Raw genomic sequence first — 55,374 nt, 5'->3', positions numbered from 1 at the left:
CCAACCGGGCCGAGCGTTGGGTGGCGTCGCTCACCACGTTCATCCCGTGGGCGATGGCGCCGGTAGCCCCCGCCGTCTCCGCGACGTTGCGCGAGATCTCGGCCGTTGCATCCCCCTGGGCCGAGACGGCGACCGTGATACCGGCCGTGGTCGCCTGGACGGCGCGCATCTGCTCGCCCATCCGGCCGATCGCGGCCACCGTCGTCCCCGTCGCGGCCTGGACGGCGCCGATCTGGTCGGCGATCTCCTCCGTGGCGCGGGCGGTCTGCGAGGCGAGTTGCTTCACCTCGGCTGCGACGACGGAGAAGCCGCGCCCGGCCTCCCCGGCTCGGGCAGCCTCGATGGTCGCGTTGAGGGCGAGGAGGTTCGTCTGTTCGGCGATGGTGCGGATGAGGCCCACGACGGTGCCGATCCGCGAGGCGGCCTCTGCCAGCCCGCCGATCTGAAGCTCCATGGCGGCAGATTCCCCCGCTGCGGACGAGACCAGGGATTCCGCTTGGCCGAGCCTGGCCGCCGATCTCGGTGATGGAGGCGGTGAGTTCCTCGGCGGCGCTCGCCACCGTCTGGACGCTCGATGACGTTTCCTGCGACGCGCGCGCCGTGTCCGCGACGGCGGCCTCAGCCTCCCCGGCGCTCAGGCGCATCTCCTCCGCCCGGCCGCGCATGTCGCCCGTGCTGAGGGTCAGCGTCCCCTTCAGCGCATCCACGCGGCTGCGGAACGCGGCGATGGTCTGGTCGAGCATCATCCGGCGGCGAGAGGCCAATTCCGCGTCGCTGCTTTGAAGGCCCTCCAGTTCCCGCGCACGGCGCACGGCCTCGCGAAGCGTTTCCAGGGAGCGGGCCACGGCGCCGATCTCGTCGCCTCGGTGCATGTCGCCGACCGGGCTCTCGGTATCGCCCGCCGCGAGGGCCTCGATGCGGCTCGACATGGCGGCGAAGGGACGAAACAGGCGAGAGGCCGCGATGCCGACAACGGCACAGGCGACGATGGCGATCACCAGGGCGGCGGTGCCAAGGCGGCGCATCGTGTCCCAATAGGCATCGTAATACATCTCGATCGGAAGGCCGGTGAAGAGAATGCCGTTCACCTTGCCCGCACCATCGAAGACCGGCTGATAGACCGTGTAGAACCGGCGCCCGAACAGGGCCGTCGGGCCCTCGTAGGTCTGGCCCGCGCGCAGCACGGGAAGAGCCGGGCTATCGGCCGCGAGCGCGGTGCCGACCGCGCGGGTGCCATCCTCCTTGCGCACGGTTGTCTGGCGGCGGACGAAGGTATCCTTGGCCGCGTCGTAGGCGAACACCGTGGCGACGCCCCCGGTATAGGCGACCGCGTCGTCCACCACCGAGGCGTCGGAGAAAGTCGTCAGGTCGGATGCAGTCACGCGGGAAACCCGCGTCTCGTCGAGGTCCGCCTTCGCCCCCGGGAGGCGTCCGGCGAGGACGAGAGCGAGCGTCCGCAGGTTGCGTTCGCCATTGAGGCGCTGCCGGTCCTCCATCTGCGACCAGGTTTGGCGCGACATCGTGAACCATATTGCACCCGTAGTCAGAGTGACCGCGAGCATCGCGAGCAGAATGACTTTGGCCGAGAGCGTGAGAGCCTTGGACCTGCGGCGAACGAATGCAAGCATGACGGTATCTCGATAATCGAAGACTCGTCTGTGGCTCGCGAATTTCAACGAATGCTTAAAATCGGCGGATTCAGTTCACGCTTTCGTGACATAGTGGACGTTGTCTCAGGGGGCGCACCGGGAATCGCTCACATCGCGATGCGCCCTGTGGGGGCGGGCGACCTACCGGCCTTCCCGCCGACGCCGGGACACCTCGGCCAAGGCCGCGAGGTCCTTTTCGCCGTCCCCACGGGCCATCGCCTCGATGAGGCCGTCGCGCAGGACAGAGGCGAAGGGCATCGGCACGCCTGCCGCCTCTCCCGCCTGAAGCGCGAGGCGGATATCCTTGGCGCCGAGGCGCAGGCCGAAGCCCGGCGGCTCGTAGCGGCTGGTGGCGATGGCCGCGCCATAGTTCTTGTAGACCGGGGCGGCGAAGATCGTGTTCGACATCAGGTCGAGAAGCTCGGCGCCGGGCACGCCGTGGCCCTCGGTGAAGGCGCAGGCCTCGCCCATGGCTTCGATGGCCGAGATCAGCATGAAATTGCCCGCGAGCTTCACCGCATTCGCCCGCTTCGGCTTCTCGCCGTAGCGCCAGGTCTTGGCCCCCATCGCATCGAGGAGGGGTGTGGCGGAGGCAATCGATGCCTCCGGCCCGGCAACGACGATGTTGAGCTTGCCCGCCTCGGCCGCGTCCGGCCGCCCGAAGACCGGTGCGGAGACATAAGGAATGCCCGCCCGCTCGTGGATGGCGGTCAACCGCTCGGCGAGAGCTACCGAGATCGTGCTCATGCCGAGATGCACGCCCGGCCGCCCGGCCCCGTCGAGCAGACCGCCCTGGACCAGCACCGATTCAAGGGCAGCGTCATCGGCCAGCATGGTGATCACGGCATCGCCCCTGAAGGCCTCCGCGGCGCTGCCCACGGCCGTCACACCCGGAACACCCTGCGCCGCTTCCGGCGAGCGGTTCCAGGCGCGGACGGTGTGGCCCTCCTGGGCGAGCCGGGCGGCCATGCCGCGACCCATGCGCCCCATTCCGATGAATCCAACGTCCATGAGCACCTCCTGGGATATGGTCGGCAAGATGGGAACCGCCGGGCTCAGGGGAAGTGCGCCCGGCCGATGCTGATCCGGTTCCCGCCGGCGCTGGATCGTGGCAGCTTCGTGGGATGAGCGAATCCGGCCTGCGTGGTCTTCTCACCGACATTCCCGGCATCAAGGTGGGGAACGCCGCCGACCTGCGCGTGCGCAGTGGCGTCACCGCCATCCTGTTCGATCGCCCGGCCGTGGCCTCGGTCGATGTGCGCGGCGGTGGGCCGGGCACCCGCGAGACGGATCTGCTCGATCCCGAGCGCACGGTTGAGGCGATCGACGCGCTGGTCCTGTCGGGCGGCTCGGCCTTCGGCCTGGACGCTGCCGCCGGGGTGACGGGCTGGCTCGCGAGCCAGGGCCGTGGCTTCCCCGTGGGTGGGATGCGCGTGCCGATCGTGCCCGCCGCGATCCTGTTCGATCTGCTCAACGGTGGCGACAAGGAATGGGGGGGCGATCCGCCCTATCGCGACCTCGGGCGGCGGGCCGCCGAGGCGGCGGGCGACGTCTATGCCCTGGGCTCGGCCGGAGCCGGGACCGGCGCCCGCACGGCCAGTCTGAAGGGCGGTCTAGGCTCGGCCTCGTCCACCGTCCCGGGGACGCCGTTCCGGGTCGCCGCCCTCGTGGCGGTCAACGCCTTCGGGAGTGCTGTTGTGGGGGATGGGCCGCATTTCTGGGCGGCGCCGTTCGAGCAGGGCGACGAGTTCGGAGGGCTCGGCCTGCCCGTCCCCATGCCCGAGGACGCTCATGCCTTTCCCGCCCGCGTCGCCGCCGGCACCGCGACGACCCTCGCCGTTGTCGCCACCGACGCGATCCTCACCAAGGCGCAATGCCGTCGCCTCGCGGTCGCCGCGCAGGACGGTCTCGCCCGCGCGCTGGTGCCTGCCCATACGCCGCTCGACGGAGACCTCGTCTTCGCCGCCGCCACCGGGCATGTGCCGCTCACCGACCCCATCGCCGACACGGCCCGGCTCGGCCATGCGGCGGCGCGGGTTCTGGCGCGGGCCATCGCCATCGGCGTGTATCAGGCGACGAGCCTGCCGGGCGTTACGCCGATGCCTCTGGGCGAGCGCCGGTTCGACGGGTTGCCGCCCGCGTGGCGCGATCTGTTCGGGCGCCGCTAGACGGCGTCCTTCGCGTCCGAGAGCAGTTCCGCGAGGCCCTTGTCGATCTCGGCGGCGAGCATGGCCCGCTCGACATCGGTCAGGTCGCCGGCCCAGCCCTTGCCGCCCGCCTCCTTGTTCGTGAAGCCCTCGGCGCAGCGTGCGCGCTCGGAGGCGAGGAAGGCTTCCGTTTCCTCGGGCCGCGTCCGCATGGCGTGGACGAGGCCGAACCACGCGGCTCGCTCCACGACCGCGAGGCGAGCGCGCAGGCGTATCGCCACCGCTTTGTCCGGGTCGATCGTGTCGCTCATCCGTCCTTCTCCGCCAGTTGATCGATCAGGCCCTGGATCCGGCCCGGCATCGCCTCGGAATCCGAGCGCGCGTAGAGCACGCGCAATTGTCGGCCGATTTCGGCAAGGCTGAGCGATCCCTTCGTGATCACCCTGTCCGTCTGGGCCCCGAGGCTCGCCTTCTCGGCCGCCGTGATCTCCTTGGCGGTCAGCACCACCACGGGCACGTCGCCGTCCGGGCGGGCGCGCAGGGCGCGCAGGAAGCCGAACCCGTCCATCTCCGGCATCATCAGATCGAGCAGGATCAGGTTGGGCCGCGCGCGGTCGTACTGCTCCAGGGCGATCCGCCCGTTGGAGGCCTCGTCGACGTTCCAACCCTCACGAGACAGGGAGCGGCGCAGGCGCTCGCGCCCGTCAGCATCGTCATCGACGACGAGCACCCGCGCCTCGGCCGGAGCCTGGGGCCGGTAGCGTTCCATCAGCCCCTTCAGCCGGTCCCAATCGATCGGCTTCACGAAGTAATCCGTGGCGCCGAGAGCCTGTCCGAGACCCTCCTCGGCCACCACCGAGGTCATGATGACGGGGGTTCCCGCAAGGTCCGGATCATTGCGCACGGCGTGGAGTACGGCCCAGCCATCCATGCGCGGCATCTCGACATCGAGCAGGATCGCCCGCGGCTTCAGCGCGCGCGCCAGGGTGAGGCCCGCGCGCCCATCGGCGGCAGTGCGGACCTGGAAACCCTCCCGTTCGAGGAAACGCTGCAGCAACTCCCGCGCGGCCGGATCGTCGTCCACGAGGAGGACGGTGTCGTGCTGTTCGTGCGCCGCAACCGCGGGCGTTTCGTCGCCCGGCTCCTCCTCGGCCACCAGCACGGAGGGCAGGCGCATGGTGAAGGTCGCGCCCTTGCCGGGCTCGCTCTCGACGCCGATGTCGCCCCCCATGGTGCGGCAGAAGGCGCGGGTGATGGCGAGCCCCAGCCCCGTGCCGCCGAATTGCCGCGTGGTCGAATCATCGGCCTGCACGAAGCGCTGGAACAGCTTGCCGATCTGCTCCTGGGTCAGGCCGATGCCGGTATCCGACACCGCGAAGGACAGCCAGTCGGCCCCCTCCTCCCGGTGGCGGCGCGCCGTCAGCGTGATCGTCCCGTTCTCGGTGAACTTCGCGGCGTTGCCGACGAGGTTGAGCAGGCATTGCCGGATCTTGGTCTGATCCTGATGCATCGCGCCGAGATCGTCCTCGGCATCGAGCACGAAGCGGTTCGCCTTCTTCTCGATGAGCGAGCCGGTGGCGTCGGTGACATCCTGCAGAAGCTCGGACACGGTGAAGGTCTCGGCCGAGGCGGTGACACGCCCGGCCTCGATCTTCGAGATGTCGAGGACGTCGTTGATGAGCGAGAGCAGGTGGCGAGCGGCCGACTCGATCTTGCGCAGATCGGGCAACAGGGCCGCCTGTCCGATATCCTCCAGTTCCTCGCCCAGCATCTCCGAATAACCGATCACCGCCGAGAGCGGCGTTCGCAATTCGTGGCTCATGTTGGCGATGAACTGGCTCTTCGCCCGGTTCGCCGCCTCGGCGGCCTGACGCGCCCGCTCGGCCTCGGCCTCGGCCTCCTTCCGCTCGGTGATGTCGGTATGGGTGCCGACCCATTCCCGCAGCGACCCATCGGCCGCGAAGACCGGCACGCCGCGCGCCTCCATGTCCCGCCACGCGCCGTCATGGCGGCGCAGACGGTGGGTCACCGCGTAGGGAACCCGCTCCTCCACGGAGCGTGACCACGCCTCGGCGATCTGCTGGCGATCATCGGGATGAACCGCCTCGATCCAGCCCCAGCCCTGATAGCCTTCCTCGGTCTGGCCGGTATAGGCGCCCCAGCGCGGCTGCGGCGGCAGCAATTCGCCCTCGGCGTTGGTGTTCCAGATCACCGCCGCCGAGGCATCGACGAGGGCCCGGAACCGCTCCTCGGAATGGCGCAGGCGTTCTTCCGTCACGCGGCGGCGGGAGATGTCGGTGTTGGTGCCGTACCAACGCAGGATCGTCCCGTCCGGCGCCCGGTGCGGCATCGCCTGGGACAGGAACCAGCGGTACTCGCCATCCGTGCCGAGCAGGGGGAACGTGTCCTCCCACGGAACCCCTGCCTCGATGGCGAGGCGGTAGCGCACCTCGACGGCAGCGAGGTGGTCCGGATGGTGGACCTTGCGCCAGCCCCAATCCTGCATCTCCTCCAGAGTGGTGCCGGTGTAGGCGTACCAGCGCGCATTGAACCACACGATGTGCCCATCGGCCTTGGCGATCCAGGCGAGCTGCGGCAGCACATCCGCGAGGTTGCGGAAATCGTCATCGGTGACGGCTTCGCCGCCCACTGGTTCGGTCATCGGCTCCGCCGGTGTTCAGGCCCCGTTTCAGCTAGTGCGCGGCGGGGCGAAGGGTATCCGCGCCGCTCACGCCTTGAGCGCAGCCGCCCTCGTCTCGATGCGCCGCCCGCGCAGGGCATCGACCGTGTAAAGGGCGAGACCCAGCCAGATCAGACCGAACATCGCCGCCCGGTGCGGTTCGACCGTTTCGCCGAACACGAGAACGCTGAGGATCAGCAGGCAGGTCGGGGCCACGTATTGCAGCAGGCCGAGTGTCGTCAGCCGCAATCGCACGGCGGCGGCCGCGAACCAGATCAGCGGCAGGGCCGTGGTGAGGCCGGTGAGCATGATCAGGCCGAGCTTGTGCGGATCGGCGGGCAGGAACGGTTCCGGCGTGAGGATGAGCCAGCCGACCGCGATGGGCAGAAGCAGCAGAGTCTCCGCCAGGAAGCCGACCAGGGAATCCACCGCCACGATCTTCCGCGTCAGCCCGTAGAGGGCGAAGGAGATGGCAAGCGACAGCGACATCAGCGGCAGGTCGCCCGCCCACACGACGGCGACGAGCACCCCAGCCGCCGCGATGCCGATGGCGACCGCCTGCACGGGGCGCAGGCGCTCCCCCAGGATGATCCTGCCGAGCGCCACGTTCATCAGCGGGTTGATGTAATAGCCGAGGCTCGCATCGAGCAGGTGCCCCCGGTCGATGGCCATCAGGTAGAGCAGCCAGTTCGCGCCGATGAACATGGCCGACAGGACGAGCAGGAGATGCTTGCGCGTCAGCGGCGACGGCAGCCGCAGGCGCTTGCGCCACGCCAGCGCCAGAAGACCCGCGAACAGCGTCGACCACACGATGCGCTCGGCCAGGATGTACCAGGGGCTGAAGCCGCCGAGCAGCCGGAAGTGCAGCGGGACCACGAGGCCCCAGCTCAAGTAGGCGGCGAGCGCGTAGACGAGGCCCACGGCGTTTCCCTCAACCCGGTTTCTGGCACCGGCTGGGGGTCTTTACCCGAGAGAAAGCCGGATGGTCAGCCGATTGGCTGCAAAGCTGCCATCCCGACATCACCCGACGGTTCCGCCGGGCCCTCCTCGGCCAGAATCCATTCGCGGAAGTGGCGGATGCTAGGGGCTTCATCGTCACGGGCGCGCCAGCACAAAAAATGAAGATCGCGGCGAATGCCCTCACACTGTCCCTCGCCGAGGCGGACCAGGGTGCCGGAGGCAATCTCCTCCTCGGCGAAGCGAAGGGTCTCGAGGGCAACGCCGAGCCCCTGAACCGCCGCCGAGATCACGAGGGAGCCCCGGTCGAAGGCCGGGCCCCCCGCGCCTTCGGAGGCGTGAGACTGTTCAGGGCGAACCAGTCCGCCCAGCGCACGGGACTGAAGGAGGATTCGAGCCAGGTCAGCCGGGCTATCCTGTCCGATGTCAGACCCCCCGGCTCGGGGGCCATGTCCGGGCGGCAGAGGGCGACGATCTCCTCGGGCCCCAGGGGCTCGACCCGCAGGCCCGTCCCGTGCGGCGGTTGGCCATAGGCGATCAGCACATCGATCCCGGGATGGCGCATCAGGTCGACCGGTTCCGCCCCCGAGGACAGGCGGATCGCGATGCTCGGGTTGGCCTCCATGAAGCCCGGCAGGCGAGGTCCCAGCCATTTGGTGGCGAAGCTCGGCGTGCAATGGACCGACAGGCCCGTGCCCGAGGAGGGCATCAGTTCCGCGCATGCGGCCTCTATCGCATCGAAGGCGCGAGACAGGCCCGCGAGCAGGCGTTCGCCATCTGCGGTGAGGTTGGCCTGCCGGTTCTCCCGACGGAACAACGCCCTGCCGAAATGCCGTTCGAGGGCACGGATCTGGTGGCTGACCGCCGAGGGCGTGAGGCACAGTTCCTCGCTCGCCCGGGCGAAGCTGCCGAGCCGAGCCGCCGCCTCGAAGGCGCGGAGGGAAGGAAAGCCCGGGATCCGCCGCATTGCCTGATCCATGAATTGAATTCACCTGTCGGTGAAAATTCGTCGTTTGTCAAAAGGGGATGAGAGGGCGAGATTGGCGCCATAAGCCGCGAAGACGGCACGCCCCGAAGTCTTTTGGAGGAACGCCATGCTCGATGACGAGCACGCCCACCACGACAGCGTCGCCATCGATCTTCCGAACGACGATTCCGGCCGGAAGCGCACTTCGATCTATCAGCCGGAGCAGTCCGGCCTGATCTTCCCGGAAATGCCGGAATTCGCGAACCACGCGGAGGAGCGTGAGTATCGCAAGAAGCATCTCGTGGCCGCCTGCCGCGCCTTCGCGATGCACGGTTTCGACTACGGCTTCGCTGGGCATCTGACGATCCGCGATCCCGAGCGTCCGGAACTCTACTGGACCAACCCGATGTGCGTTCACTTCTCGCAGGTGAACCTGTCGAACCTCATCCTCGCCGACCATAACGGCCGGGTGGTCGAGGGGCGCTACGCCATCAACCGGGCGGGCTTCGTGCTGCACGCCGCCGTGCATGACGAGTATCCCGAGGTCATGGCCATGTGCCATGCGCACACGACCTACGGCACCGCGTGGTGCGCCACGGGCCGTCCGCTCGATATGATCAGCCAGGACGCCGCCGCCTTCTACAACAGCCACGCGGTGATCGGCGCCTCCGCCGGTGCCGTGGCGGTGGAGAAGGACAGCGGCCTGTCGGTGGCCCAGCAGATCGGTCGCAACCGCGGCGTGCTTCACCAGAACCACGGCCTGTTGACCTGCTCGCATCACAGCATCGACGATGCGGCCTTCTGGTTCATCGCCCTGGAGCGCGCCTGCAAGCAGCAGCTTCTGGTGGAAGCCACCGGCATCAAGCCCGCCCTGCTGTCTGAAAAGACCGCTCGCTACAGCCGCGAGCATGTCGGCAGCGACTATATCGGCTGGCTGCATTTCCAGACGATCTACAACCATATCGCGGCGACCCAGCCGGATATGTTCGACTGAGCCGATCTTCGACGGCCCGCCGTTCTCAGGATAGCGGGCCGGACCTGGCGAGGATGCCTTCAAGCAGTAGATGACGCGGGGACGCGAAGGGGTTGGCGATGGTGACGCCACCCCACCGGAAGCCGTCCTGAAGGTCCTCCGTGAGGAGCAACCGACAGCCAGCCTGGGACGCGGCCGCGAGGATCACCGCATCCCAGATTGCGAGGCGATGCTCGGCGGCAAGGTCGGCCGCCGCCGCCAGCACCTCCGCCGTTGTTGGAACGGTGCTGTAGGTGTCGATCCAGTTGAGGATTGTGGTGCGGGCTTCGCTGCGCGTCCGCTTTCCTTTTCGGATCAAGACGTGGAACGACTCCCCGAGGGCCTGCAGGGGGATGACGGCCTTGTCCCTCGGAATTTCGCCGATCACCCCGATCGCAATGTCTCGCTTCTCAACGGTGTCTATGCCTTCGGCATACATCAAGACATTGGTGTCGAAGGCGACCTTCACGGTTCGTCCTCGTAGAGTTCATCCCTGGTCCAAGGCCCCGCGTTCCTGACCGGCTGATTTCTGAGGCGCTCGAGCAACGCCTCCTTCGCGGCGTCGCGTGCGGCGTCCTCCCGTTCGGCAGGAACGATGCGCGCGACGGGACGTCCGTGATTGGTCACGACATAGCTGTGTCCCTCGCGCACGCCGCGCAGGACCTCGGAGAACCCACGGTTGGCCTCCGCCGCCGAGATGGTCTTCTCCATGCGCGCGCCCTTCTAGTGAGATTGCCTACATTAGGCGATCGGTGGCGCCCGTCGCAAGCTTACGGCGCCACCCAGCCTCCCTCCCACCCGAACTCGTCCCGGAACCACGCCGCGCGACGGTGGCCCCGGCGGTCGAGGTAGAGGAAGTCGAGGCGGGTTGCCGTCACGACTACCGCGCAGAAGTTCCGGCGGCCCGTCGTCGTCGCCGTGGTCTCGTCGGCGAGGGTATAGGCATTGCCGGTCAGGAGGGCTGTGCCGGGGGGCGGCTCAGCAGCGTAGCAGACCCGGCTCATGGCGCGCGAGCCGGTCCAGGCCGCCTCCGCGATGGCATCGTCCGTGTGGAGGACGGCGCGACCCTCAATGCGGATTTGGATCTTGGTCTCGCCATCATAGGCCGCCAGCGCGCAGGCCGGGTTCGCGGCCAGTTCGAACGCCTTGTCCGAGCGCCGGTCGCAATGGAAACGGAGCGTGCCCGTCGTCCTGTCCGCCTCGCGCAGCACCACCGTGCGCAGCCGCGGCCCTCGTCCGCGACGGTGGCGAGTGTCGGGAGGTGGAAACCGCTGCGTCCGTGGGCGGCCCCCTCCGCCATCAGCCGCCAGAGCTCCGCGAAGCTCGCGTCGAGGTCATCGTAGAAGGCGGGGAGCGGGGTCACGCCGCGCCGCCGCTTCTCCGGGCCCGTTCCCGGAAGATCAGGGCGAGGTTGCGCACGTAGATACCCGTCGAGAGACCCTGGCCGATGATGATTACCGGCTCCTTGCGCACGAAACCGTAGACCAGCGTCATCAGCCCCCCGGCGATGGAGAGGAACCAGAAGGAGAGCGGCATGACGCTCTTTCCGGCCCGCTCGCTGGCGATCCATTGCAGGATGAAGCGCGAGCCGAAGATCAATTGCGCCAGGATGCCGAACACGAGCCAGAAATCGAAGCGCGTGACGAACACGTCGTAGAAATAGTCGGGTAGATCGTGGGCGAGCTGGATCAGCATCCGACGTCCTCGTCCCTCACAGCCTCGGCCTGGGGCGCCGTCACCTCGACGGCGCGCGGCGTGGCGCGCTTGCGCCGGATGAGCCACCACACTCCCGCAAGGTCGAGAAGCCCGACCCAGAGCCGGTCGAACATCCCGTAATTCGACGTTCCGGTGAGGCGCGGCCGGTCGATCACGTCCCGGTGGACGACCGTGTAGCCTTCGCGGAACACGAGGGCCGGCATGAAGCGGTGGAGCGCGTCGAAATAGGGAAGCCGCAGGTAGACGTGCCGCCTGAACACCTTCAGCCCACAGCCCGTGTCGCGGGTAGAATCCTTCAGGATGCGCCCGCGCACGCCGTTGGCGATGCGCGACTGGAGCATCTTGAAGCGTCCGTCCTTGCGCCCTCGCCGCTGCCCCTGGGCGAGGCCCGCACCCTCCCCGGCCTCATCGAGGGCGGCGAGAAGCGACGGAATGAAGGCCGGATCGTTCTGGCCATCTCCGTCGAGGGTGGCGATGATGGCGCCGCGGGCGGCGAGCACGCCGCTTCTCACCGCCGCCGATTGGCCCGCGCTCGCCCCATGCCGAAGCACCCGCAGCCAGGGCCGCGTGGCGCGGACCTCATCGAGGATGGCGGGGGTCGCATCGCTCGAACCGTCATCGACGTAGATCACCTCGAAGGAGAGATCGGCACAGGCGCGCTCGATCTCGGTCACCAGGGGGGCGATGTTCCCCGCCTCGTTCTTGACCGGGACGACGACGCTGAGGCGCAGGGAATCCGGCTGGGTCATGGCGCTGCCGCATAGGCCGTCGCGTATACGCGCCGTCCGTTGTTGAGGTTGAAGCCCTCGACCACGCCCAAGGGCGGAGGGGCGGGACGGCCCACGGGCCATGCGAAATTGAACGCGTCGCGCTCGCGGCCTTCCACGAAGAGCAGGCGGCAACCGCCTCCCTGCAGAAACGCCTTGGCGGCATCTCCGTCCGGCAGCATCACGAGGTCTGTGCGGGTGAGGAAGACGAGGCTCGGCTCACGATAGCCGAGAGTCCCCACCAGGGGATCGCGGCAGGGCATCGTGCTCTGGAACGCGGCGAGGCGCGGCGAGACCTTGAAGGTCGGCAATTGCCGCTGCGCGAGGCCGAGCACTCCCGGCCCGAGCAGGCCGGAGCCGAGGATGGCGAGGGCGATAGCCCGTTCGGGGAGATCGCGCGCGAAGGCGATCCAGCTCGCCCCGGCCGCGAGGCAGGCGGCGGCGAGGACCGGCAGGGAGATCCAGGGGATTGTGTGGTTGTCGAGCTTCCAGCCGGTAAGGCACAGGCCGAATGTCAGGCCGAGAGGAATGGCGGGCACCAACAGCGCCACCGCACGCGCGCACCGGCGGCGGGGCGTGATCTCGCCGCGCGTCAGGGCGATCACCGTCAGCACTGCGATCCAGGGCATCAACGGCAGGACGTAGTGCGGCAGCTTGGTCGGTACGGCCTCGAAGATCAGCCAGGCGGGGAGGATCGTCGCGATCAGGAAGGCGACGGCGTCGGTGCGACGCTCCCGCCACGCCAGAGGCACGCTCATGGCCGCGAAGGCGGCGCCGGGCCAGAAGGTCGCGAAGAAGGCCAGCGTGTAGGCGCCGGGCGGCCCCCAATGCCGCTCGGCCGCGCCGCCGACCTTGCCGAGCATGTCCTTGCCGACCGCCTCGGCGTAGAAGGCGCCGCCGCTCTTGAGGGTGATCGCCACGAACCACGGGGCGACGATCACGGCGGTCAGGGCAAGCCCGGCCAGCGGTCGCAAGGGGCGAAGCCAGGAGGCGGAGCGCGCCTTCCACGACAGGAACAGCGCGGGCAGGACGACGAACAGGGGCACCATCGGCCCCTTCACGAGGATGCCGACGGCGATCCCGAGCCAGAAGGCAAGGAAGACTGGCAGGCTGATACGCGACTCCCGCCGCAGCCACACCTGCGCCAGCGCCGCGAGGCTCGCAGTGGCGCAGGCGGCGAGAAGCGCATCGGTCTTGGCGAGATGCGCTTCGGCATTCAGCATGAGGCAGGCGCCGTAGAGTGCGGCGGCGAGCAATGCCTCCCGGCGCGCCAGGAAAGCGAGCGCCCCCCAATAGGCGAGGAGGGCCGAGGCCAGCGCCCCGAGGAGGGAAGGAATGCGATAGAGGGCGATCTGCGTCCGCGCATTAGGCACGCCGAGCGCTTCGCCCGCCGCGACGGCGGCAGCTTGCGCCCAATAGATGCCCACCGGCTTCTTGTTGCGCGCCTCGTCCTGGAAGCGGATCGCGACGAAGTCGCCGGTTTCCAGCATCTGCTTAGTGGCCTGGGCGAAGCGCGGCTCGTCCCGGTCCATGGGCTGGAGCGAGGCCTGCCCCGGCAGGAAGAGCAGAAGGCACAGCAAAGCCAGCGCCGCGCAGGCGCGGGCATGGCTCGCGGACAGCCGGTCGATGAGGGTGATGCGCCCGGCGCGCAGGCCGCCGGGCTGGACGTCGCCGTCGCGCGAAAGCGCACCGGCTGAGAGGCGTGTGGTCATAAGCTCCGGGTCGCGGCTCTCCGGTCCCGGTTCCTCAATCGGGATCGGGCCGGGAATGTCAAATCTGCCCGGCCACCTCCCTCAGCCGTGCGAACCCGGCATCGAGGTCCGCCTTGAGGTCGGCCGTGTCTTCGAGGCCGATATGGAAGCGCAGCGTCGGCCCGCCCGGCTCCCACCGGGTGGCGGTGCGGAAGGGCGTGCAGTCGAAGGGGATGCACAGGCTCTCGAAGCCGCCCCAGGAAAAGCCCATTCCGAACAGTTCGAGCCCGTCGAGGAAGGCGGCCAGCGCCGCCTCCGGCACCGGCTTCAGCACGATGCTGAACAGGCCGGACGCGCCCGTGAAGTCTCGCTTCCAAATGGCGTGGCCGGGATCCTCCGGCAGGGCGGGATGCAGCACGCGCAGCACCTCCGGCCGGGCCTGGAGCCAGCGGGCCATGTCGAGCCCCTGCTTCTCGTGCTCGCGCAGGCGCAGGCCCATGGTGCGCATGCCGCGCATGGCGAGGAACATGTCCTCGGGCCCGGCGCAGACCGAGAACTGGTGGTAGGTTCGGTTCAGCCGGGGCCAGTACTTCGCGTTGGCCGAGGTGAGGCCGAGCAGCAGGTCGGAGCCGCCACTGAGATACTTGGTGCCCGCCTCGATGGCGATGTCGACACCCTTCTCGTGCGGCGGGAACAGGAGCGGCGTCGCCCAGGTGTTGTCCATGATCACGCAGGCGCCCCGCGCATGGACGACCTCGGCGATGGCCGGGATGTCCTGCATCTCGAAGGTCAGCGAGCCCGGCGCTTCCACCAGCACGGCCCTGGTGTTCTCACGCATCAGGTCCGCGATGCCCGCGCCGACCAGCGGATCGTAATAGGTGGTCTGGACGCCGAAGCGGGCCAACACCTCGTCGCAGAAGATCCGCGTCGGGCGGTAGGCCGAGTCGCTGACGAGGAGATGATCGCCCGCCGAGAGGGCGGCCATCAGCCCGATGGAGAGCGCCGCGAGGCCCGACGGCGTCGCGACCGTGCCCGCCGCCCCGGCGATGTCGCTCCAGGCATCGCAGAGTGCGTCCGAGGTCGGGGTGCCGTGAGTGCCGTAGGTATAGCGCCCGCGCCGGTTCTGAATGTCGTCGTAGGTCGGGAACAGGACGGTGGAGCCGCGATAGATCGGCGTATTCACGAAACCGTGCTGCTCGGACGGATCGCGCCCGGCATGGACGAGTCGCGTCGCGGGGGCGAACCGCTTCTTCGATTCGGGCTTCGGCGTCAGAGACATCGGGACCTGGACTCGCGTGACGGACGAGCGGCACGAAGCCGAGGGCGCCCCCATCCGTCAAGCGCTGCCTTCAGTTGAAGGCCACGCCGACCTCGCCGAGGCTCCGCCAGATCACCCGGCAGGACCAGCGATCTTCGGACGGTTCGAGGGAAAGAAGGAAGGTGTCCGGTACATGGCCCGCCTCCGGGAGGAGTAGTCGGGCGCCCGCGGCCGAGATGTCGCGCACGATGCAGGCGTGATGACCGCTTTCGCCCGCCACGACGCGCCCGGGACGGTCGAGGGCGACGCGCTTTCCCTGCCTGATATTCATCGGTCTTGCTCCGCCCCGCGCTGAAACAATGTCAGGCAAGCTAAGATGGAGCGGCGCGTTAACAGGCCATCCCGGCGATCCCCGAATTGACCTCACAAGGAACGCGCGGGACGGTTTCAAGTGGAACGGCGTTAGCGGATGGTTTTCGGCGGATCGGATTGTTGCGCTTCTTCGTAAGCTTCCATCCACGCCTTGTGATCGTCGGAGCCTTCGGGGTACGGGCACTCGCTCTTCGGCTTGCCGTAGACCCGGGCATTGCGGCCCTGAATGAAGGGGCTGTCGCTGGCGGTGGCTTGAGCGTTCGGCATGGGATCTCGCGCACACAGTGGGAGCTTCGTTAACGGCCCTGTGTGCAATCTGTTGCCGTTCCCCTAGTGCGTTCCCGAGTCCTGCGACGTGCGTATCCTGCGTCCCTTCCTCGGCGGTCTCGTCGTGACCCTCTCGACCGCCATCGTGGTGTTCGTGACGGCTGACCGGCTCACTCACCTCGCGCCTCCGGCTCCGGTGGCCCGCGCGGTGACGCTCGAGCCCTCGGCCACGGGCTCGATCCCGGCTCCGATGCCCGCCCCCGTCGCGGCCATGAAGAAGGCCGCCCCGTCCATCCCGAACGGCTATGACACCGAGCGGCTTCGCGCGCTGATGGCGGGCGATCCGATCATGCGGGGACGGTAGGGCTTCACACCCGTCGTCATTGCGAGGAACGAAGCCATCCAGGGATCCGCCACGATCGGCGTCCCGCTGCCCTGGATTGCTTCGCTTCCGCTCGCAATGACGGGGTCGCTTGTCACCGCGCCGTGCGGAACACCTGCAGGTCGAGATCCCGCACCTTCTTGCGCAGCGTGTTCCGGTTCACACCGAGGAGTTCCGCCGCGCGGATCTGGTTGCCCCGCGTGGCGGCGAGCGCCGCCCCGATCAGAGGACCTTCGATCTCGCGCAGGATGCGGTGGTAGAGGCCGGGCGGTGGCAGCGTGTCACGGTAGCCCGAGAAATAGTCCGACAGGTGTCGTTCCACGGCGCTGGACAGGCTCTCCGACTCTCCTGTCGGCTTGCGCGACGCGCCGTTGGCACCGCCTTGAGCGGGGCTCTGCGCCAGTGGCAGGGTGTCGAGTTCGGCCTCGATGACCGGCCCGGTAATAGTCTCCTGCGGATAGAGTGCGGCGAGGCGCCGGACAAGGTTTTCCAGTTCGCGGACGTTGCCTGGCCAGCGGTACCGCTTGAGCTTCTCCATTGCGTCGCCGTCGAGGGTCTTGCGGGTCAGGCCCTCGCGCTCGACCAGCACGAAGAAGTGACGGACGAGATCCGGCACGTCCTCCGACCGCTCCCGCAGCGCGGGCAGGCGCAGGGGCACGACGTTGAGGCGGAAGAACAGATCCTCGCGGAAGATGCCCTGCTGGATGGAAACCCGCAGATCCTTGTTGGTCGCCGCGATGATGCGAACGTTGGTGCGGATCGGAACCCGGCCGCCCACGGTGGTGTATTCGCCCTGCTGAAGCACGCGCAGCAGGCGGGTCTGCGCCTCCATCGGCATGTCGCCGATCTCGTCGAGGAACAGCGTGCCGCCCTCGGCCTGCTCGAACCGGCCCGCCGACCTTTGGAGCGCCCCGGTGAAGGCGCCCTTCTCGTGGCCGAAGAGTTCCGATTCGATGAGATCGCGCGGGATCGCGGCCATGTTCACCGGCACGAACGGGCCGGTGCGGCGGCGGCCGTAATCGTGGAGCGCTCGGGCCACCAGTTCCTTGCCGGTGCCCGACTCGCCGGTGATCATCACGGTCAGGTCGGTCGGCATGAGGCGGGCGAGAGCCCGGTAGATCTCCTGCATGGCGGGCGAGCGGCCGACCAGCGGGATGTCCTCGTTCTCGGGCCCGGCCCCTTGCGCAGGCGCGCCGCGCGGTCGCGACAGGGCGCGGCCGACGATGGCGATCAGTTCCTTTAAGTCGAAGGGCTTGGGCAGGTATTCGTAGGCCCCGCGCTCGGAGGCGCGGATGGCGGTCATGAACGTGTTCTGCGCGCTCATCACGATGATCGGCAGTTCCGGCCGTACGCGCTTGATGCGCGGCAACAGGTCGAACACGTTCTCGTCGGGCATCACCACGTCGGTGATGACGAGGTCGCCTTCACCCTGCGCGACCCAGCGCCAGAGGGTGGCGCAATTGCCCGTCGATCGGACCTCGTAGCCCGCTCGTGACAGCGCTTGGTTCAGAACGGTGCGGATGGCGGCGTCGTCGTCCGCAACGATGATGTGGCCGTTCGGCATGACTGTTACTCAAAACCTCCGGCAGGCATCCCGATCATGGCTCGACATTGGGCTCGCGCCCATCACGCGCACTCGACATGGGAAGAAGGATGCGGAACGTCGTCCGGCGTGGGGCGGGATCGCACTCGACGATCCCTCCATGGTCGCCGACGATCTTGGCGACCAAAGCAAGACCGAGGCCGGAACCCTGGGCCTTGGTCGTCACGAACGGATCGAACATGTCGCTCAGCATCTCGGCGGAGATGCCGGGGCCATTGTCGCGAATCGCCACCTCGATGGGCAGGCTCACGCGCTCGCGGGATCCGGGGATCTGAAGCCGCAGGCCGGTGCGGAAGGCGGTGGCCAGGGTGATCTCGCCCTCCACCGCATCCGGCCCGATGGCTTCGGCGGCATTCTTCACGAGGTTGAGGATCACTTGGATCAGCTGGTCTCGGTTTCCGAGGACCGGCGGCAGCGACGGATCGTAGGTTTCGATGAAGCGGATGTGCCGGGCAAAGCCCGACTGCGCCGAGCGCTTCACCTGATCGAGCACGCCGTGGACGTTCACCGGGCCGCGCTCGGCCGGGCGCTCGTCCCCGAACAGCTCCATCCGCTCCACGATGCGCACAATCCGGTCCGACTCGTCGCAGATCAGGCGTGTGAGGAGCCTGTCTTCTTCCGCGCCCGTGCTCTCCAGAAGTTGCGCCGCGCCGCGTATGCCGGCCAGCGGGTTCTTGATCTCGTGGGCGAGCATGGCGCCCAGGGCGACCATCGACCGAGCCGCCCCGCGATGGGTGAGCTGGCGGTTCATCTTGTCGGCGATGGTGCGCTCCTGCAGCATCATCACCACGGCATCGCCCTCATCGAGGGGTGTCGCGAAGACGTCGACGCTGCGCTCGGTGCCGGTGCGGGGCTGCGAGAGTTCGACACGGTACTCGCTGACGCTCGCCTTCCGCCGCCGCACCTCGGCCACGAGGGCGATGATCGGCGAGGCGAAGGGGATGATGTCGCGCAGGCGCCGCCGCTGCATCAGCCGCGCCGAATAGTCGAAGAAGGCCTCCGCCGCGTGGTTGCACTGAAGGATGCGCTCATCGCCGCCGATCGTCAGAACCGGCAGCGGCAAGGCGTTCAGAACCGCCTCGCTGCCGGAAAGCTTGAAGCCGGAGTGGGGGAATTCCTCGCTGGTCACGCCGCTTCCCTCATCTCGGGGGCCGGGCCCGCGAAGGCACGGGACAGGAGGGCGAGCGCCGCCTGCGGGTCGGTGGTGGTCAGGAGCGCGCTCCGCTCAGCCGCGCTCAGCGCGCCGCCGGTTTCGGCATAGGCCGCCAGATGCTTCCGCGCGTGGCGGACGCCCATGTGTTGCCCGTAAAGCGACAGCAGCCCCTCGTAATGCTCGGCGGCCAGGGCGGCCTGTTCGGTGCGATCCGGGGCCGCCGCCTCGCGCCCGGCGAGCGCCGCCGCCACCTGCCCGACGAGCCAGGGCCGCCCGGTCGCCGCGCGCCCGATCATCACCCCCGCCGCGCCCGAGGCATCGAGACAGGCCCGTGCCTCGTCGAGGCCGGTGACGTCGCCGTTGGCGATGACGGGAATCGACACCGCCTCCACCACCGCGCGGATCGCCGGCCAATCGGCCCGGCCCTTGTAGAATTGCTGGCGGGTGCGGCCGTGGACCGTCACCGCGTTGAGCCCCAGCCGCTCGGCCCGCCCGGCGAGGTCGGCGGCGTTGCGGGACGCATCGTCCCAGCCGAGCCGCATCTTCACCGTCACGGGAATGGATACCGCGCCGCGCACGGCGGCGAGCAGCCGCTCGGCATGGTCGAGGTCGCGCATCAGCGCCGAGCCCGAAGCGATGCCGGTCACGATCTTGGCGGGGCAGCCCATGTTCACGTCGATCGCGTCGGCCCCGTTCGCCTCCGCCAGCCGGGCGGCCTCGGCCATCGGCGCTGCCTCGCAGCCCGCGAGCTGGACGATATGCGTGTCGATGCCCGCGCCTTCCGCGCGGAGGGTCGCCTCGGCGGAGCCCCGGGCGAACTCCCGCGCAGCCACCATCTCCGACACGACGGCGCTCGCGCCGCAGCGCAAAGCGATGCGCCGCATGTGCAGGTCCGTCACGCCGGACAGCGGTGCCAGGAGGCAGAGAGGCGGATCCCCTGCCGACAGCCCGCGGCGCAGGGCGCCCAAATAATGGTCAGTCTTCATTCTGCTCAACAATGAGGCAAAGCGGGGCCGGACGCAAGCGGCATCGTCGCGTTGATTTCGCCCCCTGCCCCGCTTAAACGACGGGCATGTTTCACAGGTATGGCGCCGGCCGCGCGGCAGGTCTGCCGCCGTTCGAGCCGGGATCCTCGCCTCCATGTCCGCCGCCTCAGAGAATGGAAGCGTCGCCGCCATCGTCGTGGCGGCCGGACGCGGCATCCGCGTCGGCGGCGGGGTGCCGAAGCAATATCGCCGGGTCGCCGGTCAGGCCGTCCTGACCCGCACGCTAGCCGCCCTCGCCTCCCATACCGACGTCGCGACGATCCTACCGGTCATCGCCGCCGATGCGGCCGACTTCTTCCGTGAGTGCCTGGAAGACCTCGATCCTTCGATTCGCGCCCGGATCGCGGAGCCGGTCGAGGGCGGCGCCACCCGCCAGATGTCGGTGCGCGCCGGGCTGGAGGCTTTAGCCTCCGGGACGGCGCCGGAGATCGTTCTCGTCCACGATGCGGCGCGGCCGTTCATCCGCCCGGACCTGATCGCGCGGGCGATCAAGGCCGGGCGCGACCACGGCGGCGCCGTGCCGGGTGTCGCCGTGACCGATACGGTGAAGCGCGTCGAGGAGATCGAGCCCGGCATCGGCCGCGTGACCGAGACTCCGGCGCGCGACGCGTTGCGCGCTGTGCAGACCCCGCAATCCTTCGCCTTCGGTCCGCTGCTCGACGCCCACCGCGCCGCCGCCGCCCAGGACCTGCACGCCTTCACCGATGACGGGGCGCTGGCCGAATGGGCCAGCCTGCCGGTCGTGGTATTCGCGGGCGATATCGACAACCGTAAGATTACCCAGGCCTCGGACCTGATCGAGGCCGACCGGGCCTTCTCATCCGACGCCGCCGGAGCCAGAGCGATGACCCAATATGTGACCCGCCTCGGCACGGGCTTCGACGTTCACGCCTTCACCGAGGGCGACCATGTCTGGCTCGGCGGCATCCGCATCCCGGCCGACCGGGGCGTGCTCGCCCATTCGGACGGCGACGTCGCCCTGCACGCCCTGACCGATGCGCTGCTCGGCGCCATCGCGGACGGCGATATCGGCACCCATTTCCCGCCCTCCGACGAGAAGTGGCGCGGCGCCTCCTCCGACCAGTTCCTGGCCCATGCCTGCGAGTTGGTGCGGGCGCGTGGCGGCCGGATCGATCACCTCGACATCACCGTGCTGGCGGAGGCTCCGCGCATCGGTAAGCACCGCGAGGAGATCCGCGCTCGCATCGCCGCCATCGCCGGGGTGCCGCTCTCGGCCGTCTCGATCAAGGCGACGACGACCGAGAAGCTCGGCTTCGTCGGCCGGGCGGAAGGCCTTGCCGCCCAGGCCGCCGCCACCGTGCGCCTGCCGGATGAGGAAGCGGGCGCCTGAGGGCGCCCGTCCGGTTCAGACCAGCAGCAGCACGGCCGCGATCAGCATCGTCCCGAAGGTGAGCAAAATGCCGCCGCCGCGGCAGGCGAACTGGCGCGGGCTGTTGGGCGGGGCGAACATGCCGACCGGATGCAGAATGCGACCCAGCAGCAGGGCGATCAGAAGCGCCTGAACCGTGCCGTGCGAGGTGCCGCGCGCCTCCAGCAGACCGATCAGGATGATCGCCAGCGGCACGTACTCGCCGAAATTGGCGTGGCTGCGGATGCGCTTCTGCAAATCGTCGCTGCCGCCATCGCCATGAAGCACGTTGCCGGACAGGCGCCCGGCCATCACCCAGCCCGCCAGGCCGAGATAGAGAAGGGCGAGCAGCGCGGCATAATAGGCCGTGGTCGCTGGGAAGATCATCGGGTCGCGTTCTCCATGATTGAGCCGCCAGCCCCAGTGAGGCTAGGGTGAAAGCCTCAGCGACATAGGGCGCGTGACGCCGCCGGGAGTCCTTTTCGCGATGCTCGACGACCCCGAATTGCTCGCCCGCGCCGAGGCCCTCGTCGCGGCCTATGCGAAGGCCGGGCGGACCCTCGCCACGGCCGAATCCTGCACAGGCGGCCTCGTGGCGGCCCTGCTGACGGCGGTGCCGGGCTCCTCCGCCGCCGTGGAGCGCGGCTACGTCACCTATTCGAACGCCGCCAAGGCCGAGGCGATCGGCGTCGATCCGGCGCTCATCGAGACGTATGGGGCGGTGAGCGAGCCAGTGGCCCGCGCCATGGCCGAGGGCGCGCGGGCGGCGTCCCGCGCGGATATGGCGGTAGCGATCACCGGCATCGCCGGGCCGGGGGTGGGAGTGCCGAAAAGCCGGTGGGCCTCGTCCATCTCGCGGTCTCGGGACCCGGCGGCACGATGCATCTCGCCCGTCGCTATGGCGATCTCGGACGGTCGGGGATCCGCCGCGCAGCCGTCGCGGATGCGCTCGGCCTACTCGATAAAGCGCTCGAATATTCCAAGTAAATCCGCGTCCGGCCTCATTTTCAGCGCAGCATGCAGCGTGCTTTAACCATGATAAAATAGCTGCCCGGCCCTGTAAGGGAATCTTCGATATCTTTCGCGGATCATGCCCCGGATTTTCTCTCGGCCGCGATGCAGATCGATCTTCAAACTCTCTACTGGCTGACGGTCGGCACACTGCTCGTCGCTGCGGCGATGATGCTGTGGGAGCGGATGGCTCAGCCCCTGCGCGCGACCGCCCTCGGTCTCTGGGCGGCGGGAGCTCTCGTCTTTGCCGTCGCCTGCGTCGTCGCCATGGTCCGCACGAGCTTTCCTGGCGTAAGCGGCCTTGCGACGGCGAACATCCTGTTTCTCACCGGGTATCTGCTCTGGCTGCACGGGGTGCGGCGCCTCGATGGGCCGGCGCGCGGACTGCGCTGGTACGCCCTGCTCCTCGGCGGCATGGCCGCGCTTTGGACCGTGGCGGGCGTGCATTTCCCTCAGGCCTTCTGGAATCACGTCGCCGCCCTGCCCATCGCCGGCATCTGCGGCGCGACGGCCCTCGTCACCCTGCGCTGCCGGGCCCTCCGGGGCCTGCGCTCCCGTCCCGTCGCCATCGCGATTCCCGCCGGGCACGCGCTGTTCTATGTCGGTCGCGCCTTCATCGTGCCGACCCTCGCGGCCACCTATGGCAGCGAGATCCTGATGAGCGTCGCCAAGGCCACGATGTTCGAGGCGGTGCTGTTCTCGGTCGCGATGCCGATGACCTTCGTCGCTCTGGTGCGTGAGGAAGCGCAGGAGCGTCTGAAGGCCGCCGTGCAGACGGATTACCTCACTGGCTTGTCGAACCGGCACGGCTTCTTCGAGCAGGGCGACAGGGTGCTGGCGACCAGCGCGAAGGATGCCCCGATCTCGCTGCTCGCCTTCGATCTCGACCACTTCAAGTCGATCAACGACCGCTACGGCCACGGGGCGGGCGACGCGGTGATCCGGCTCTTCGCCGTGGTCGCGCGCGATCACATCGCGCCGGAGGCTATCGTGGCGCGGCTCGGCGGCGAGGAATTCGCCGCGCTCCCTGCCGGGGGCTAGTCTCGCGGAGGCTCGGCGGATCGGCGAGGCGGTGGCCTCGCGCTTCGCCGAATCTTCAGCCGAGGGCGTCCGGGCGACGGTGAGCATCGGCCTCGCGGAGACGCGGCCCGGTGGCAGCGATCTCGGCCAGCTCCTCGCGAGCGCCGACAGGGCGCTCTACCGCGCCAAGGCACTCGGCCGGAACCGGGTGGAGGCAGAGGGGCCTGCCGCGGCGGCCTGAACGGTCAGGCCGTGCCGTAGATGCGGGCCGCGCGGCCCTCGAATGCATCGGTGAACTTGCGGAAGGCACGGTCGAACATCGAGCCCATCAGCAGGCCGAGCGTCCGGCTCTTGAACTCGTAAGTGATGAAGAAGTCGACGTCGCAGCCGCCGCCTTCGGCATCCTTGAACGTCCAGCGGTTCTCAAGGTGCCGGAACGGTCCGTCGATGTATTCGGCGACGATCTTGCGGGCCCCCGGATCGAGGCTGACGCGGGTGGTGAACCGCTCGCGGATCGCCTTATAGCCGACGCCCATCTCGGCCACGAGAACCTGACCGCCCTCCGGTTTGTCCTGGCGGCGGATGACGCGCAAGGATTCACAGAGCGGCAGGAATTCGGGATAGCGTTCGACGTCGGCGACGAGGTCGTACATCTGCTCGGCGCTGTGCCGAACCCGGCGCGTGACCCGGAAGGATGGCATTCCGAAGGGACTTTCTCAGGCCGACAGAACGGGGGACAGCTTGGCGTTCCGCGCCGCCTGAAGCTTGGCGAAATCTTCGCCGGCATGGTGCGACGACCGGGTGAGCGGCGTCGCGGAAACGAGCAGGAAGCCCTTGGCGTAGGCCGTGGTCTCGTAGCCCTTGAACTCGTCCGGCGGCACGAAGCGCATCACCGCGTGATGCTTCTTCGAGGGCTGGAGGTACTGGCCGACGGTCAGGAAGTCGACATCCGCCGAGCGCAAGTCGTCCATCAGCTGGAGCACCTCGTTCCGCTCTTCACCGAGGCCGACCATGATGCCGGACTTGGTGAAGATCGACGGGTCGAGCTCCTTCACCCGCTGCAGCAGTCGCACGGAATGGAAGTAGCGGGCGCCCGGGCGAACGGTGAGGTACTTGGAGGGCACCGTTTCAAGGTTGTGGTTGAACACGTCGGGCCGGGCCTCGACCACGATCTCGAGGGCGCCGTCCTTGCGCAGGAAGTCCGGCGTCAGGATCTCGACGGTGGTGCCGGGGCTCGCCCGGCGGATCGCCGCGATGGTACGGGCGAAATGCGTGGCGCCGCCATCCGTCAGGTCGTCCCGGTCCACCGAGGTGATGACCACGTGGTGCAGGCCGAGCTTGGCGACCGAATCGGCGATCTTTTCCGGTTCACCGGTATCGAGGGCGTCCGGCAGGCCGGTGCGCACGTTGCAGAAGGCGCAGGCCCGCGTGCACGTGTCGCCCATGATCATGAAGGTGGCGTGCCGCTTCTCCCAGCATTCGCCGATATTGGGGCAGCCCGCCTCCTCGCAGACGGTGACGAGGCCGTGCTCGCGCACGATCTTTTGCGTCTCGGTCCAGGCCTTAGAGCCCGGTGCCTTCACGCGAATCCAGTCCGGCTTCTTCGGCTGCACCGCCTGATCCGGCCGGTGGGCCTTCTCCGGGTGACGCGGGGGCCGCGGATCATTCTTGATAAGGTCGAGGACGACGGCCATCGGAAACCGGATCGCGCCTGTGCGCGCCTTCGAGGAGTTGATGCTGACTTAGGGCCTTCCCGCCCGCGTCGCAAACGGGCGCGACGCTGGGGCGCGACGGGAACCTCCCCCTGTCTCAGGATCGGCCGAGGCGCTGAAGCGGGTCGGCGATCGATGCAAGGGTCCGCAGAACGTCGATGTCTGTCGAGGAATGCAGATAATTTCAAATTGTATTCGTATTGACTGCTACTTGCGGCTGATTGACCGGCTGTTGTCGGCGTGCATGGTAAATTTTTTGGCCGATCATACAGTTTTGCCGTGATGCTATCCTTGCTCGATACGGTGGAGCGCGCCATCGCTGCCGGAGAATTCGAGGGTGCGGAGGCGGATGCTGAGGCCGGGCTCGCTGAGGCGCCCGACGATTTGGTTCTTCGCGGGAAACTCGCCCAGTGTCTGACGAAGCAATTGCGCTTCGCCGAGGCGATCTCGCACTGGCGCTATATCCTCGATGCGCCGCAGGCGGGCTTGTCCGATCACGTGCCCGCCACCTTCGGCCTAGCGATCTGTGCCGCGCAAAGCGGACAGCCGGAATGGGTGCGCCCGTACATCGACCGGCTGGATCTGAGGTTTTCGTCCCATCCGAGCGATTGGTGCTGGCGGCCCCGTATCCTCACCGCGGCGGGCTTCGCAGAGGAGGCCGAGGCGGAGTTGCGGTCGCTCCTGTCCGACAGGCCCGGCGACCCATTCATCGAGCAGGCGCTTGGCTCAGCGATGCTTCAGCGGGGCGATCCCGAGGGCCATCGCCTTGCGCTGGCCTTCTCGAGTCGCGCCTTCTACCGGATCTATTATCCTGAAACGCCGCTGATCGAGCGGATGTGGCAGGGTGAGCCCCTTGAGGGCCGGTCGGTCACTATCGTTCGGCATGGCGGCTTCGGCGACCTCTTCCAGTTCATCCGCCACGTCCCCCGGCTTCGGCAGCTCGGCGCCGGGTCCATCACCGTCGTCGCGACGACCCGTTGTCACGGGCTGCTCCAAAGCGTCGGCGTCGATGACCTCGTTAGCCTGGACGAGATGGAGGCGGCCCGCAGCCGGAGCGATTGTTGGGTCGGGACCTTTGGCCTCGCGCGGGCCGGGGGCGAAAGCGCGTCGGGGTATCTCCGGGCTCCGCCGAGCGCGCAGGCGGAGGCGATCCTTCAGCAAGCGCGGAGCCGGGCAGCGGGCCGCCCCTGCATCGGCCTGTACTGGTACAGCGACATGGATCTCGGTGAGGCGAAGAGCATCCCGCTCGCTGCCATCGCGCCGCTCCTTGCCCGCAGCGACATCCATTGGGTCATCCTTCAGCGCGGCTTCGGGCTCCGACGCCTGCACGCGGCCGAGATCGGTCTCGACGCCACGGTGACGGTGGTGGACCTGCCCTTCGATGATGCGGGCGCGCTCATCGCCGGGCTCGATGGCGTCGCCTCGATCTGCGCGTGGCCCTTCCACCTCGCGGGGGCCTTGGGCGTGCGGACATGGTTGATCGCGGGACGCGTGCTGGACGGGCGGCATATGAACCGCGAGCGGGATTCGGTCGTCTACCCGGCTTGCGCCACCCTGATGCGCCAGCCGACTGTCGGTGACTGGCCGGGGGCCATCGCCCTGTTGATGGGCGAACTCGATGCCCTCACCCGGCCGCGGGGGCCTGCTGCGCTTCCCGTACCAGAGCCATGTTGAGGCGCGGGTCGTTGTACATCTTGAACTGGCGGTAGGTGCGGAATCGCGCCTGACCCTGGCGGCATTCGGTGAGAAGGGCGTCGAGGCAGCCGGACAGGTCACTTCGCTGGAGGCAAAGCCGCGCGAGCTTGTCGGCGCAAGCGGCGCGGTGCGCGTCATCGACGTCCCCCTCTCCACCTGTGCCGCCATGTGAAAGATTTTCAGGCTGGCGATGGAGAGCCGATCGATGATCGAGCCGGGGGTTTCGCTGTTGAGCCGGGCCTGCGCGGCGGCGGGCGCCGACATCAGCGTCTCCAGCACCTCGTCCATGCGTTCGACCGCATCGTTCCGCGCTTGATTGAACCTGTCGATCGCCCGCTTGTTGGCCGCAATCTCCGCGTCGCGCACATGCGTCCGCCGGGCGAGATCTTCCTCTGCCCAGAGCTGCATGTTGTTGCGGTGATTGTCCGCCAGGGCCAGCCAGAGCGCGGTCCCGTTTGGCGGCGGCAAGAGGGTTCCGTCCGCGAAGAAGGCCCGCGTTCCCTCCGCGTGGAAGGCCGTGACCGCATCGCCCGTAACGGGCAGGAACACCACGGCGCTCATGCGTCCCGCGTCATCAAGAGATCGCAGGCGCTCAAGGGGTTCGTGTCGTCGAGGCGGGCGCGGATCGCTGCAATGCCCTCCCCGGTCGCCGGGAAGGCCGGCATCTCAGACGGCTCGCCACGGTCAGCCGGGTGAAATTCTCGCACAGGAAGGCCGCCAAGCCGTCCATCATGCCATTGCGCTGGAGGCCGTAAGGCCAGAACTCGATGACGAAGGGCGCCCCGGCCGCGACGGCGGCTCTCGCCCCGAGCAGGACCTGGAACTCCCAGCCCTGCACGTCGATCCAGATCAGGGAGCGTGGGAGCCGTTCGGATAGTCCCTCGCGAGTCAGAAGGTCGTCGAGACGTGTCGATTCTACCCGATAGGTCGGCCATGCCTCCTCACCGAACGCGCCCGGCTCCGAGGAATGCTTGACCCGATGGTCGCCCTTATTCTCCGGCGAAAGCTGGAACTCCAGAAGCTCGCCCGAGGTGGCGCCCGCGGCGGTATTGATGGCGACCACACGATCCTGAAGATCGTTGAGGTACAGGTTCGCCATCAGCGTGCGGTAATTCAGTTGGTCCGCCTCGACGGCCAGGACCTGCTTGGCATGGCCCCTGGCCGCTGCGGGGATCGTGACCGTGCCGAGATTGGCGCCGACATCGACCAACAGATCGCGAGGTCCACCCAGATGCGCGACGGTGCGCTCGAAGGTTTCGAACTCGAAGCTGCCGTTTCTGGCTAGGGAGCGCGAGATGAAGTTATCGCGCTGAAGCGAGACGAAAACTTCCGGTCCGACATTCGAAAGGGCGAAGAGACTGTCGTTGCCTTCTTCGTATTCGATCTCCCTCAACTCCGGCAGGTTGGTCGTCCGCGTAAGGCGGAGCATGGCGCGCCAGAGATCGCCGAGTTGTCCGGTATCGACCAAACCTGAGGGACGGATGGTTTGCGGATTTCGACTATGGGTCGAGACATACGACATGATCCGCTCGTCCCACGACCCGGGGCAATGACCCGAAGACGGTGCCATTGCCCGCAGGCTTCACAATCTGCCAGTCATCTCGCTTTTAACCTCTCTTATTGTCGCCTTCTACTGGCTATAGATTGAATGTAATATTTGAATAACCACCGAAGATTGTTTTGAGCGATCGTCAGAGGCCCAATATGCGCACGAACAGCCCCGCCAGGACCGCGCCGATGGCCGGTCCGGCCACGGGGATCAGCGCATAACCCCAATCCGACGATCCCTTGCCCGCGATGGGCAGGACCGCGTGAGCAATGCGGGGGCCGAGATCGCGGGCGGGGTTGATCGCGTAGCCGGTGGTGCCGCCCAGCGACAGGCCGATGCCCCAGACCAACATCGCCACGAGGTAGGGTGCCACACCGCGCGAGAACGTGCCGGTGCTCCCGGAAGTGCTCGTCACCAGGGCGGCGATGGTGAAGACGAGGAAGAAGGTGCCCACGATCTCCGAAATCATGTTGGCTCGCGTGTTGCGGATCGCCGGGCCCGTGCAGAACACTGCGAGCTTCAGGTCCGCCTCGGGCGTCTCGGCCCAATGCGGCAGGTAGTGCAGCCACACCACGACCCCGCCTAGGAAGGCGCCAAGGAACTGGGCCGGCAGGTAGACTGCGAGTTTCGAATAGTCGCCGGTGCTGACCGCCCCGCCCAGCGTCACCGCCGGGTTGATATGAGCGTCGGGGCTGCCGGTCGCGTTGGCCACGAACACCCCGGCAAGCACCGCGAAGGCCCAGCCGGCGGTGATGCCGATCCAGCCCATGGCCTCGCCCTTGGAGCGCTTGAGCAGCGCCCCCGCCACCACCCCGTCGCCGAGCACGATGAGCGTCATCGTACCCAGCATCTCGCCCAGGAACGGCGATGCCATGATGTGTCCTCCCTTTGTGGTTTGTTGGTATTCGTCCTGCCCACCCCCTCATCATCAGGTGCGGCGCTGGCCGCATCGAAGGAGAGCCCCAGAGATCTCGGCGCGATCTGGAGGCCTCCTGCGAGGCCCGCCGGGGCGGGCACCTCAGGATGAGGAGGCGGGTGGCCTTAAAGGCTCGGGACGGAACCCCGTCCTCAGTCCTCGTCCGCCTTCCAATCAAAGGAGCGTTGCACCGCCCGGCTCCACATGGCCGCGGTGGTCTCGCGGCGGGCGGCGTCCATCTTGGGCTCCCAGCGCTTGTCGACGCCCCAGTTGCGCTTGAGGTCGTCGAGCCCCTTCCAGTAGCCGACCGCGAGGCCCGCCACGTAAGCGGCGCCGAGCGCCGTCGTCTCCGAGACCTTCGGGCGTACGACCGGCACGTCGAGGATATCCGCCTGGAACTGCATCAGCGTGCCGTTGGCGACCATGCCGCCATCGGCGCGCAACTCCTTCACGGGGATACCGGAATCCTTCTCCATCGCGGCCAGCACCTCGCGGGTCTGGAAGGCGGTCGCCTCCAGCACCGAGCGGGCGATGTGCCCCCGGTTGGCGTAGCGGGTCAGGCCGATGATCAGGCCGCGCGCGCCCTCGTTCCAGTGCGGCGCGTAGAGGCCCGAGAAGGCGGGCACGAAATAGACCCCGCCATTGTCTTCGACCGTCCCGGCGAGGCTTTCCACCTCGGCCGAGTCCTTGATCATGTGCAGGTTGTCGCGCAGCCACTGCACCAGAGCGCCCGTGATGGCGATGGAGCCTTCGAGGGCGTAGACCGGCTTCTGCCCATCGAGCCGGTAGCCCAGAGTGGTGACGAGACCCGCCTTGGAAGGCACCGCCTCCTCGCCCGTATTCATCAGCGCGAAGCAGCCGGTGCCGTAGGTGTTCTTGGCCTCGCCGGGAGTGAAGCAGGTCTGGCCGAACAGCGCTGCCTGCTGGTCGCCGAGGATGCCCGCGATCGGCACGCGCGCGAACTCGCCCCTCGCCTCGCCGTAGACCTCGCTCGATGAGACGATCTTCGGCAGCATCGCGCGAGGGATGCGGAAGGTGGAAAGCATCCCCTCGTCCCATTCCAGGGATTTCAGGGACATGAGCTGCGTGCGGCTGGCATTGGTCACGTCGGTAGCGTGCAGGCCCCCGTCCGGCCCGCCGGTGAGGTTCCAGAGCAGCCACGTGTCGATGTTGCCGAATAGGACATCGCCCGCTTCGGCCTTCTCCCGCGCGCCCTCCACGTGGTCGAGAAGCCAGCGCAGCTTCAGGCCGGAGAAGTAGCTCGCCAGGGGCAGGCCGGTGAGATCGCGGAAGCGGTCGCGCCCTCCGTCATGGGCGAATTCCGAGACAAGGCGGTCGTTGCGGGTATCCTGCCAGACGAGGGCGTTGTGCAGAGGCTTGCCCGTCTTCCGGTCCCAGATGACCGTCGTCTCGCGCTGGTTGGTGATGCCGATGGCCGCGAGGTCCTTCGGCGTGAGGTTGCCCTTGGCGAGGGCCACCTTCATCACCTTCTGTGTCTTCGCCCAAATCTCGGCGGCGTCGTGCTCGACATGGCCCGGCGCCGGGTAGATCTGCGCGTGTTCTTCCTGCGCGACCGTGATGACGGTCCCCTCACGGTCGAACACCATGAAGCGGGTGCTGGTCGTGCCCTGGTCGATGGCCCCGATATAACGGCTCATCGTTTCCTCCTTCGTTCATCCCCACCGGTCTCGGCCGGTTCGGGGGTTGGATTTGGCAACCGGGCCGCAACGGCCCGTTTCTCAGGATGGTAATTTCACCCGCTCATTCCCGCGCTGGTTGCTCGCTTCCGAACCCCTATCGTTCGTATGCGAGGCGCGCGCTGTCGTCCCGGTGGGCCACGGCCTCACGGACGAAAGGGAACTCGCGACGTTCGGAATGAGCCGTAGAACGTGATTGACGCGTGAAGTCCTGGAGCGATCACCGCAAGCGGTCCGCGCAGGGGCGTAGCATCCGCCATTGTGTCCTTCCCTGAATGCTTTTCCTGCGATCTTACGTCGCTCTTTCGTTTTCGCAAGCGAAAATTTTGTGTTCGCTACAGGTCATCGGCGACGGCGAGCGTTACCCCCTCTCGCTCCATCATGGCGGCGATGCCGGGAGGGGGCATCCGGTCGGTGAAGAACGTGTCGATCTGCGAGAGATGGCCCGCCTGCACCATCGGGCGGCGGGTGAATTTGGTGTGGTCGGCCACGAGGAAGGTGCGCTTGGCATGGGCTAGGATCGCCTGCGTCGCGCGGACTTCCTCGTAATCGTAGTCGAGAAGCGCCCCGTCCGCGTCGATGCCGCTGATGCCGATCACCGCCACGTCGACCCGGAACTGGCCGAGCGTGTCGCTGGTGAGTTGCCCCAATACGGCGCCGTCGCGGTTGCGCACCGTGCCCCCGGCCACGACGATGCGGAAGGCGGTGGCGTCGGCGAGCGAGAGCGCCACGTGCAGGTTGTTCGTAATGACGCTGAGATCGTCGTGGCGGGTCAGCTCACGGGCCACCGCCTCGGGCGTGGTGCCGATATTGACGAAGACCGAGCAATGCGACGGGATGCGGCTCGCGGCGAGACGACCGATACGGGTCTTTTCCGCGAGAAGGGTCACGCGGCGGTCGGCATAGTCGATGTTCTCGACGCTGGAGGGCAGGCCGCCACCGCCGCGATAGCGTTCCAGCCGGCCCTCGGCGCTGAGTTCGTTGAGGTCCCGGCGGATCGTCTGGACCGTGACGCCGAACTGGCTCGCCAGGGCCTCGATCGTCATGAAGCCGCGATGGCGGACTGCCGCTACGATCGCGTCGCGGCGCGCCTCGACGCCGCCCTCGCCCCGGTGCTCCACCGGTTGCGCCATTCCGTTCCTCCGCCCCTCGTTTTCGCTTGGCAACATAGCGTTGCCGCGAGGGCGCGCAAACGCGCTGGGGGAGAGGCGTCCTCAGAAAAAAGGCCCGCCGATCCGGCGGGCCTCAAGACACTTACATGCCGTTGCGCATCCGGCGGTGATGCATCTTGCGGTGATGGTGCATGCGCTTGTGCATGCTGCGCTTCTTCATCATCGGGCGAGCGGCCGGACGTTCCATCTCGGCACCCTGGACTGCGCGCTCCATGCCGCCACGGGGGCCGCCGGCCTGCGAGCCGGACATGTTGTAGGGCGAGCCGCCCTGGGCGAAGGCCGAGCCTGCGACCAGCGTGAGCGCCGCAGCGCCGAACAGAATGCTCCTCATGGGTGTCGTCCTTTCCTATGCGACCGGGCACCGCCTGTGGCGCCCTGGTCGTCGTGCCTCGCAAAGACGCGGCGCAGGACATGGTTCCGCAGTTAAGACATTTTCGATGGGCAATTGCCGATCGCATCGGCTCGGCTAGCTTCATGCCGGTAAGGGGAGGCCGGGGTGGCGGGCGAAACGACGGCTTATCTGATGCTCGACGTGGCGGGCACGGTCTGCGCGCTCCCCCGCGAAGCAGTGGCGGAGGTGTTGCCCCTGCCCGAACTCCAGGCGGCTCCCGCCTCGGGCGGCTGGCTCGCGGGCTTCGTCAATCTCGGCGGTCGGCCTGTACCCGTCCTCGACCTCGCGCCCATCCTGGGCCTGCGCGAGGCCGGCGCGGGCGCAGGACTCTATGCCCATCTCATCCTCGCCCGGGACCGGTCCCTCGCGTGGCTCGTGGACCGGGTGGCCGATCTCGCCCTGGTGCCCGCCTCCGCGCAACGTCCGGCCGATCCGGCGGCGAGCCTGAACGGCTGCGTCGCGGCGGGGCTCGCCCTGTCGGACCGCCTCGTGCCTGCCCTCGATCCGGAGCGGCTTCTCACGGAGGCCGAGCAGGCGCGCGTCGAGAGTCTGGCGCGGGCGGCCGCGTCGCGCCTCTCCGCCTTGCCCGATCCTACGACGGCCTGAGACGGATGCGCCGGACCGGCCGCTTCCAGTTCGATCCCGAGGCCGAGCCCGCCTATGCCGGGCTGAAGGCGCGCATCATTGCGCGCACCGGCCATGCCTATTACGCCGACAAGGACGAACTACTCCTCGAACGGCTCTACCGACGCCTGCGTGCGACCGGTGTCCCCGATCTCGCCGCCTACCATTCCATCTTGGATGATGGGGCTGCGGGGGAGAGTGAGTGGGCGCGGCTCGAGGCCGAGATCACCATCGGGGAGACGTTCTTCTTCCGCTACAGCGAGCAATTCGCCGCCCTGCGCGGCACGATCCTCCCCGGCCTCGTTGCCGCGCGAAGGGCCGAGCGGCGCCTGCGGATCTGGAGCGCGGGCTGCTCCACGGGGGCCGAGCCCTATTCCCTGGCGATCCTCGTGCGCGAGATCCTGGGCGAGGCCCTGCCCGACTGGCGGGTGAGCATCCTCGGCACCGACATCAGCGCCGAGGCCATCGCGACGGCGCGGGCGGGGGAATACGGACGCTGGGCGCTGCGGACGATGCCGCCGGAGGAGCGCCTCCGCTACTTCACCCATCTGCCGCCGGAGCCGGGGATCCGCCGCGAAGGCGGTTTCGCCCTGCGCACCGAATTCCGGCAGATGGTCCGCTTCAAACAAGGGAATCTGCTGGCCGTCGCGGAGCCCCCGGGAATGAGGAGGGCTACGACCTCATCCTGTGCCGCAACGTGCTGATCTACTTCGATGCGGCCACCGTGACGCGGGTGGTGCATGGCTTCGGGCGGCGTCTGCGGCCCGAGGGCTGGCTGCTGCTGGGTCATGCCGAGCCGAACCCGACCTTCTCCGCCTTCCTCGACCCGGTCAGCCTGCCGGGAACCGTCGCCTACCGGCCGGGGGGCACCCTGGCGCCGGAGGTGTCGTTTCAGGCTTTGGGCGACGAAACGCCCTCATCCTCTCCCGCGCCTTATCTCGAGCTGCCCGCCTTGGTGGGCCTCGAAGAAGGCCCCCAGGAATTGCAGAATCTCCCGGAGACCTCTTCCGCGACCGTTCCGCAGCACCTCAGGATGAGGGAGGTGGATGGCAATGAGGGCGACTCTGACGAACAGCCTTCGGACGATCTCCCCGAGGATCCCCTCGACCGGGTCCGGATCCTGGCGGATGCGGGCGAGACCGGCGCGGCGTGGCGGGCGGTGCGGGAGGCGCTCGACGCCGACCCGACCAATGCGCGGCTGCGCTTCTACGAGGGGCTCGTCGCGGCCAGCCTCGGACGGGAGGCCGAGGCGGAGCGGGCCCTACGAGCCTCGCTCTATCTCGACCGGGGCTTCGTGATGGCGCATTACCATCTCGGATTGCTGCTGCTCGGCCTCGGCCGCCGGGCGGAGGCGGCCCGCGCCCTCGACAACGCCTTCGCCCTGAGCCAATCCCTGCCACCGGATGCGGTGCTGCCGGAAGGCGACGGGGCGCTTGCCAGCGAGGTCGCGGCCGGGGTTGAGGCAGCGCTCGGCCGGAGCGGTGAGACGATGCGGGGGCGGGCCTGACCATGCGCGAGCCGATGGAGCGCGATCCCGCCCGCGACAGGCAGATCAAGGCCGCGCGCACCCTCGCCCTCGCCCGCCGCGCCGAGGAGGCGGACGGACCGGAGCAGGAGACGTTCCCCTATCTCGTCTGCACCTGCGGCGGTGACCGGGTCGGCCTGCCGCTTCCCGCGGTGGCGCGGGTCCTGCCCGGCCGCCCCTGCACGCCGGTTCCGGGAACGGGTGCGGCCCTGTCCGGCCTCGTCGCCCTGTCGGGGCGGATCGTGCCGGTCATCGGCCTTGCCCGCGCCCTCGGGCGGCCGGAGGCGGAGGGCGGCGTGCGCGAGCACCTCGTGCTCCTGCGCGGCGAGCCGCCCGTCGCGCTGAGCGTCGAGCGAGCGCTCGGCATCGTCCGGGCCGCGCGGGATCCGGCCTCCCTCGCGCAGGCTGAGGCCTCCCCCTGGGAAACGACTCCGCTCCGTTCTATGTCCCCGCCGCCGAGGGCAGCCCGGACTTCACCATCATCGATCCGGCGCAAGTCATGCGGCGGGTTATCGCCTAACCCCTCCCATGCCTGGAGTTCCGCTCTGACCCTCTCGATCGGACGACGCATCCTCGTCGGCTTCTTCGCCGTCACGGCGGTGCTGGTGGCGCTCGGCATCTATGCCATCGGGCAGATCGGCGCCGTGCGCGAGACGACCGACCGGATCGTCGCCCGCGATCTCCTGATCATGCGCCAGCTCGACGAGTTAGGTAATCAGACGCGCGACATGGGCGTGCTTCGTCGCGACGCGGTGATCGCCTCCCTGCTGAAGTCCCAGGGCCGGCAGGCCCGCGAGGCCGATATCCTGAGCCTGTGGCGGCGCAACGGCACCGTCTCGGACAAGATCCTCGGTGACCTCCTGCGCGAGTCCGACGAGTTCCGCAGGAACGCGGTCTCGACCGAGCGGGCGGCGACCTTCGACAAGCTTCACGGGGCGATCGCGGAGGCCACCACCACTTTCCACCGCTACCGCGAGAGCGGCGAGCGGCAGATCCGTGCAGCGGTCGACGGCAATGTCGAAGCGGTTGATGCGGGTAACGACGAACTCGGCCGCCAATACGCCGCGACGACCAGCGCCGTGGAACGGGCCCGCTCGGCCCTGGACGAGAGCGTCGACGTCGGCCAGCGAACCGTGCGGGAGATCTACGAGGGGTCGCGCCTGTCGATCCTGTTCACGCTGATGGCGTCCGTGCTGCTGGCCTTCGCGGTCACCTACCTCGTCACCCGCGCCGTGGTGCGCCCGCTGAACACCGTGATGGGCTTCGTCGCGCGCGTCGGTGACGGCGACCTGACCGGCCGCCTGAATCCGCGCGGGCAGGACGAGATCGCCCGCCTCGGGCGCACCCTCGACGGGATGGTCGAGAGCCTGTCCGACCTCGCCCGGACGAACCGGGCGGCGACGTCCGACCTGAACGCGGCGGCGGCGGAGATCCGGGCCTCGGCGCAGGAGCAGGCAGCCTCTGTGGAGGAGCAGTTCGCGGCGGTGCAGGAGACGGCGGCGACCGTCGATGAGATCACCCATTCGGGCGCGCAGATCTCGAAGCGGGCGAGCGAGGTGATCGCCACGGCCCAGGCCACCGCCAAGACCTCGCGGCAGGGGCTGCGGGCGGTGTCGGACACCGCGCAGGCCATGGACGCGATCCGTGAGCAGGCGGAGGCGGTGGCGGGCAACATCGTCGGGGTCTCGGAGAAGACGCAGGCGATCGGCGAGATCATCGAGAGCGTCAACGACATCTCGGAGCGGACGCATCTTCTGGCGCTGAACGCGGCGATCGAGGCGGCGGCGGCGGGGGAGAGCGGGCGCAGCTTCGCGGTGGTGGCTTCGGAGATGAAGCTTCTGGCCGATCAGGCGAAGGCGGCGACGGGCCAGATCCGGGCGATCCTGGGGGAGATCCAGCGGGGCATCAACACGTCGGTGATGCTGACCGAGGAGGCGGTGAAGCGCTCGGCGGTGGGCAAGACGCGCTCGGACACGACGCAGCGGACGATCGAGGAGATCACGGCGCGCTTCGAGGAGAACGTGCAGACGTTCCAGCAGATCGTGGCCTCGACGAACCAGCAGCAACTGGGCATCGAGCAGGTGATGGGGGCGCTGCAGAACATCCGCCAGGCGAGCCAGCAGACGGCGGCCGGGACGCGGCAGGTCGAGACCGCCTCCGCCAACATGACCGAACTCGCCCAGGCGCTCATGGCCCTGGCGGAACGGTATCGCACCTGAGAGCGCGGCCATGGCGACCGACATCCGCCAGCTGCTGCTCGCGGCCTTCGATATCGAGCACCGCGAGCATGTCGGTGCCATCCGGGCGGCCTTGCGTGCCGATGCGCCCGACTGGAACGATGTGTTCCGGCGGGCGCACAGCCTGAAGGGCGCCTCCCGCGCCGTCGATCTGCCGGCGGTGGAGGCGGTGTCCCACCGGTTGGAGACCCTGTTCGAACGGGTCCGCACGGGAGGCATGGCGCTGGATCGCGAAGCGGCCTCTGCGGTCGAGCTTGCCCTCGACCGGATCGAGACCTACGTGGCGGGCCTGTCCGGCGGTGCTGGGCCGGACATGCCGGACGATGCTATCGACGCCCTGGGGCGATTGCTCGGCCAGCCGGTGAGCGCGGCGTCTCCCGCCCCTGCCCCACCCGCCGCTTTCGCTCCACCACCGCCACCCACGCCCGCCCCCGTCGAGCCCCCGCCGACGCCCAAGAAGCCCCCCGCCGAGCGGCCGGCCGAGGCGTCGGAGCCCGCCGCCGCCTTCCTCCGGGTGCCCGCCGAGACGGTGACGGCCCTGCTCCGGGCCAGCGCGGACCTCTCGACCTCGCTCGCCGCCAAGGCTTCGGCGGCGGAAGGGCTCGGCCGGATCGCAGCGACCCTCCGCGACCTCCACGCCAAAGCCGAGGCGCTGGATTCCGCCAAGGCCGGTCCCGGTCAGCGGGTTCTTGCCGCCGGGCTTGCGGCTCTGGCACGCGAGGCGGCCGATCATGCCCGGCGACAGGCCGCCGCCCTCGGCGCCGTCGAAGGTGCGGCGACGCGCGTCCGCACCGAGACGGAGCGTCTGGCCCTCGTGCCTGCCGAAACGGTGCTCGGCCCCCTCGCCCGCACCATCCGCGACACGGCCCGCGAACAGGGCCGCGAGGTCGATCTGGAAGTCACCGGCCTCGACGTGCCGGTAGAGCGCGCGACCCTTCAGGCGCTGAAGGACCCTCTGCTTCACGCCCTTCGCAACGCCCTGAGCCACGCCTGGCAGCCGCCGGAGATCCGCCGGGCCGCCGGCAAGCCGGAGACTCTCGCGCTGATCCTCGAAGTGGCCCTGCGCGGTGGCCGCCTGCGGGTCGCGGTGCACGACGATGGACCGGGACCGGACCTCGCGCGAATCGCGGAGACGGCACGGGCGCGCGGGCTGCTCGGGCCGGATGAGGCTGCCGATCCCGAAACGCTGCTTCGCCTCGTCTTCGAGCCGGGTTTCTCTACGGCGGAGGCCATCGATACCCTCTCGGGGAGGGGCTACGGCCTCTCCGTGGCGGCCGACGCCGCCCGCTCGCTTCAGGGCAGCGTGCGCCTCGAACCGCGCTCGCCGGAGGGCACCAGCCTCGTCTTCAGCCTGCCGCTCTCCGCGGCACGGCGGAGCCTGCTTCTCGTGGAGGCGGGTGGTCATACCTGCGCCCTGCCCTCCTCGGCGGTGGAACGGCTCGTCCGCCTTCCTCGCGCCGATCTTCCCCTCGCCATGGGACGCCTGCTACTCCCGTCCGAGGTCGAGGGCGAGGACGCCCTTCCCGTGTCCGACCTCGCCACCCTGCTCGGGGCGGCGGGCGATCCCGAAGCGGGGCAGCTCGTGGCGATCGTCCTGCGCTCGGAGCATGGGCGCGCGGCCATCGCCGTCGACCGCTTCAATGACGTGCGCTCGCTCCTCGTGCTGCCTGCGCCCGAAGTCGGGGGCGATTCCGCCCTGATCGCGGGGACGGCCATCCTGCCCGGCGACAGGCCCGTCCTCGTGCTCGACGCGGATGGTCTCGCCGAGCGAGCGGGGTTGGCCGGAACCCAGGGGCAGGCGCCACGTTCGGACCCGAATACCGCGACGAAGCCACGGGCCGGCGAGCAGGCCCGCACGACGATCCTCGTCGTGGACGATTCGATCACCACCCGCACCTTGGAGAAGGGTATCTTGGAGGCCGCAGGCTATCGCGTCGTCGTCTGCGTCGACGGGCAGGACGCCCTCGACCGGCTGCGTGCCGAGGTCGAGCCGGTCGCGCTCGTCCTCGCCGATGTGGAGATGCCCCGCCTCGACGGGTTCGGCCTGCTCAAGGCCCTGCGTGCCGACGACCGTTTCGCCCGGCTTCCCACGGTGCTGATGACATCGCGCGGCGATCCCGAGGACGTGGCCCGGGGCCTCGAACTCGGTGCCGACGCCTACCTGACCAAGCAGAGCTTCGACCAGCGCAAGCTCCTCGATACGATCGGGCAATTGCTGTGACCACACGCCTCGCACGCGATGACGGCGCCGGGATCGCCGTGGGAGACCTGCCGTGAGCGCCGTCCGAGTGATGATCGTCGAGGACAGCCTCGTGGTGCGGGAGCTGTTGCGCTACATCGTCTCGCGCGATCCCCGCCTCGAACTCGTCGCGGCGGTGGCCTCCGGCGAGGAGGCCCTGGCGGCGATCGGCAGCGCGCGCCCCGATGTGATATCCATGGATATCCGCCTGCCGGGCATCGACGGGCTGGAGACGACGCGGCGCATCATGGCCGAACGGCCGACGCCCATCGTGGTGATCGCCGATGCGGTGGAAGATTCCTCCCTGCACATCTCCATGAACGCCCTGCGCGCGGGCGCCCTCTCGGTGGTCGAGAAGCCCGTGGCCACCACCCATGCGGGCTACGAATCCGTAGCGGGTGAAATCTGCACGCAGCTGCGCATCATGGCGCAGGTGCCGGTGATCCGGCGGCGGCCCATCGGTTCGGAATGGGCCGGACGAAGCGCGGCGGCCCCCGCTGCCCCGGCGCCGATACCCTTCGCTTTGGGCCAGTCGCCAAGCGTCTTCGGCATCGCCGCCTCGACCGGCGGACCGCCCGCCCTCGCAAAGGTGATCGGCGCGCTGCCCGAGAACTTCCCGTTGCCGATCCTGCTCGTCCAGCACATGGGGCCCGCCTTCATGGAGGGCTTTGCCGCGTGGCTCGACAGCGTCGTGACCTTGCCGGTCGGCCTCGCTCGCGACGGCGAGCGCGCCGAGCCCGGCCGGGTCTACGTCGCCCCCGGCGATCGGCACCTCGAACTCGGCTCCAACCGGGTGATGCGGGTGATCGACTCCGCTCCTGTCTCGGGCCAGCGCCCGGCCGCGACGGTGCTGTTTCGCTCCATCGCCCGTCATGCGGGCCCTTCGGCCATCGGCGCGCTGCTGACCGGCATGGGTGAGGACGGGGCGGTCGGCCTCGGCGACATGCATGCGGCCGGTGCGCAGACGGTGGCGGAGCACGAAAGCACGGCTGTGGTCTACGGGATGCCCGCCGCGGCGGTGCGCCTCGGCGCCGCGCGGGCAGTTCTGCCGCTCGACCGGATCGCCGCGCATGTCCTGCGCATCGCCATGCCGGGGGCGTATCCGTGACAGCCGCCGCCGCGAGTGATCCGGCGCGAATTCTCCTCGTGGAGGATTCCGAGACGCAGGCCCTCGAATTGCGCCTGTTTCTCGAAGCCAACGGCTTCTCCGTCTCGCGCTGCGCCAGTTCCGAGACGGCCCTCGACGCGTTGAACGAGTCCCAGCCCGATCTCGTCGTGGCCGATTACCATCTGCCGGGAATGAACGGCGACGAGCTGATCCGCCAGATGCGCCTGTCTCTCCGCACCCGCGCGCTGCCGGTGCTGATGCTGACGGGCGGCAGCGGCGGCGAGCGCCAGGGCCTCGAAAGCGGCGCCGACGCCTATCTGCCAAAATCCGCCGACCGCGACCTCATGGTCCTCCGCATCCGCGCCCTGCTGCGCGAGAGGCGGGCGGGCGGCGACAATCCGGGCGCAGCGGCCTTCCGCCGGGGGCGCATCCTCGTCATCGACGGCAGCGCCACCTACCGCACCTTCCTCGCCGGGCTGCTCGGGCAGGACGGACACCGCGTCACCGTCGCGGAGGGGGCGGAGGAGGCGCTCGCCGCCCTCGACGGCGACGGCAACGCCTTCGACTGCATCACCCTCGACCTGCTTGGCCATGCGTATGACGGTCTCGCCCTGTGCCGCGAGATCGACCGCCGCCGCGAGGGGAAGGCTGGGGCGGGTTTTCACCTCGTCGCCATTTCCGGCAGCGACCCGGCCAAGGATTTCCTGGTCCAGGCTTTCGCGGCGGGGGCCGACGACGTCATTTCCAAGACCGATGCCGAGGTGCTGGCGCTGCGCGTGCGCGGCTATGTCCGCCGCCGGCTGCTGGAAGAGGACGACCGCCGCATCGCGGGGGAGTTCGGGGAGCGCGAGCGCGCCGTGGAGCGTGCCCGTGCCGAGGCCGACGCCGCGGAGGCGCGGGCGAGCCTCGCCGATGCCCTGGAACGGGCGAACCAGGACCTTGCCGACGCCAACCGGCGGCTGACCGACGCGCAGGCCAAGCTCGTCCAGGCAGCGAAGATGGCTTCCCTCGGCGAGCTGGTCGCGGGCATCGCCCACGAGATCAACAATCCGCTCGCCTTCATCCTGGCCCATCAGGGTACGGTCGAACGGTTGCTCGGGGAGCTTCCCACCGCCGATCCCGCCACCGCCACGCGCTCGGTCGACAAGGCGCGCAGCCGCGTCGGCGCCATGCGGCTCGGCCTGACGCGCATCCAGGAGCTCGTGCTGAACCTGCGCAAGTTCTCCCGTCTCGACGAGGGCGAGCGGTCCCTCGTGAACGTGCCCGAGGCGATCGAGACGGTGCTCGCCCTGCTCCACCACAAGCTCGGAGAGAGGATCGCGGTGACGCGCACGTTCTCCGGCCGACCGGAGATTCATTGTACCCCGGCGCTGCTCAATCAGGTCGTGATGAACATCATCGGCAATGCGGCGGATGCGATGCCGGATGGTGGGACGATCACCATAACAACCCATTCCGACGATACTTGCGACGAGATCAAGATCTGCGATACCGGACCCGGAATTCCCGAGGATCTGCGTGAGAAGATCTTCGAGCCCTTCTTCACCACGAAGCCGGTCGGCGCCGGGACGGGACTTGGGCTGGCGATTGCATACAGCGTCGTTCAGGCGCATAGCGGCTCGCTGACCGTAGAGACGGCCCCAGGTGGAGGTGCCTGCTTCGTGATCGGGATTCCGCGGCAGGCGGCGCGCGCTCATGAGTGACATCGGGGGAGGCAATGGGGCTCGGGCGGGCACGATTCTGGCCGTCGATGACGAGCCCGACATCCTCATCGCTCTCGAGGACCTCTTCGAGGACACCTACCGCGTCCTGACCGCGAGCAGGCCCGCCGACGCCCTCGAGATCCTGCGAGCCGAACCGGACATCGCGGTGATCCTGTCGGACCAGCGCATGCCGGGGCTGACCGGCGACGCGCTCCTCGCCGAGGCCCGCGCCTTCCACGACGCGCAGGCGATCCTGCTCACGGGCTATGCCGACATCACCGCCGTCATCGCCGCCCTGAACAGGGGCGGCATCGTCGGCTACGTCACCAAACCGTGGGATCCCGGCCTGCTGCGCGGCACCGTCGCCCAGGCCTATGAACGGCACCGCCTGGGGCGCGACCTCGCCACCGAGCGGGCGCTGCTGCGCGGCCTGCTCGACCATTCCATCGATGCGATCAGCTTCAAGGACGCCGAGGGGCGTTTCGTGCGGCTCAACGCGCGCAAGGCCGCCCTTCTCGGGCGCGACCTGCCCGCCTGCCTCGGCCTGCGCGAGGCGGACCTTCCTGAGCCGAAGGCCCAGGCCGATGCGAGTGCCGACGATGCAGCGATTCGCGACGGCCGCGTCGCCGAGGTGCTGATCAGCGAGGGACCGCCCGGCGCCGAGAAGTGGAGCCAGTTCACCCGCGTGCCGATCCGCGACGTTGGCGGCGCGGTCTCGCACCTCGCGGTGATCGAGCGGGACGTCACCGAGCAGAAGAGCCTGGAGGCCAGGCTTCGCCAGTCGGACAAGATGCAGGCCCTCGGCACGCTGGCGGGGGGCATCGCGCACGACTTCAACAACCTGCTCACGGCGATCCTCGGCAGCCTCGAACTCGCGGGCCCGAAGGTCGCCGACCAGCCCCGCGTGCAGCGCCTGATCGAGAATGCGCGCGGTGCGGCCGAGCGCGGCGCCTCCCTCACCAAGCGCCTCCTGAGCTTCAGCCGCGCCCACGACCTTCAGGCGCGGGCGACCGACGTGAATGCCCTGATCGAGGGCATGAGCGAATTGTTCGCGAGCAGCCTCGGCGGCCTCGTCAGCGTCCGCACCGACCTCGCCCCGAGCCTGTCGGCAGCGCAGGTCGATCCGGACCAGCTCGAACTCGCGGTGCTCAACCTCTGCATCAACGCCCGCGACGCGATGCCGGAGGGGGCCGCATCACGATCGCGACGCGGCGCATGGCGATCAACAACGATCCCGAGATCGCCGACGGCGCCTACCTCGCGATCCGCGTGAGCGACGAAGGCACGGGTATCCCGGAGGAAATCCTGCGCCGGGTCTGCGAGCCGTTCTTCACCACCAAGGCCGTCGGCCAGGGCACGGGCCTCGGCCTCGCCATGGTGTTCGGCCTCGCCCAGCAATCCAAGGGGCGGCTCACCATCGAGAGCGAGGTCGGGCGCGGCACCTCGGTCGAACTCGCCCTGCCCTTCGCGGTCACGACGCCGGTGAAGGATGCCGAGGGTGAGGCCACCGTGCCCGCCGCCGCACGGCCGGCGCGCATCCTCGTGGTCGATGACGACCCGGAAGTCCGGCACGTCACCGCCTCCTTCCTCTCGGGCTTCGGCTACGACGAGACCGAGGCCGGCAACGGCCGCGCCGCCCTCGACCTGCTGATGCAGGAGAACTTCGACCTCGTGGTCGCCGACCTCGCCATGCCGGGCATGAGCGGCGTTGAACTCGCTTCCGAGGTGAAGGCCCGCCATCCGGGTCTGCCGGTGCTGATCCTCACCGGTCATGCCGAGGCGATGAAGATCCCCGCCGACTTGCCGGTGCTTGCCAAGCCCTTTCGTTCCGCCGATCTCGCGACCCGCGTCTCGGCCATGCTCGATCCCGGCCGGGCGGCCTGATCGCCGCCCGTCAGCCTCTCCATGTCCGACGCGTCTTCCCCGGCCGCCCCAGAACAGCGCCTCAGCCGCCTGATCGTGCGCGACTTCCGCAACCATGCGGACCTCGACCTGCAACCGCAGGCGCGGCTCGTCGCCCTGGTCGGGGAGAACGGCGCGGGCAAGACCAACATTCTGGAAGCGATCTCTCTCTTCGCCCCCGGGCGCGGCCTGCGCCGGGCCGAATTCTCGGCCATGGCGCGCAAGGGAGGCCCGGGGGCTTCGCCGTCTCCCTCACCCTCGACCGGGACGGGGCCGAGCACCGGCTCGGCACGGGGATGGAGCCGCCGGGCTTCGACGGCCGCGCGAGCCGCCTCTGCCGGGTGGACGGCTCGTCCGCCGCCTCGCCCGTGGCCTTCAGCGAGTTCTTTCGGGTGGTGTGGCTCACGCCCGATTTCGACGCCTTGTTCCGGGGGCCTGCAGGCGATCGCCGCCGCTTCCTCGACCGGCTTGTCCTGGCCGTCGATGCCGGGCACGGCGCGCGGGTCTCGGCGATGGAGCGGGCTCTGCGCTCGCGCAACCGGCTCTTGGAGGAGCCGGGCCAGGATGCCCGCTGGCTCGACGCCATCGAGCGGGAGATCGCCGAACTCGGCGTGGCCGTGGCGCTCGCACGTCGCGAGACGGTGGAGCGGCTGGACCAGTTGATCGCCCAGACCCGCGACGACGCGCAGCCCTTTCCCTGGGCTTCGGTGCGCCTGGAAGGCGACCTCGACGATCTCGTCGCCGTCTGGCCCGCGATCGAGGCCGAGGATCGCTTCCGGCAGGCTCTGCGCCAGGGCCGCCCCCGCGACCGGGCGGCGGGCCGCACCCTCAGCGGGCCGCAGACCAGCGATCTCGTCGTCCGCCACGGGCCGAAGGATGTGCCCGCCGGGACAGCCTCGACGGGGGAGCAGAAGGCCCTGCTGATCGGGCTCGTCCTTGCTCATGCTCGTCTGGTGCGGGCGATGAGCGGCATTGCCCCGGCGATCCTCCTCGATGAGGTCGCCGCCCATCTCGACCCGCGCAGGAGGCTCGGCCTGTTCGAGGCGCTGGACGCCCTCTCCGGCCAGGTCTGGATGACCGGAACCGACGCAGATGCGTTCGCTCCGGCCGGGGCGATGATCGAGACGGTGCGCATCGGCGGCTGACCCGCGCGGCCATGGTGGCGCACTTCCCCAACGGGCGCGGCGCTTTACATCTGTCCCATCCCGTTCACGGAACCGACGAGACCATGGCCAAGCCCGTCCACAGCATGATCCGCGTCCGCGACGAGGCGCGCTCCAAGGATTACTACGCGCGCGCCTTCGGCCTGGAGCCCGCTGACCGGTTCGACTTCCCGGACTTCACCTTGCTCTACCTGAAGGATCCGTCCTCGCCGTTCGAGCTGGAGCTGACAGTCAACAAGGACCGCGAGAAGCCCTACGACCTCGGCGACGGCTACGGCCATATCGCCTTCGTGGTCGAGGATCTCGAAGCCGAGCATGCCAAGCATAAGGAGGCAGGCTTCACCGTGACCGACGTGAAGACGCTGAAGCACGGGGACACGCCGCTCGCGACTTTCTTCTTCGCCACCGATCCGGATGGCTACAAGATCGAGGTCATCCAGCGTGGCGGGCGTTTCGCCTAACGCTCTCGCCCACCGACATTTTCATCTTACGACTTCAGGTGCCATGACCGAGTCCACGCGCATCGTCTGCATCCGTCACGGAGAATCGACGTTCAACGCTGCCCATCGGGCGACGGGGATCGATCCGGACCATCGCGATGCGCGGCTCACCCCCGGGGCGAGGCGCAGGCCCGCCACGCCGCGGCCGCGCTCCGGGACATCCCCTTCGAACTCGTCGTAGTCTCGCCCCTGACGCGGGCGATCCAGACCGCCGCCCTGGTCTTCGAGGGCCACCCGGCCGAGCCGCGCATCCTCGTGGAGGTGCTGCACCGGGAGTGCCAGGAAAGCAGCTGCGACGTTGGCCGCGCGGCGTCCGAACTGGCTGCGGAATTTCCGCATCTCGAGATCGGTCACCTGCCGGAGGTATGGTGGCACGCCGAGGACGGCGCCGAGACGATCTTCGGACTGCCGATCGAGCCCCGGCCGCTGTTCGACCGGCGCGTCGCCGCCTTCCGTGAATGGCTGCGGGCGCGGCCCGAGCGCACCATCGCGGTGGTCGGCCACGGCACGTTCTTCTATCACCTGACCGGCACGTTCCTGGAGAACTGCGCCACGCTGGAACTCGACCTCGACGCCAAGCCTGCGGCGGCGTAAGGCGCGGCGTCATTGCGAACGGAGTGTCGCAATCCAGGGAGGCGCCCCCTTCTGAGGAGCTCCGTCGCCCTGGATTGCTTCACTGACGCTCGCAAAGACGGTGAAGCCGATTACTCCATCACCGGCGCGAGCTTCTTCACACCCTGGACGTCGTCACCGAGCCACGCCGCGTTCTTCGCTGTGCCGTCGAAGGTCGCGCTGGTCTTGAACAGCTCGTACTTGCCTTCGAGCGCATAGGGCTTCGAGCGCGACAGCAACTCCGCGACCTTCGCCTTGTCCATCGGCTGGAAGGTCTTCACCGCCTCGAACGCCTGATCCATGTCCCGCTGGTTCTGGATGCCGGTGATCACCACCGAGACCTGCAGATTCAGCGAGAAATGCAGATATTCCAGCGGCTTGATCGGCGCGTCCGACTTCAGGATCACCCCATCGCCGAAGGTCTTCATGGCGAGCGGCGCGATGCCCTCGCGCACGAGATGCGGCAGCACGAGGTGGCCGAACGAGCGGAAATGCGCGTCCATCACGTTGAGCGGCATCTGGCAGGAATCGAAGTGGAAGCCCCGCTCCTGCGCGACGCTCAGCATCTGGAGATGAATGCGCGGGTCCTTGTGCCCGGTGAAGCCGATATAACGGAGCTTGCCCTGCTTCTTGGCTTCCATGAAGCCTTCCATGGCACCACCCTCGGCGAAGACCCGGTCGGGATCATCGAAGCGCAGGATCTCGTGGTGCTGGACCAGATCGATCCGGTCGGTGCGGAGCCGCCGCAGGGACTGATCGATCTGCTTGAGAGCTTCCTCCTTGGTCCGCCCGTCCATCTTGGACATCAGGAAGACCTTGTTGCGGTAGCCGTTCTGCTCCAGGGCGATGCCCATCCGCTCCTCGGACCGGCCCTGGTTGTAGTCCCAGCAATTGTCCATGAACGTGATGCCACGGTCGATCCCCTGGTGGATCAGCCGGGTCGCCTCGTCGTCCGAGACGGCGCTCTTGCCGAGGTGGAACCCGCCCATGCCGATGGCCGAGATCGTTTCGTCGGTCTTGCCGAACTTGCGATAGAGCATCTCGCCCCGGCGCTCGCCGGGATCGGTGACGAAGGGCAGGTCCGCCGGATCCTGCGGGCGGGTGTTGGGCAAGCCGGGGTCGCTCACGGCCGCCCCCGCAGGGCTGACCGCCGTGAGGCCGGCGCCCAGCGCCGCCCCTTTGAGGAAATCGCGGCGTTCCATGTCGCTCTCCGTGGAATCTTGGAATCGAAGGTCATCGGCGCGCTCCGGGTTGTTGGGGGTCAACCGGCGGAGGGCGTCAGCGTTCGGGGGCTCGAGCGAGGCGCTCGGCCGCGTGCAGGAGCCGCAGGGCGGCGCAGGCCGCCCCGTAGCCGTTGTCGATGTTCACGACGGTGATGCCGGGCGCACAACTCGCGAGCACCGAGTTCAGGGCCGTGTGTCCGCCCTCCGCGACGCCGTACCCGACGGAGGTCGGTACTGCGATCACGGGCGACGAGACGAGACCGCCGACGACGCTTGGGAGTGCCGCATCCATGCCCGCCGCCACGATGACGACGGGATGGGCGCGGATCTCCTCGACCCGCTGGGTCAACCGCCACAAGCCCGCGACGCCGACATCGGCGATGAGGGTCGCGCCTCGGCCCTGATAGTGCAGCGTGCGAAGGGCCTCGCGGGCCACGGGCACGTCCGAGGTCCCGGCCGCGACCACTGCGACGGCGGGAACGGTCTCGACCTCACGCGCCGACCCGAAGAAGGCGGTGCGCGAGACCTTGCAGTAATCGAGGTCGCGGCGGTGGTGCCCCGGGAGAGCATCGAGCTTGTCCCCATCGAGGCGTGTCAGCATGAAACGCGCGCCCCGCTCCGCCGCCGCGTCGAGGATGGCAGCGATCTGCTCGGCCGACTTGCCCGCGCAGTAGATCGCCTCTTCGAGGCCGATGCGCTCGGCCCGGCCGAAATCGAGGAGAAATTCGTCGCGGGTGCTCACGCCGCATCTCCGGTCAGGAACGCGCTGCCGACGCGGTAGGGCTGAAAGCGGATGCCGTTTCCCGCAAGGCCAGCAGGCGCGACCGCCGCGATCCGCGCTGCGAGGTCGTCCCGCGCGGGATCGCGCAAGGCTGCTAAGCTCGCCGCATCGAGTTCGATCACCACGCCCGCCGCGCGCACCCGGCAGCGTACCGACCGGCTCGCATCGCTCGGGCCGAGGGCCCCGCCGACGAGACCTTCCACCGCGTGGATGAAGGCGAGCGTCTCGGGTTCGATCCGCAGGCCGGTCTCGACCCGGCTCGACAGGCAGGGCGCCGAGGGCAACTCCGCCACGTCGGCGAGGCCGAGTTCGCGGGCAAGCGCCCGTACGGCAGCCTTGTCGAGCCCCGCCTCGACATAGGGGTGGCGTACCCCATGCTCGCGAGCGGCATCGAGGCCGGGCCGATACTCGCCGAGATCGTTCAAGTTGGCGCCCGAGACGATCTGCCGGTCGGTTACTGTGCGAATGGTGCCGTACAGGTTCGTCTTGCAGAAAAAGCACCGATTGACCGGGTTCGCCCGATACCGCGGATCGGCGAACTCGCCCGCCTCCACGACGGTGAGCGACCAGCCGTCGCGGGCGGCCTCGCTCCGCACGCGCGCCGTCGCCTCGCCCGGCACGGCGGGAGAGGCCGCGTGGACCATGGCCGCGCCGGTACCGAGCACGCGATGGCTGAGAGCGGCCAGGGTCAGGCTGTCGACGCCCCCGCTCACCGCGACGGCGAGGGGGCCGATACCGGCCAGGACGTCTTCGAGCTTGTGGCGCAGGGAGGCCGTCATCTCTCGTCTCTCCGGTTGAGGGCGATCGCCTCGGCCGCGCGACGCAGGCGGGCGCGGGCCGCGTGATCCTCGCCCGCGAGCGCGTCGTCGGCCTCGGCCTTGGCGGTGCGGCCCCCCGGCCGATCCACGAGCTTCACCCTCACCTCGCGCCCGTCGGCCTCGACACTCACGCTCTCACGCTCCAGGGCGATGCCCGCTTCCTTGCGGAAACGCAGGCCGATCGTCGTCGTCTCCCGGAAACAGGCGCCGATGGCGGCATCCAGGGCCTCGGCGCGGGCGAGCACCCTCACATGGGTCATCATCCGCCCCTTCTTGCCGAAGACCGGCATCTGCACCGCATCGAGCACGCCGTCCTGCGCGCGGATACGGTCGAGCCCCTGCGCCAGATCCTCGCCGGATTGGTCATCGACCTCGAACTCGACGATGCCGATCTCCCGATGTCCCGCCGGGACGGATGCCGCCTCCTCCTCAAAGGCCAGGACGCGGAGGCAATTGCTGATGCCGGGCAGGCGGCGCCCGCCGAAGCCGGTGCCGGAGCGGGCGAGCACCCGCGTCCCGGCCGGCCGGCTCGTCCTGCCGCCGCAGAGATGGCGCAGGATCGCCGCGCCCGTCGGTGTCACGCGCTCGCCGTCGATGCCGTCATCGACCACGGCGAAACCGTCGAGGAGAAGCGTCGTAGCCGGGGCGGGCACCGGCAGCGGCCCGTGCTGCGTCTTCACCCGGCCGCCGCCGAGCGGCAGGGCCGAGACCGTCCAGGCGCTCGCATCGATCGCGGCCACGAGATGGGCCGCGGCGACGATGTCGGCGATCGAATCCCAGGCCCCGACCTCGTGGAAGGCGACCTGCTCCACCGGGATGCCATGCACCCGCGCCTCGGCTTCGGCGAGATGGCCGAAGATCGCCAGGGCGTGACGCGTCACCTCGGGCGTCAGCTCCGCCCGGCGAAGTCCGTCACGGATTTCGGCCCAGTGCCGGTGGCCGTGATGCGCAGGATCGTGGCCGTGTTCGTGGGGGTGATGATGATCACCATGGTGGTGATCGTGGTGATGATGGCTGTGATGGTGGTGGTGCCCGTTCTCTTCCGCGGGCTTGCCGTCGCGGGTCACACGGAAGCGGCGCCCGGTGAGGATGCCGTCCGAATGTGGAGAGAGGGAACAGGTGATGCCGGGTGCCGCCTCCGGGGCGGCCGCGTCCAGCGCGGCGCGCACGCTGCGGCCCACCCCTGCTTCGTGCTCGGGGAAGGCATCGAGGAGAGCCGCCACGACCATGTCGCCGGCGACGCCCCCCAGGGCATCGAGGTGGATCTGCATCACGCCTGAGGTCGGGCGCGGATGGATTTTGTCGAGGGCGACAACGCGCCCTACCGTACGATCCTCAGCCTTCGATAATCCCGAGCGCCCGCGCCTCGTCGAGCAGCAGGTCGACGACCCGTTCGGGCGCCTCCTCGTGGGCAAGGTGGCCGAGGCCGCGCACCAGCGCCACCCGCGCATCGGGCAGGCGCTTGGCCAGGGTGAAGGCGGTGTCCGGCGCGATCGCCTTGTCCTCGCTGCCGACGACGAGCAGGCAGCGCGGCCCGAGCCGGGACAGGTCGCGGTGCAGCCGTTCGAGGTTCCAGTTCGCCATCATGCCGAGCGCCCCACGCACATGGCCCGGCCGGGCGAAGAGACGCCGGTAGAGATCGAGCCCGGCCGGATCGAGGCGCGAGCCGGTTCCTTCGATCAGCCGCCGCACCGCCGCGCGGTCGGCGGTCCAGGCGAAGAGGCGGGGCGTGAACGGGTTGAGGAACAAGAGCCGCGCCATGCTGGGAAACAGCAGGTTCGCCGCCCCCGGCAGGGGGGCGAGCGCCCCGTTGAAGGCCACGAGCAGGCGGGGCGAGGCGAGACCGTCGAGGGCCATCCGCGCCAGGATGGCCGCCCCAGCGGAATGCCCCGCCACGATGACCGGCGACAGGCCAAGCGTGGTCATCAGCGCGGCGACGGCCTTGGCCATGCCGGGCAGAGAGAGAGTGCCGTCCGGCAGTGGATCGGTGAAGCCATGGCCCGGCAGATCGGGCGCGATCACCCTGAAGCGCCCGGCCAGCAGCGGCGCCAGCCCGCGCCAGGAATGGTTGGCCGCTCCCGTGCCGTGGAGCAGGAGCAAGACCGGCGCCTCGGCCTCACCGAATTCCTGGATGTGCCAAGTCAGGCCACCGGCCGTCACGAAGCGGCTCGCCGCCCGGTGCGGCCAATCCTGCCCGTCTTCGGCCCAGACGGGCCGGTCGGGTTTGTCGAAGCTCAGCACGGGGGTCTCGCAGAATGCGCCGGTCGGTGAGGGCGAGTTTGCGGCATCGCACCATAGCGGAGCAAGCCGACAAGGCGATGCGCTCTATCGTTCAAAGGCTGAAGTATTTCGCAAATAACAATAATTCCATGCAGCGACCGCATGCCACCGCTGACGTGCCGCACCTTGTTGCGCTGCGGGATGGGGCGCAGTCTGCCGGTGTCGAACAAGAACATGTCACCCCAACTCAGGAGCAGGTCATGATACCTCTCGTCCCCACCGCCCAGCACACTGCCGAGAGCTTCGCGGGCTGGAACTTCGCCGCCATGATGCGCGGTGTGTTCTCGTCCTGGATCGCGCATCACCAGCGGCTGGCCGATCTCGGCATCGTCGTCGAGTAAGCGCCTCACCGGATCGCTCTGACGGCCGCGCCGATGGCGCCGCCGTCGAGACGCGGCAGGGCAAGGTATCGGGCGGCCATCGCGTCTGCCATAGGCTTCGCGCCGCCGCCCCGGGCGCCGGTATCGACCACCAGCGCGGGAAGCCCCGCCTGACGCAGGGCGCGAGCCGCCGCCAGCGCCTCGTCCCCGGCCTTGGCCCGTCCGCCCGTGCCGTCTCGGCCGACATTGGCCCGCCCATCGGTCAACACCACGACGACGGCATTGCCCCCGCCCCGGCGCACGTCGAGCGCCACGGAGAGGGCCGCGTCGAGCCCCGCCGCGAGCGGCGTGCCGCCGCCACCGGGAAGTCCCGCAAGGCCGCGCTTCGCCCGCGTGAGCGAGCGCGTCGGTGGCAAGACAAGATCCGCCCCCCTGCCCCGGAAGGCCACCAGCGCGACCCGGTCCCGGCGCACATAGGCTTCGGCCAGGAGAGCTTCCACGGCGCCCTTTGCCTCCGCGAGCCGTTCGAGGGCGGCCGAGCCCGAAGCATCGACGCAGAACACCGTCGTCGTCTCCACCCGTCGCCGCAACTTGCGGATGCGGAGATCGTCCTTGCGGACCTGCAGGCGCCCTGCCTGTCCCCCCCGCAGGGTCTGCCAGGGGGCGGCCGCACGCAGCGTCGCCAGCAGATCGAGCCGTCCTCGGCGCGGGTCTCCGGCCCGGTGGCCGACCGGGCGGCCGGTGCGAGCAACGGCTTCCGGCCTCCCGCCCCGGCCCGCCCGGGCCTCGGACCGGCGCAGACCTCCGGCCAGCAGTAGATCGAGCAGGCGCGGGGGAATGGCCGCCCGCACCGCATCGAGGACGACATCCTCCGGCGGCGCGGGCTCGCGCTCGTCGCGCTCCTGGTTCTCACCCGGCGGCGTCTCCTCGCGCTCGCTCTCCTGGGCCGGTTCCGGCGCGGGTTCGGGTAGGCGCTCGGCGCGCGGAGCGAGTACCAGACGTGCGGCCGTAACGGTCGCGCCGGGGAGGCCCACTTCCGCGAGAGCCCGCGCCGCGCGCAGGGCCAGGATCGGCGCGCGCGGCGAGGCGATGCCGAAGGCTGACGCGAGGGTGCAGAGCATCTCTACCGGATCGTCCTCGCTCCCAGCTTCGGTAACCTCCGGGGACACCGCGTCCGCCAGGGCGAGGCGCGGCGGCACCGCGTCGAGATCGAGGCGGAAGGCCAGCCGGTCGGAGAGGGCGGTGGGGGCGGCCTCGTCGTCACGGCCTTCGTCCAGCAAGACGAGGCCGAAACGGGCGGGCGCACCCTCGGGTCCGGCCCGTCCGGTATCGAGGGCGGCGGCGAGGCGTGCGGCGATGCCGGGCTCCAACCGCTCGGCCATGGGCACGACGATCACCCCGCCATCCGCCGCCGCGAGGAGGCCGGTCTGGGTCACGGGCCGTCCGGCCGAGAGGGTCGCGGCGAGGTCGAGCCCGCCGAGCAGCCCTTCGTCGCCGATGCCGGGGGGCATCCGGCGAAGGGGCGCGCCGGGGTTCAGGGCCACGCGCAACCGGTCGAGCCAGGCGTCGCGCACCGGGCCGGGCGCGGCGCGGAGAGCGACGCCGCCGAAACCGTGCGGGTCGGAGGCGAACAGCCGGAGGGCGAGGAGGGCGTCGGCCCAGATGCGGTCGGGCGCGGAGCCCGTCACGCAAACACCTCGGCCAGCGCCCGTTCGACCCGCACCGTCGAGCCGGATTCGTCCAGCGGGTTGCGGCGCAGGCGGTGGCGCAGGGCGGCCGGGGCGATCCGGCGGAGATGATCGTCGGTTACGGTCGTGGCGCCGTCGAGGGCGGCGAGCGCCCGGGCGGTGCGCATGAGGGTCAGTTCGCCACGCAGACCATCGGTGCCGAGGGCGAGGCAGAGGCGTGCCGCCTGTTCCAAGGCGGCATCGGGCACCGTGACGGAGGGGAGCCGCTTCCGCGCCGCCTCGATCCGCTTGCGGATGGCGGCGTCGTCCTTCGCATGGGCGGCGCAGAAGCCGTCCGGATTGCGCTCGTAGGCGTCGCGGGCGCGGACTACGGCGATGCGGGTGGCGATGTCGGTCGGCGTGGCGACCTCGCAGGCGAGGCCGAACCGGTCGAGCAGTTGCGGGCGCAACTCGCCCTCCTCCGGATTGCCCGAGCCCACAAGGACGAAGCGCGCCGGATGGCGCAGGGACAAACCTTCGCGCTCCACGGTGTTTACGCCGGAGGCCGCCACGTCGAGGAGCAGATCCACGAGGTGGTCCTCCAGAAGGTTCACCTCGTCGATGTAGAGGAAGCCCCGATTGGCGCGGGCGAGCAGGCCCGGCTCGAACGCCTTCACCCCGGCCGACAGCGCCCGTTCCAGATCGAGGGTGCCGACCACCCGATCCTCGGTGGCGCCCAGCGGCAGGTCCACCACCGGCACCGGTTTCTTTTGGCTCTTGCGCGGGCCGCCTGCCGCGCAATGCGGGCAGAGGTCGGCGGGGCTCGCGGGGTCACAATTGTAGGGGCAGCCGATCACCGCCGCCATGGGCGGCAGCAAGGCGGCAAGCGCCCGGATCGCCGTGGACTTGCCTGTGCCGCGATCTCCGAAGACCAGCACGCCGCCCACCGCCGGGTCCACCGCCGCGATCAGCAGCGCTTGGCGCATCTCGTCCTGGCCGACGATGGCCGAGAAGGGGAAGGTGGGCACGTCGGTTCCAGGTTCGGGTCTAGGGACGGGTCCATCGCTACCCGTCTTTGCGAGCGAAGCGAAGCAATTGAGGGACGTGCCACCATGGGTGGCGTCCCGCTGCACTGGGTCGCTTCGCTGCGCTCGCGATGACGGCGTGGGGATAGAGACGGTTCGTCCCTACTCCGCCGCCTTCTGCCGAAGGCCGATACGACCCCAGATGGTGGTGAGGGCATCGACCAGATGCGCCACATCCGCATCCGTGTGCAGGGGCGAGGGCGTGATGCGCAGGCGCTCGGTGCCGCGCGCCACGGTCGGGTAATTGATCGGCTGCACGTAGATGCCGAACTCGTCGAGCAGCGTGTCCGAGATCGCCTTGCAGAGCACGGGATCGCAGACCATCACCGGCACGATGTGGCTCTCGTTCGGCATGGTCGGGATGTCGGCGGCTTCCAGCGCCGCACGGACGGTCGCGACGCGCTCCTGATGCCGGGCACGCTCGGCGCCGCTCTCCTTCAGGTGGCGGATCGAGGCCGCCGCGCCCGCCGCCACGGCCGGGGGCAGCGAGGTGGTGAAGATGAAGCCCGAGGCGAAGCTGCGGACGAAATCGCACAGCTTCTCGGAGGCGGTGATGTAGCCGCCATGGACGGCGAAGGCTTTGCCAAGCGTCCCCTCGATCACGTCGAGCCGGTGGGCGACGCCGTCTCGCTCGGAGATGCCACCACCGCGCTCGCCGTACAGGCCGACCGCGTGGACCTCATCGAGATAGGTCAGCGCGCCATGCTTCTCAGCCACGTCGCAGATCTCGTCGATCGGGGCGATGTCGCCATCCATCGAATAGACCGACTCGAAGGCCACGAGCTTCGGCCGGGAGGGGTCGATGAGGCTGAGCTTACGGTCCAGGTCTTCCGGATCGTTATGGCGAAAGATGTGGCGCTCAGCCCGGCTGAACCGGATGCCCTCGATCATCGAGGCGTGGTTCTCGGAATCCGAGAAGACCGCGCAATTCGGGAGCCGAGAGGCGAGCGTTCCGAGGGCCGCCCAGTTCGAGACGTAGCCCGAGGTGAAGAGCAGCGCAGATTCCTTGCGGTGCAGGTCGGCGGCTCGCGCTCCAGAAGCACGTGGTAATGGTTCGTGCCGGAGATGTTGCGGGTGCCGCCCGCGCCCGCGCCGCAGCGATCCAGCGCTTCGTGCATGGCGTTCAGCACGCTCGGGTGCTGTCCCATGCCGAGATAATCGTTCGAGCACCACACGGTCACGGGGCGGGTGCCGCCGCCATGGTGGTGGGTCGCATGGGGGAAGCGGCCGGCGTGACGCTCCAGATCGGTGAAGACGCGGTAGCGTCCTTCGCGATGGAGGCCGGCGATCTCGGCGCCGAAGAAGGCCTCGTAGTCCATTCCTCTACTCCCCGGTTGCCGCAGGTTCGGCCCGCTTATGTCGTTATGCTCTAGCCGTTCAAGAACTCG

General features: G+C 69.1%; 48 protein-coding genes and 10 pseudogenes (1 of these 58 only partly in view). 21 read left to right on the top strand and 37 right to left on the bottom strand.

The window, feature by feature from the left end; genetic code table 11:
- Nucleotides 1-454 carry the 5' portion of a methyl-accepting chemotaxis protein gene (locus tag ACFQE0_RS16880; RefSeq protein WP_378971693.1) on the bottom strand. It extends 95 nt beyond the left edge of the window, so only the first 454 of its 549 coding nucleotides appear in the window; it begins with the start codon at nucleotides 452-454; its stop codon lies off the left edge, out of view.
- 71 nt (nucleotides 455-525) lie between these two features.
- On the opposite strand from ACFQE0_RS16880, the gene ACFQE0_RS16875 reads away from it, so the two are divergent.
- Nucleotides 526-783, top strand: a complete 258-nt coding sequence (locus ACFQE0_RS16875) for a hypothetical protein (RefSeq protein ID WP_378971690.1) — start codon at nucleotides 526-528, stop codon at nucleotides 781-783.
- Between the two features lie 83 nt (nucleotides 784-866).
- Here the strand turns inward: ACFQE0_RS16875 and ACFQE0_RS16870 are convergent.
- Nucleotides 867-1,496: pseudogene (locus tag ACFQE0_RS16870) on the bottom strand (Cache 3/Cache 2 fusion domain-containing protein); the annotation flags it as partial.
- 294 nt (nucleotides 1,497-1,790) lie between these two features.
- Entirely contained in the window at nucleotides 1,791-2,660 is an 870-nt protein-coding gene (locus ACFQE0_RS16865; RefSeq protein WP_378971687.1) for an NAD(P)-dependent oxidoreductase, read from the bottom strand.
- A 113-nt stretch (nucleotides 2,661-2,773) separates the two neighbouring features.
- On the opposite strand from ACFQE0_RS16865, the gene ACFQE0_RS16860 reads away from it, so the two are divergent.
- A complete protein-coding gene (locus ACFQE0_RS16860; RefSeq protein WP_378971685.1) occupies nucleotides 2,774-3,817 on the top strand; it encodes a P1 family peptidase in 1,044 nt (347 codons plus the stop codon).
- Here the strand turns inward: ACFQE0_RS16860 and ACFQE0_RS16855 are convergent.
- From ACFQE0_RS16855 to ACFQE0_RS16835, 5 genes are all read right to left on the bottom strand, one after another.
- On the bottom strand, nucleotides 3,814-4,107 hold the full coding sequence (locus ACFQE0_RS16855) for a hypothetical protein (protein WP_378971683.1): 294 nt from the start codon (nucleotides 4,105-4,107) through the stop codon (nucleotides 3,814-3,816). The genes ACFQE0_RS16860 and ACFQE0_RS16855 overlap by 4 nt on opposite strands.
- Nucleotides 4,104-6,458, bottom strand: a complete 2,355-nt coding sequence (locus ACFQE0_RS16850; RefSeq protein WP_378971680.1) for a response regulator — start codon at nucleotides 6,456-6,458, stop codon at nucleotides 4,104-4,106. The genes ACFQE0_RS16855 and ACFQE0_RS16850 overlap by 4 nt, the downstream gene beginning before the upstream one ends.
- 66 nt (nucleotides 6,459-6,524) lie before the next feature.
- Nucleotides 6,525-7,397 (bottom strand): EamA family transporter RarD, encoded by an 873-nt coding sequence (rarD, locus tag ACFQE0_RS16845; protein ID WP_378971678.1) that lies wholly within the window; start codon nucleotides 7,395-7,397, stop codon nucleotides 6,525-6,527.
- Between the two features lie 65 nt (nucleotides 7,398-7,462).
- Nucleotides 7,463-7,726, bottom strand: a complete 264-nt coding sequence (locus ACFQE0_RS16840; protein WP_378971676.1) for a type 2 periplasmic-binding domain-containing protein — start codon at nucleotides 7,724-7,726, stop codon at nucleotides 7,463-7,465.
- The gene (locus ACFQE0_RS16835; RefSeq protein ID WP_378971673.1) at nucleotides 7,723-8,400 is read right to left on the bottom strand and encodes a LysR family transcriptional regulator; all 678 of its coding nucleotides are present in this window, start codon (nucleotides 8,398-8,400) and stop codon (nucleotides 7,723-7,725) included. Before ACFQE0_RS16835 ends, ACFQE0_RS16840 begins: the two co-directional genes overlap by 4 nt.
- A gap of 127 nt (nucleotides 8,401-8,527) precedes the next feature.
- On the opposite strand from ACFQE0_RS16835, the gene ACFQE0_RS16830 reads away from it, so the two are divergent.
- Entirely contained in the window at nucleotides 8,528-9,394 is an 867-nt protein-coding gene (locus ACFQE0_RS16830; protein ID WP_378971670.1) for a class II aldolase/adducin family protein, read from the top strand.
- A 25-nt stretch (nucleotides 9,395-9,419) separates the two neighbouring features.
- On the opposite strand, the gene ACFQE0_RS16825 is transcribed toward ACFQE0_RS16830, so the two are convergent.
- The 9 genes and pseudogenes from ACFQE0_RS16825 to ACFQE0_RS16785 all read right to left on the bottom strand — a co-directional run bounded on the left by ACFQE0_RS16825 (nucleotide 9,420) and on the right by ACFQE0_RS16785 (nucleotide 15,483).
- Entirely contained in the window at nucleotides 9,420-9,881 is a 462-nt protein-coding gene (locus ACFQE0_RS16825) for a PIN domain-containing protein (protein WP_378971667.1), read from the bottom strand.
- Entirely contained in the window at nucleotides 9,878-10,123 is a 246-nt protein-coding gene (locus ACFQE0_RS16820) for a type II toxin-antitoxin system Phd/YefM family antitoxin (RefSeq protein ID WP_378971665.1), read from the bottom strand. Before ACFQE0_RS16820 ends, ACFQE0_RS16825 begins: the two co-directional genes overlap by 4 nt.
- A 59-nt stretch (nucleotides 10,124-10,182) precedes the next feature.
- Nucleotides 10,183-10,775, bottom strand: a pseudogene (locus tag ACFQE0_RS16815) (pyridoxamine 5'-phosphate oxidase family protein).
- Nucleotides 10,772-11,107 carry a lipid-A-disaccharide synthase N-terminal domain-containing protein gene (locus tag ACFQE0_RS16810; protein WP_378971663.1) on the bottom strand — a complete coding sequence of 112 codons (336 nt, stop codon included), beginning with the start codon at nucleotides 11,105-11,107 and terminating at the stop codon, nucleotides 10,772-10,774. The pseudogene ACFQE0_RS16815 and the gene ACFQE0_RS16810 overlap by 4 nt, the downstream one beginning before the upstream one ends.
- On the bottom strand, nucleotides 11,101-11,877 hold the full coding sequence (locus tag ACFQE0_RS16805; RefSeq protein ID WP_378971660.1) for a glycosyltransferase family 2 protein: 777 nt from the start codon (nucleotides 11,875-11,877) through the stop codon (nucleotides 11,101-11,103). Before ACFQE0_RS16805 ends, ACFQE0_RS16810 begins: the two co-directional genes overlap by 7 nt.
- Complete coding sequence (locus ACFQE0_RS16800; protein WP_378971657.1) at nucleotides 11,874-13,607, bottom strand: ArnT family glycosyltransferase; 1,734 nt, start codon at nucleotides 13,605-13,607, stop codon at nucleotides 11,874-11,876. The genes ACFQE0_RS16805 and ACFQE0_RS16800 overlap by 4 nt, the downstream gene beginning before the upstream one ends.
- A gap of 58 nt (nucleotides 13,608-13,665) precedes the next feature.
- Complete coding sequence (gene metC, locus ACFQE0_RS16795; RefSeq protein WP_378971655.1) at nucleotides 13,666-14,865, bottom strand: cystathionine beta-lyase; 1,200 nt, start codon at nucleotides 14,863-14,865, stop codon at nucleotides 13,666-13,668.
- Nucleotides 14,866-14,935: 70 nt separating this feature from the next.
- Nucleotides 14,936-15,175 carry a PilZ domain-containing protein gene (locus ACFQE0_RS16790; RefSeq protein ID WP_378971652.1) on the bottom strand — a complete coding sequence of 80 codons (240 nt, stop codon included), beginning with the start codon at nucleotides 15,173-15,175 and terminating at the stop codon, nucleotides 14,936-14,938.
- A gap of 131 nt (nucleotides 15,176-15,306) precedes the next feature.
- Nucleotides 15,307-15,483, bottom strand: coding sequence for a ribosome modulation factor (locus ACFQE0_RS16785; RefSeq protein WP_378971650.1), 177 nt, complete (start codon nucleotides 15,481-15,483; stop codon nucleotides 15,307-15,309).
- A gap of 88 nt (nucleotides 15,484-15,571) precedes the next feature.
- Here ACFQE0_RS16785 and ACFQE0_RS16780 point away from each other — a divergent pair, with 88 nt between their 5' ends.
- Nucleotides 15,572-15,847: a hypothetical protein gene (locus ACFQE0_RS16780; RefSeq protein ID WP_378971647.1), complete on the top strand. Its 276-nt coding sequence runs from the start codon at nucleotides 15,572-15,574 to the stop codon at nucleotides 15,845-15,847.
- A gap of 112 nt (nucleotides 15,848-15,959) precedes the next feature.
- Here the strand turns inward: ACFQE0_RS16780 and ntrC are convergent, their stop codons facing one another.
- The 3 genes from ntrC to dusB are packed head-to-tail and all read right to left on the bottom strand — an operon-like array spanning nucleotide 15,960 to nucleotide 19,607.
- Entirely contained in the window at nucleotides 15,960-17,429 is a 1,470-nt protein-coding gene (gene ntrC / locus ACFQE0_RS16775; protein ID WP_378971645.1) for a nitrogen regulation protein NR(I), read from the bottom strand.
- 34 nt (nucleotides 17,430-17,463) lie between these two features.
- Nucleotides 17,464-18,597, bottom strand: coding sequence for a two-component system sensor histidine kinase NtrB (locus ACFQE0_RS16770; protein WP_378971643.1), 1,134 nt, complete (start codon nucleotides 18,595-18,597; stop codon nucleotides 17,464-17,466).
- Nucleotides 18,594-19,607, bottom strand: a complete 1,014-nt coding sequence (dusB, locus tag ACFQE0_RS16765; protein WP_378971640.1) for a tRNA dihydrouridine synthase DusB — start codon at nucleotides 19,605-19,607, stop codon at nucleotides 18,594-18,596. Before dusB ends, ACFQE0_RS16770 begins: the two co-directional genes overlap by 4 nt.
- 154 nt (nucleotides 19,608-19,761) lie before the next feature.
- Here dusB and ACFQE0_RS16760 point away from each other — a divergent pair, with 154 nt between their 5' ends.
- The gene (locus ACFQE0_RS16760) at nucleotides 19,762-21,018 is read left to right on the top strand and encodes a bifunctional 2-C-methyl-D-erythritol 4-phosphate cytidylyltransferase/2-C-methyl-D-erythritol 2,4-cyclodiphosphate synthase (RefSeq protein ID WP_378971638.1); all 1,257 of its coding nucleotides are present in this window, start codon (nucleotides 19,762-19,764) and stop codon (nucleotides 21,016-21,018) included.
- Between the two features lie 15 nt (nucleotides 21,019-21,033).
- Here the strand turns inward: ACFQE0_RS16760 and ACFQE0_RS16755 are convergent, their stop codons facing one another.
- Nucleotides 21,034-21,423 (bottom strand): MAPEG family protein, encoded by a 390-nt coding sequence (locus ACFQE0_RS16755; protein ID WP_378971635.1) that lies wholly within the window; start codon nucleotides 21,421-21,423, stop codon nucleotides 21,034-21,036.
- A 100-nt stretch (nucleotides 21,424-21,523) separates the two neighbouring features.
- On the opposite strand from ACFQE0_RS16755, the pseudogene ACFQE0_RS16750 reads away from it, so the two are divergent.
- The 3 genes and pseudogenes from ACFQE0_RS16750 to ACFQE0_RS16740 all read left to right on the top strand — a co-directional run bounded on the left by ACFQE0_RS16750 (nucleotide 21,524) and on the right by ACFQE0_RS16740 (nucleotide 23,308).
- A pseudogene (locus ACFQE0_RS16750) lies at nucleotides 21,524-22,023 on the top strand (CinA family protein).
- 129 nt (nucleotides 22,024-22,152) lie between these two features.
- A complete protein-coding gene (locus tag ACFQE0_RS16745; protein WP_378971633.1) occupies nucleotides 22,153-23,088 on the top strand; it encodes a GGDEF domain-containing protein in 936 nt (311 codons plus the stop codon).
- The gene (locus ACFQE0_RS16740) at nucleotides 23,015-23,308 is read left to right on the top strand and encodes a diguanylate cyclase (protein ID WP_378975526.1); all 294 of its coding nucleotides are present in this window, start codon (nucleotides 23,015-23,017) and stop codon (nucleotides 23,306-23,308) included. The genes ACFQE0_RS16745 and ACFQE0_RS16740 overlap by 74 nt, the downstream gene beginning before the upstream one ends.
- Nucleotides 23,309-23,312: 4 nt before the next feature.
- Here the strand turns inward: ACFQE0_RS16740 and ACFQE0_RS16735 are convergent, their stop codons facing one another.
- Both ACFQE0_RS16735 and lipA read right to left on the bottom strand, forming a co-directional pair.
- Complete coding sequence (locus ACFQE0_RS16735) at nucleotides 23,313-23,768, bottom strand: type II toxin-antitoxin system RatA family toxin (protein WP_378971631.1); 456 nt, start codon at nucleotides 23,766-23,768, stop codon at nucleotides 23,313-23,315.
- Between the two features lie 15 nt (nucleotides 23,769-23,783).
- Entirely contained in the window at nucleotides 23,784-24,761 is a 978-nt protein-coding gene (lipA, locus tag ACFQE0_RS16730; protein WP_378971628.1) for a lipoyl synthase, read from the bottom strand.
- 300 nt (nucleotides 24,762-25,061) lie between these two features.
- Here lipA and ACFQE0_RS16725 point away from each other — a divergent pair, with 300 nt between their 5' ends.
- Nucleotides 25,062-26,453 (top strand): tetratricopeptide repeat protein, encoded by a 1,392-nt coding sequence (locus tag ACFQE0_RS16725; RefSeq protein ID WP_378971626.1) that lies wholly within the window; start codon nucleotides 25,062-25,064, stop codon nucleotides 26,451-26,453.
- On the opposite strand, the pseudogene ACFQE0_RS16720 reads toward ACFQE0_RS16725, so the two are convergent.
- From ACFQE0_RS16720 to ACFQE0_RS16695, 6 genes and pseudogenes are all read right to left on the bottom strand, one after another.
- Nucleotides 26,404-26,882, bottom strand: a pseudogene (locus ACFQE0_RS16720) (DUF4254 domain-containing protein). The gene ACFQE0_RS16725 and the pseudogene ACFQE0_RS16720 overlap by 50 nt on opposite strands.
- Before the next feature lie 184 nt (nucleotides 26,883-27,066).
- Entirely contained in the window at nucleotides 27,067-27,903 is an 837-nt protein-coding gene (locus ACFQE0_RS16715; RefSeq protein ID WP_378971623.1) for an FkbM family methyltransferase, read from the bottom strand.
- A gap of 262 nt (nucleotides 27,904-28,165) precedes the next feature.
- On the bottom strand, nucleotides 28,166-28,897 hold the full coding sequence (locus tag ACFQE0_RS16710) for an MIP/aquaporin family protein (protein WP_378971621.1): 732 nt from the start codon (nucleotides 28,895-28,897) through the stop codon (nucleotides 28,166-28,168).
- Between the two features lie 194 nt (nucleotides 28,898-29,091).
- A complete protein-coding gene (gene glpK, locus ACFQE0_RS16705) occupies nucleotides 29,092-30,597 on the bottom strand; it encodes a glycerol kinase GlpK (RefSeq protein ID WP_378971619.1) in 1,506 nt (501 codons plus the stop codon).
- 374 nt (nucleotides 30,598-30,971) lie between these two features.
- Nucleotides 30,972-31,769, bottom strand: a complete 798-nt coding sequence (locus ACFQE0_RS16700) for a DeoR/GlpR family DNA-binding transcription regulator (protein WP_378971617.1) — start codon at nucleotides 31,767-31,769, stop codon at nucleotides 30,972-30,974.
- Between the two features lie 121 nt (nucleotides 31,770-31,890).
- On the bottom strand, nucleotides 31,891-32,139 hold the full coding sequence (locus tag ACFQE0_RS16695; RefSeq protein ID WP_378971615.1) for a hypothetical protein: 249 nt from the start codon (nucleotides 32,137-32,139) through the stop codon (nucleotides 31,891-31,893).
- Nucleotides 32,140-32,304: 165 nt separating this feature from the next.
- On the opposite strand from ACFQE0_RS16695, the gene ACFQE0_RS16690 reads away from it, so the two are divergent.
- The 11 genes and pseudogenes from ACFQE0_RS16690 to ACFQE0_RS16640 all read left to right on the top strand — a co-directional run bounded on the left by ACFQE0_RS16690 (nucleotide 32,305) and on the right by ACFQE0_RS16640 (nucleotide 45,794).
- Complete coding sequence (locus ACFQE0_RS16690; protein ID WP_378971613.1) at nucleotides 32,305-32,805, top strand: chemotaxis protein CheW; 501 nt, start codon at nucleotides 32,305-32,307, stop codon at nucleotides 32,803-32,805.
- 5 nt (nucleotides 32,806-32,810) lie between these two features.
- Nucleotides 32,811-34,330 (top strand): annotated as a pseudogene (locus tag ACFQE0_RS16685) (CheR family methyltransferase).
- Nucleotides 34,331-34,332: 2 nt separating this feature from the next.
- Nucleotides 34,333-34,689: pseudogene (locus tag ACFQE0_RS16680) on the top strand (chemotaxis protein CheW); the annotation flags it as partial.
- 204 nt (nucleotides 34,690-34,893) lie between these two features.
- Entirely contained in the window at nucleotides 34,894-36,567 is a 1,674-nt protein-coding gene (locus ACFQE0_RS16675) for a methyl-accepting chemotaxis protein (RefSeq protein WP_378975524.1), read from the top strand.
- Between the two features lie 10 nt (nucleotides 36,568-36,577).
- Nucleotides 36,578-38,806: a hybrid sensor histidine kinase/response regulator gene (locus ACFQE0_RS16670; RefSeq protein ID WP_378971610.1), complete on the top strand. Its 2,229-nt coding sequence runs from the start codon at nucleotides 36,578-36,580 to the stop codon at nucleotides 38,804-38,806.
- A 70-nt stretch (nucleotides 38,807-38,876) separates the two neighbouring features.
- Complete coding sequence (cheB, locus tag ACFQE0_RS16665) at nucleotides 38,877-39,932, top strand: chemotaxis-specific protein-glutamate methyltransferase CheB (protein ID WP_378975522.1); 1,056 nt, start codon at nucleotides 38,877-38,879, stop codon at nucleotides 39,930-39,932.
- Nucleotides 39,929-41,635: a response regulator gene (locus ACFQE0_RS16660; protein ID WP_378971608.1), complete on the top strand. Its 1,707-nt coding sequence runs from the start codon at nucleotides 39,929-39,931 to the stop codon at nucleotides 41,633-41,635. Before cheB ends, ACFQE0_RS16660 begins: the two co-directional genes overlap by 4 nt.
- Nucleotides 41,628-43,519, top strand: a pseudogene (locus tag ACFQE0_RS16655) (response regulator). Before ACFQE0_RS16660 ends, ACFQE0_RS16655 begins: the two are co-directional and overlap by 8 nt.
- Nucleotides 43,520-43,540: 21 nt before the next feature.
- Nucleotides 43,541-44,682, top strand: a pseudogene (gene recF / locus ACFQE0_RS16650) (DNA replication/repair protein RecF).
- Nucleotides 44,683-44,765: 83 nt separating this feature from the next.
- On the top strand, nucleotides 44,766-45,161 hold the full coding sequence (locus tag ACFQE0_RS16645; RefSeq protein WP_378971605.1) for a VOC family protein: 396 nt from the start codon (nucleotides 44,766-44,768) through the stop codon (nucleotides 45,159-45,161).
- 43 nt (nucleotides 45,162-45,204) lie between these two features.
- Nucleotides 45,205-45,794: pseudogene (locus ACFQE0_RS16640) on the top strand (histidine phosphatase family protein).
- A gap of 110 nt (nucleotides 45,795-45,904) precedes the next feature.
- Here the strand turns inward: ACFQE0_RS16640 and ACFQE0_RS16635 are convergent.
- The 5 genes from ACFQE0_RS16635 to bchO form a co-directional block, all read right to left on the bottom strand.
- Nucleotides 45,905-47,014 (bottom strand): aldo/keto reductase, encoded by a 1,110-nt coding sequence (locus ACFQE0_RS16635; RefSeq protein WP_378971603.1) that lies wholly within the window; start codon nucleotides 47,012-47,014, stop codon nucleotides 45,905-45,907.
- A 76-nt stretch (nucleotides 47,015-47,090) separates the two neighbouring features.
- Nucleotides 47,091-47,777 carry a nickel pincer cofactor biosynthesis protein LarB gene (larB, locus tag ACFQE0_RS16630; protein ID WP_378971600.1) on the bottom strand — a complete coding sequence of 229 codons (687 nt, stop codon included), beginning with the start codon at nucleotides 47,775-47,777 and terminating at the stop codon, nucleotides 47,091-47,093.
- Nucleotides 47,774-48,595, bottom strand: a complete 822-nt coding sequence (gene larE / locus ACFQE0_RS16625; RefSeq protein ID WP_378971597.1) for an ATP-dependent sacrificial sulfur transferase LarE — start codon at nucleotides 48,593-48,595, stop codon at nucleotides 47,774-47,776. The genes larB and larE overlap by 4 nt, the downstream gene beginning before the upstream one ends.
- Nucleotides 48,592-49,905 (bottom strand): nickel pincer cofactor biosynthesis protein LarC, encoded by a 1,314-nt coding sequence (gene larC / locus ACFQE0_RS16620; RefSeq protein WP_378975520.1) that lies wholly within the window; start codon nucleotides 49,903-49,905, stop codon nucleotides 48,592-48,594. Before larC ends, larE begins: the two co-directional genes overlap by 4 nt.
- A gap of 64 nt (nucleotides 49,906-49,969) precedes the next feature.
- Nucleotides 49,970-50,875 (bottom strand): alpha/beta fold hydrolase BchO, encoded by a 906-nt coding sequence (bchO, locus tag ACFQE0_RS16615; RefSeq protein WP_378971595.1) that lies wholly within the window; start codon nucleotides 50,873-50,875, stop codon nucleotides 49,970-49,972.
- A 239-nt stretch (nucleotides 50,876-51,114) separates the two neighbouring features.
- Between bchO and ACFQE0_RS16610 the strand changes: the two genes are divergently transcribed.
- Nucleotides 51,115-51,255: a hypothetical protein gene (locus ACFQE0_RS16610; RefSeq protein ID WP_378971592.1), complete on the top strand. Its 141-nt coding sequence runs from the start codon at nucleotides 51,115-51,117 to the stop codon at nucleotides 51,253-51,255.
- A 5-nt stretch (nucleotides 51,256-51,260) separates the two neighbouring features.
- Here ACFQE0_RS16610 and ACFQE0_RS16605 read toward each other — a convergent pair whose 3' ends face one another.
- From ACFQE0_RS16605 to hemA, 3 genes and pseudogenes are all read right to left on the bottom strand, one after another.
- The gene (locus ACFQE0_RS16605) at nucleotides 51,261-52,922 is read right to left on the bottom strand and encodes a magnesium chelatase subunit D (RefSeq protein ID WP_378971590.1); all 1,662 of its coding nucleotides are present in this window, start codon (nucleotides 52,920-52,922) and stop codon (nucleotides 51,261-51,263) included.
- Nucleotides 52,919-53,929 carry a magnesium chelatase ATPase subunit I gene (gene bchI, locus ACFQE0_RS16600; RefSeq protein ID WP_378971587.1) on the bottom strand — a complete coding sequence of 337 codons (1,011 nt, stop codon included), beginning with the start codon at nucleotides 53,927-53,929 and terminating at the stop codon, nucleotides 52,919-52,921. Before bchI ends, ACFQE0_RS16605 begins: the two co-directional genes overlap by 4 nt.
- Before the next feature lie 159 nt (nucleotides 53,930-54,088).
- Nucleotides 54,089-55,305 (bottom strand): annotated as a pseudogene (gene hemA, locus ACFQE0_RS16595) (5-aminolevulinate synthase).
- Nucleotides 55,306-55,374: the final 69 nt, after the last annotated feature.

The sequence above is a fragment of the Methylobacterium komagatae genome, from assembly GCF_042661665.1.
GTDB lineage: Bacteria > Pseudomonadota > Alphaproteobacteria > Rhizobiales > Beijerinckiaceae > Methylobacterium > Methylobacterium komagatae.
The sequence above is the reverse complement of the archived record's forward strand: the minus strand, read 5'-3'. Positions and strand labels throughout refer to the sequence as shown.

Excerpts from the sequence above, each read along its gene's own strand:
- ACFQE0_RS16790 (WP_378971652.1), bottom strand. The coding sequence starts at position 15,175 with ATGAATATCAGGCAGGGAAAGCGCGTCGCCCTCGACCGTCCCGGGCGC.
- ACFQE0_RS16810 (WP_378971663.1), bottom strand. The coding sequence starts at position 11,107 with ATGCTGATCCAGCTCGCCCACGATCTACCCGACTATTTCTACGACGTG.
- larC (WP_378975520.1), bottom strand. The coding sequence starts at position 49,905 with ATGCAGATCCACCTCGATGCCCTGGGGGGCGTCGCCGGCGACATGGTC.
- ACFQE0_RS16760 (WP_378971638.1), top strand. The coding sequence starts at position 19,762 with ATGTCCGCCGCCTCAGAGAATGGAAGCGTCGCCGCCATCGTCGTGGCG.
- ACFQE0_RS16785 (WP_378971650.1), bottom strand. The coding sequence starts at position 15,483 with ATGCCGAACGCTCAAGCCACCGCCAGCGACAGCCCCTTCATTCAGGGC.
- ACFQE0_RS16645 (WP_378971605.1), top strand. The coding sequence starts at position 44,766 with ATGGCCAAGCCCGTCCACAGCATGATCCGCGTCCGCGACGAGGCGCGC.
- ACFQE0_RS16860 (WP_378971685.1), top strand. The coding sequence starts at position 2,774 with ATGAGCGAATCCGGCCTGCGTGGTCTTCTCACCGACATTCCCGGCATC.
- ACFQE0_RS16755 (WP_378971635.1), bottom strand. The coding sequence starts at position 21,423 with ATGATCTTCCCAGCGACCACGGCCTATTATGCCGCGCTGCTCGCCCTT.
- ACFQE0_RS16710 (WP_378971621.1), bottom strand. The coding sequence starts at position 28,897 with ATGGCATCGCCGTTCCTGGGCGAGATGCTGGGTACGATGACGCTCATC.
- cheB (WP_378975522.1), top strand. The coding sequence starts at position 38,877 with ATGATCGTCGAGGACAGCCTCGTGGTGCGGGAGCTGTTGCGCTACATC.
- glpK (WP_378971619.1), bottom strand. The coding sequence starts at position 30,597 with ATGAGCCGTTATATCGGGGCCATCGACCAGGGCACGACCAGCACCCGC.
- larE (WP_378971597.1), bottom strand. The coding sequence starts at position 48,595 with ATGACGGCCTCCCTGCGCCACAAGCTCGAAGACGTCCTGGCCGGTATC.
- ACFQE0_RS16875 (WP_378971690.1), top strand. The coding sequence starts at position 526 with ATGGAGGCGGTGAGTTCCTCGGCGGCGCTCGCCACCGTCTGGACGCTC.
- ACFQE0_RS16700 (WP_378971617.1), bottom strand. The coding sequence starts at position 31,769 with ATGGCGCAACCGGTGGAGCACCGGGGCGAGGGCGGCGTCGAGGCGCGC.
- ACFQE0_RS16865 (WP_378971687.1), bottom strand. The coding sequence starts at position 2,660 with ATGGACGTTGGATTCATCGGAATGGGGCGCATGGGTCGCGGCATGGCC.
- lipA (WP_378971628.1), bottom strand. The coding sequence starts at position 24,761 with ATGGCCGTCGTCCTCGACCTTATCAAGAATGATCCGCGGCCCCCGCGT.
- ACFQE0_RS16715 (WP_378971623.1), bottom strand. The coding sequence starts at position 27,903 with ATGCTCCGCCTTACGCGGACGACCAACCTGCCGGAGTTGAGGGAGATC.
- ACFQE0_RS16735 (WP_378971631.1), bottom strand. The coding sequence starts at position 23,768 with ATGCCATCCTTCCGGGTCACGCGCCGGGTTCGGCACAGCGCCGAGCAG.
- ACFQE0_RS16835 (WP_378971673.1), bottom strand. The coding sequence starts at position 8,400 with ATGCGGCGGATCCCGGGCTTTCCTTCCCTCCGCGCCTTCGAGGCGGCG.
- ACFQE0_RS16800 (WP_378971657.1), bottom strand. The coding sequence starts at position 13,607 with ATGACCACACGCCTCTCAGCCGGTGCGCTTTCGCGCGACGGCGACGTC.
- ACFQE0_RS16855 (WP_378971683.1), bottom strand. The coding sequence starts at position 4,107 with ATGAGCGACACGATCGACCCGGACAAAGCGGTGGCGATACGCCTGCGC.
- ACFQE0_RS16695 (WP_378971615.1), bottom strand. The coding sequence starts at position 32,139 with ATGAGGAGCATTCTGTTCGGCGCTGCGGCGCTCACGCTGGTCGCAGGC.
- ACFQE0_RS16670 (WP_378971610.1), top strand. The coding sequence starts at position 36,578 with ATGGCGACCGACATCCGCCAGCTGCTGCTCGCGGCCTTCGATATCGAG.
- ACFQE0_RS16820 (WP_378971665.1), bottom strand. The coding sequence starts at position 10,123 with ATGGAGAAGACCATCTCGGCGGCGGAGGCCAACCGTGGGTTCTCCGAG.
- dusB (WP_378971640.1), bottom strand. The coding sequence starts at position 19,607 with ATGAAGACTGACCATTATTTGGGCGCCCTGCGCCGCGGGCTGTCGGCA.
- ACFQE0_RS16635 (WP_378971603.1), bottom strand. The coding sequence starts at position 47,014 with ATGGAACGCCGCGATTTCCTCAAAGGGGCGGCGCTGGGCGCCGGCCTC.
- ACFQE0_RS16830 (WP_378971670.1), top strand. The coding sequence starts at position 8,528 with ATGCTCGATGACGAGCACGCCCACCACGACAGCGTCGCCATCGATCTT.
- ACFQE0_RS16850 (WP_378971680.1), bottom strand. The coding sequence starts at position 6,458 with ATGACCGAACCAGTGGGCGGCGAAGCCGTCACCGATGACGATTTCCGC.
- metC (WP_378971655.1), bottom strand. The coding sequence starts at position 14,865 with ATGTCTCTGACGCCGAAGCCCGAATCGAAGAAGCGGTTCGCCCCCGCG.
- ACFQE0_RS16805 (WP_378971660.1), bottom strand. The coding sequence starts at position 11,877 with ATGACCCAGCCGGATTCCCTGCGCCTCAGCGTCGTCGTCCCGGTCAAG.
- ACFQE0_RS16725 (WP_378971626.1), top strand. The coding sequence starts at position 25,062 with ATGCTATCCTTGCTCGATACGGTGGAGCGCGCCATCGCTGCCGGAGAA.
- ACFQE0_RS16745 (WP_378971633.1), top strand. The coding sequence starts at position 22,153 with ATGCAGATCGATCTTCAAACTCTCTACTGGCTGACGGTCGGCACACTG.
- ntrC (WP_378971645.1), bottom strand. The coding sequence starts at position 17,429 with ATGCCGAACGGCCACATCATCGTTGCGGACGACGACGCCGCCATCCGC.
- ACFQE0_RS16610 (WP_378971592.1), top strand. The coding sequence starts at position 51,115 with ATGATACCTCTCGTCCCCACCGCCCAGCACACTGCCGAGAGCTTCGCG.